The sequence below is a fragment of the Citrobacter sp. Cpo032 genome (assembly GCF_030332975.1).
GTDB classification, from domain to species: domain Bacteria; phylum Pseudomonadota; class Gammaproteobacteria; order Enterobacterales; family Enterobacteriaceae; genus Citrobacter; species Citrobacter portucalensis.
This window is the reverse complement of the sequence record NZ_JAOWGU010000045.1, coordinates 113415-168581: the sequence shown is the minus strand read 5'-3', so window position 1 is coordinate 168581 and position 55167 is coordinate 113415. Positions and strand designations below refer to the sequence as shown.

The 55167-nt window shown below is 53.1% G+C and carries 60 protein-coding genes, 1 tRNA gene, 1 pseudogene and 1 riboswitch (2 of these 63 running past the window's edge); of the genes and pseudogenes, 29 read left to right on the top strand and 33 right to left on the bottom strand.

The window, feature by feature from the left end; all coding sequences use genetic code 11:
- Positions 1-101: the start of an SWIM zinc finger family protein gene (locus OGY33_RS14360; RefSeq protein WP_086550500.1), read on the bottom strand. It extends 250 nt beyond the left edge of the window; only the first 101 of its 351 coding nucleotides appear in the window; the start codon lies at positions 99-101; the stop codon falls past the left edge of the window.
- A 27-nt stretch (positions 102-128) separates the two neighbouring features.
- Entirely contained in the window at positions 129-320 is a 192-nt protein-coding gene (locus tag OGY33_RS14355; protein WP_086550499.1) for a toxin-antitoxin system HicB family antitoxin, read from the bottom strand.
- Positions 321-456: 136 nt separating this feature from the next.
- Here OGY33_RS14355 and OGY33_RS14350 point away from each other — a divergent pair, with 136 nt between their 5' ends.
- The 10 genes from OGY33_RS14350 (at position 457) to OGY33_RS14310 (ending at position 7472) form a co-directional block, all read left to right on the top strand.
- Positions 457-705 (top strand): host cell division inhibitor Icd-like protein, encoded by a 249-nt coding sequence (locus OGY33_RS14350; RefSeq protein ID WP_049238603.1) that lies wholly within the window; start codon positions 457-459, stop codon positions 703-705.
- The gene (locus OGY33_RS14345) at positions 698-889 is read left to right on the top strand and encodes a hypothetical protein (protein WP_191238106.1); all 192 of its coding nucleotides are present in this window, start codon (positions 698-700) and stop codon (positions 887-889) included. Before OGY33_RS14350 ends, OGY33_RS14345 begins: the two co-directional genes overlap by 8 nt.
- On the top strand, positions 882-1190 hold the full coding sequence (locus OGY33_RS14340) for a hypothetical protein (protein WP_191238107.1): 309 nt from the start codon (positions 882-884) through the stop codon (positions 1188-1190). The genes OGY33_RS14345 and OGY33_RS14340 overlap by 8 nt, the downstream gene beginning before the upstream one ends.
- Positions 1187-1555 (top strand): hypothetical protein, encoded by a 369-nt coding sequence (locus OGY33_RS14335; protein ID WP_024153895.1) that lies wholly within the window; start codon positions 1187-1189, stop codon positions 1553-1555. Before OGY33_RS14340 ends, OGY33_RS14335 begins: the two co-directional genes overlap by 4 nt.
- Positions 1552-3351 (top strand): DNA primase family protein, encoded by a 1800-nt coding sequence (locus tag OGY33_RS14330; RefSeq protein WP_191238108.1) that lies wholly within the window; start codon positions 1552-1554, stop codon positions 3349-3351. Before OGY33_RS14335 ends, OGY33_RS14330 begins: the two co-directional genes overlap by 4 nt.
- Before the next feature lie 686 nt (positions 3352-4037).
- Positions 4038-4232 carry a hypothetical protein gene (locus OGY33_RS14325; RefSeq protein ID WP_086550494.1) on the top strand — a complete coding sequence of 65 codons (195 nt, stop codon included), beginning with the start codon at positions 4038-4040 and terminating at the stop codon, positions 4230-4232.
- A complete protein-coding gene (locus OGY33_RS14320) occupies positions 4229-6142 on the top strand; it encodes a ClpP-like prohead protease/major capsid protein fusion protein (protein WP_181553079.1) in 1914 nt (637 codons plus the stop codon). The genes OGY33_RS14325 and OGY33_RS14320 overlap by 4 nt, the downstream gene beginning before the upstream one ends.
- Positions 6143-6294: 152 nt before the next feature.
- The gene (locus tag OGY33_RS24475) at positions 6295-6546 is read left to right on the top strand and encodes a DUF1441 family protein (RefSeq protein WP_086550493.1); all 252 of its coding nucleotides are present in this window, start codon (positions 6295-6297) and stop codon (positions 6544-6546) included.
- Positions 6533-7132: a tail assembly protein gene (locus tag OGY33_RS14315; protein WP_086550492.1), complete on the top strand. Its 600-nt coding sequence runs from the start codon at positions 6533-6535 to the stop codon at positions 7130-7132. The genes OGY33_RS24475 and OGY33_RS14315 overlap by 14 nt, the downstream gene beginning before the upstream one ends.
- Positions 7113-7472 (top strand): hypothetical protein, encoded by a 360-nt coding sequence (locus OGY33_RS14310; protein WP_249221973.1) that lies wholly within the window; start codon positions 7113-7115, stop codon positions 7470-7472. The genes OGY33_RS14315 and OGY33_RS14310 overlap by 20 nt, the downstream gene beginning before the upstream one ends.
- Here the strand turns inward: OGY33_RS14310 and OGY33_RS14305 are convergent, their stop codons facing one another.
- Positions 7473-7847 carry a hypothetical protein gene (locus OGY33_RS14305; protein ID WP_086550490.1) on the bottom strand — a complete coding sequence of 125 codons (375 nt, stop codon included), beginning with the start codon at positions 7845-7847 and terminating at the stop codon, positions 7473-7475.
- A 176-nt stretch (positions 7848-8023) separates the two neighbouring features.
- Positions 8024-8099, bottom strand: a tRNA-Ile gene (locus tag OGY33_RS14300).
- A gap of 125 nt (positions 8100-8224) precedes the next feature.
- Here OGY33_RS14300 and mug point away from each other — a divergent pair.
- Positions 8225-8731: a G/U mismatch-specific DNA glycosylase gene (mug, locus tag OGY33_RS14295; protein ID WP_191238109.1), complete on the top strand. Its 507-nt coding sequence runs from the start codon at positions 8225-8227 to the stop codon at positions 8729-8731.
- 45 nt (positions 8732-8776) lie between these two features.
- Here mug and rpoD read toward each other — a convergent pair whose 3' ends face one another.
- The 3 genes from rpoD to rpsU form a co-directional block, all read right to left on the bottom strand.
- The gene (gene rpoD / locus OGY33_RS14290) at positions 8777-10624 is read right to left on the bottom strand and encodes an RNA polymerase sigma factor RpoD (RefSeq protein ID WP_003024699.1); all 1848 of its coding nucleotides are present in this window, start codon (positions 10622-10624) and stop codon (positions 8777-8779) included.
- Between the two features lie 164 nt (positions 10625-10788).
- Positions 10789-12534: a DNA primase gene (gene dnaG / locus OGY33_RS14285; RefSeq protein WP_003828467.1), complete on the bottom strand. Its 1746-nt coding sequence runs from the start codon at positions 12532-12534 to the stop codon at positions 10789-10791.
- Between the two features lie 237 nt (positions 12535-12771).
- Complete coding sequence (rpsU, locus tag OGY33_RS14280) at positions 12772-12987, bottom strand: 30S ribosomal protein S21 (RefSeq protein WP_001144069.1); 216 nt, start codon at positions 12985-12987, stop codon at positions 12772-12774.
- A 236-nt stretch (positions 12988-13223) separates the two neighbouring features.
- On the opposite strand from rpsU, the gene tsaD reads away from it, so the two are divergent.
- Positions 13224-14237, top strand: coding sequence for a tRNA (adenosine(37)-N6)-threonylcarbamoyltransferase complex transferase subunit TsaD (tsaD, locus tag OGY33_RS14275; RefSeq protein ID WP_191238110.1), 1014 nt, complete (start codon positions 13224-13226; stop codon positions 14235-14237).
- An 87-nt stretch (positions 14238-14324) separates the two neighbouring features.
- On the opposite strand, the gene ureG is transcribed toward tsaD, so the two are convergent.
- The 10 genes from ureG to ttdA all read right to left on the bottom strand — a co-directional run bounded on the left by ureG (position 14325) and on the right by ttdA (position 22400).
- The gene (ureG, locus tag OGY33_RS14270) at positions 14325-14942 is read right to left on the bottom strand and encodes an urease accessory protein UreG (RefSeq protein ID WP_003828463.1); all 618 of its coding nucleotides are present in this window, start codon (positions 14940-14942) and stop codon (positions 14325-14327) included.
- A gap of 9 nt (positions 14943-14951) precedes the next feature.
- Positions 14952-15623, bottom strand: a complete 672-nt coding sequence (locus tag OGY33_RS14265) for an urease accessory protein UreF (RefSeq protein WP_149608038.1) — start codon at positions 15621-15623, stop codon at positions 14952-14954.
- Complete coding sequence (gene ureE, locus OGY33_RS14260) at positions 15623-16081, bottom strand: urease accessory protein UreE (protein ID WP_048215518.1); 459 nt, start codon at positions 16079-16081, stop codon at positions 15623-15625. Before ureE ends, OGY33_RS14265 begins: the two co-directional genes overlap by 1 nt.
- A gap of 9 nt (positions 16082-16090) precedes the next feature.
- Positions 16091-17794: an urease subunit alpha gene (gene ureC / locus OGY33_RS14255; protein WP_191238111.1), complete on the bottom strand. Its 1704-nt coding sequence runs from the start codon at positions 17792-17794 to the stop codon at positions 16091-16093.
- Positions 17787-18107, bottom strand: a complete 321-nt coding sequence (locus OGY33_RS14250; protein ID WP_003828455.1) for an urease subunit beta — start codon at positions 18105-18107, stop codon at positions 17787-17789. Before OGY33_RS14250 ends, ureC begins: the two co-directional genes overlap by 8 nt.
- A 9-nt stretch (positions 18108-18116) precedes the next feature.
- Positions 18117-18419, bottom strand: a complete 303-nt coding sequence (locus tag OGY33_RS14245) for an urease subunit gamma (protein ID WP_003024678.1) — start codon at positions 18417-18419, stop codon at positions 18117-18119.
- 10 nt (positions 18420-18429) lie between these two features.
- Positions 18430-19254, bottom strand: coding sequence for an urease accessory protein UreD (locus OGY33_RS14240; protein ID WP_204528205.1), 825 nt, complete (start codon positions 19252-19254; stop codon positions 18430-18432).
- A gap of 123 nt (positions 19255-19377) precedes the next feature.
- Positions 19378-20841 (bottom strand): anion permease, encoded by a 1464-nt coding sequence (locus OGY33_RS14235; RefSeq protein ID WP_048225566.1) that lies wholly within the window; start codon positions 20839-20841, stop codon positions 19378-19380.
- A 48-nt stretch (positions 20842-20889) separates the two neighbouring features.
- A complete protein-coding gene (ttdB, locus tag OGY33_RS14230) occupies positions 20890-21495 on the bottom strand; it encodes a L(+)-tartrate dehydratase subunit beta (protein WP_003828447.1) in 606 nt (201 codons plus the stop codon).
- Complete coding sequence (ttdA, locus tag OGY33_RS14225; RefSeq protein WP_003828445.1) at positions 21492-22400, bottom strand: L(+)-tartrate dehydratase subunit alpha; 909 nt, start codon at positions 22398-22400, stop codon at positions 21492-21494. The genes ttdB and ttdA overlap by 4 nt, the downstream gene beginning before the upstream one ends.
- A gap of 213 nt (positions 22401-22613) precedes the next feature.
- Here ttdA and ttdR point away from each other — a divergent pair, with 213 nt between their 5' ends.
- The gene (gene ttdR, locus OGY33_RS14220; protein ID WP_032945042.1) at positions 22614-23555 is read left to right on the top strand and encodes an L-tartrate utilization transcriptional activator TtdR; all 942 of its coding nucleotides are present in this window, start codon (positions 22614-22616) and stop codon (positions 23553-23555) included.
- A 31-nt stretch (positions 23556-23586) separates the two neighbouring features.
- Here the strand turns inward: ttdR and plsY are convergent, their stop codons facing one another.
- Complete coding sequence (plsY, locus tag OGY33_RS14215) at positions 23587-24204, bottom strand: glycerol-3-phosphate 1-O-acyltransferase PlsY (protein WP_003828443.1); 618 nt, start codon at positions 24202-24204, stop codon at positions 23587-23589.
- Between the two features lie 106 nt (positions 24205-24310).
- On the opposite strand from plsY, the gene folB reads away from it, so the two are divergent.
- Positions 24311-24679 (top strand): bifunctional dihydroneopterin aldolase/7,8-dihydroneopterin epimerase, encoded by a 369-nt coding sequence (gene folB / locus OGY33_RS14210; RefSeq protein WP_191238112.1) that lies wholly within the window; start codon positions 24311-24313, stop codon positions 24677-24679.
- A gap of 86 nt (positions 24680-24765) precedes the next feature.
- Positions 24766-25584, top strand: coding sequence for an undecaprenyl-diphosphate phosphatase (gene bacA / locus OGY33_RS14205; RefSeq protein ID WP_003828439.1), 819 nt, complete (start codon positions 24766-24768; stop codon positions 25582-25584).
- A gap of 109 nt (positions 25585-25693) precedes the next feature.
- Here bacA and OGY33_RS14200 read toward each other — a convergent pair whose 3' ends face one another.
- Both OGY33_RS14200 and OGY33_RS14195 read right to left on the bottom strand, forming a co-directional pair.
- Complete coding sequence (locus OGY33_RS14200) at positions 25694-26929, bottom strand: multifunctional CCA addition/repair protein (RefSeq protein WP_048215522.1); 1236 nt, start codon at positions 26927-26929, stop codon at positions 25694-25696.
- Between the two features lie 62 nt (positions 26930-26991).
- Entirely contained in the window at positions 26992-27612 is a 621-nt protein-coding gene (locus OGY33_RS14195) for a TIGR04211 family SH3 domain-containing protein (protein ID WP_003828434.1), read from the bottom strand.
- Between the two features lie 241 nt (positions 27613-27853).
- On the opposite strand from OGY33_RS14195, the gene OGY33_RS14190 reads away from it, so the two are divergent.
- The 3 genes from OGY33_RS14190 (at position 27854) to hldE (ending at position 33614) form a co-directional block, all read left to right on the top strand.
- Positions 27854-29155 carry a CYTH domain-containing protein gene (locus OGY33_RS14190; protein ID WP_191238113.1) on the top strand — a complete coding sequence of 434 codons (1302 nt, stop codon included), beginning with the start codon at positions 27854-27856 and terminating at the stop codon, positions 29153-29155.
- Positions 29156-29280: 125 nt separating this feature from the next.
- Complete coding sequence (gene glnE / locus OGY33_RS14185; RefSeq protein WP_149608034.1) at positions 29281-32121, top strand: bifunctional [glutamate--ammonia ligase]-adenylyl-L-tyrosine phosphorylase/[glutamate--ammonia-ligase] adenylyltransferase; 2841 nt, start codon at positions 29281-29283, stop codon at positions 32119-32121.
- Between the two features lie 59 nt (positions 32122-32180).
- Complete coding sequence (gene hldE, locus OGY33_RS14180) at positions 32181-33614, top strand: bifunctional D-glycero-beta-D-manno-heptose-7-phosphate kinase/D-glycero-beta-D-manno-heptose 1-phosphate adenylyltransferase HldE (protein WP_048215525.1); 1434 nt, start codon at positions 32181-32183, stop codon at positions 33612-33614.
- A gap of 111 nt (positions 33615-33725) precedes the next feature.
- Here the strand turns inward: hldE and OGY33_RS14175 are convergent.
- Positions 33726-33854 (bottom strand): annotated as a pseudogene (locus OGY33_RS14175) (hypothetical protein); the annotation flags it as partial.
- 127 nt (positions 33855-33981) lie between these two features.
- On the opposite strand from OGY33_RS14175, the gene glgS reads away from it, so the two are divergent.
- Positions 33982-34188 (top strand): cell surface composition regulator GlgS, encoded by a 207-nt coding sequence (gene glgS / locus OGY33_RS14170; protein WP_008785836.1) that lies wholly within the window; start codon positions 33982-33984, stop codon positions 34186-34188.
- Positions 34189-34221: 33 nt separating this feature from the next.
- On the opposite strand, the gene ubiK is transcribed toward glgS, so the two are convergent.
- Positions 34222-34518: a ubiquinone biosynthesis accessory factor UbiK gene (gene ubiK, locus OGY33_RS14165; protein ID WP_048215526.1), complete on the bottom strand. Its 297-nt coding sequence runs from the start codon at positions 34516-34518 to the stop codon at positions 34222-34224.
- Positions 34519-34650: 132 nt separating this feature from the next.
- A riboswitch (FMN riboswitch) is annotated at positions 34651-34800 on the top strand.
- Positions 34801-34906: 106 nt separating this feature from the next.
- On the opposite strand from ubiK, the gene ribB reads away from it, so the two are divergent.
- Entirely contained in the window at positions 34907-35560 is a 654-nt protein-coding gene (ribB, locus tag OGY33_RS14160; protein ID WP_003828424.1) for a 3,4-dihydroxy-2-butanone-4-phosphate synthase, read from the top strand.
- A gap of 84 nt (positions 35561-35644) precedes the next feature.
- Here ribB and dsbI read toward each other — a convergent pair whose 3' ends face one another.
- From dsbI to assT, 3 genes are read right to left on the bottom strand one after another with little or no spacing between them, the layout of a single operon-like run.
- Positions 35645-36322, bottom strand: a complete 678-nt coding sequence (gene dsbI / locus OGY33_RS14155) for a protein-disulfide oxidoreductase DsbI (RefSeq protein WP_191238114.1) — start codon at positions 36320-36322, stop codon at positions 35645-35647.
- A gap of 14 nt (positions 36323-36336) precedes the next feature.
- Positions 36337-37005 (bottom strand): thiol:disulfide interchange protein DsbA/DsbL, encoded by a 669-nt coding sequence (locus OGY33_RS14150; RefSeq protein ID WP_191238115.1) that lies wholly within the window; start codon positions 37003-37005, stop codon positions 36337-36339.
- 23 nt (positions 37006-37028) lie between these two features.
- Positions 37029-38825: an arylsulfate sulfotransferase AssT gene (gene assT, locus OGY33_RS14145; RefSeq protein ID WP_048215529.1), complete on the bottom strand. Its 1797-nt coding sequence runs from the start codon at positions 38823-38825 to the stop codon at positions 37029-37031.
- 395 nt (positions 38826-39220) lie between these two features.
- Between assT and OGY33_RS14140 the strand changes: the two genes are divergently transcribed.
- Positions 39221-39397, top strand: coding sequence for a hypothetical protein (locus OGY33_RS14140; RefSeq protein ID WP_071446370.1), 177 nt, complete (start codon positions 39221-39223; stop codon positions 39395-39397).
- A gap of 65 nt (positions 39398-39462) precedes the next feature.
- On the opposite strand, the gene zupT is transcribed toward OGY33_RS14140, so the two are convergent.
- Positions 39463-40236: a zinc transporter ZupT gene (gene zupT / locus OGY33_RS14135; RefSeq protein ID WP_003024600.1), complete on the bottom strand. Its 774-nt coding sequence runs from the start codon at positions 40234-40236 to the stop codon at positions 39463-39465.
- 147 nt (positions 40237-40383) lie between these two features.
- On the opposite strand from zupT, the gene ygiD reads away from it, so the two are divergent.
- Complete coding sequence (gene ygiD / locus OGY33_RS14130) at positions 40384-41172, top strand: 4,5-DOPA-extradiol-dioxygenase (protein ID WP_286571799.1); 789 nt, start codon at positions 40384-40386, stop codon at positions 41170-41172.
- An 85-nt stretch (positions 41173-41257) separates the two neighbouring features.
- Here the strand turns inward: ygiD and OGY33_RS14125 are convergent, their stop codons facing one another.
- From OGY33_RS14125 to tolC, 3 genes are all read right to left on the bottom strand, one after another.
- A complete protein-coding gene (locus OGY33_RS14125) occupies positions 41258-42418 on the bottom strand; it encodes a glutathionylspermidine synthase family protein (RefSeq protein WP_008785828.1) in 1161 nt (386 codons plus the stop codon).
- Between the two features lie 5 nt (positions 42419-42423).
- A complete protein-coding gene (locus OGY33_RS14120; protein ID WP_003024591.1) occupies positions 42424-43101 on the bottom strand; it encodes a DUF1190 family protein in 678 nt (225 codons plus the stop codon).
- A 147-nt stretch (positions 43102-43248) separates the two neighbouring features.
- Positions 43249-44727, bottom strand: a complete 1479-nt coding sequence (gene tolC / locus OGY33_RS14115; protein ID WP_095533102.1) for an outer membrane channel protein TolC — start codon at positions 44725-44727, stop codon at positions 43249-43251.
- Positions 44728-44926: 199 nt separating this feature from the next.
- Here tolC and nudF point away from each other — a divergent pair, with 199 nt between their 5' ends.
- The 5 genes from nudF to parE are packed head-to-tail and all read left to right on the top strand — an operon-like array spanning position 44927 to position 49332.
- Positions 44927-45559 (top strand): ADP-ribose diphosphatase, encoded by a 633-nt coding sequence (gene nudF / locus OGY33_RS14110; protein WP_048215533.1) that lies wholly within the window; start codon positions 44927-44929, stop codon positions 45557-45559.
- Entirely contained in the window at positions 45556-45978 is a 423-nt protein-coding gene (locus tag OGY33_RS14105) for a DUF1249 family protein (RefSeq protein ID WP_003024582.1), read from the top strand. The genes nudF and OGY33_RS14105 overlap by 4 nt, the downstream gene beginning before the upstream one ends.
- A 24-nt stretch (positions 45979-46002) precedes the next feature.
- Positions 46003-46830, top strand: coding sequence for a 3',5'-cyclic-AMP phosphodiesterase (gene cpdA / locus OGY33_RS14100; RefSeq protein WP_008785825.1), 828 nt, complete (start codon positions 46003-46005; stop codon positions 46828-46830).
- The gene (gene yqiA / locus OGY33_RS14095; protein ID WP_043017640.1) at positions 46830-47411 is read left to right on the top strand and encodes an esterase YqiA; all 582 of its coding nucleotides are present in this window, start codon (positions 46830-46832) and stop codon (positions 47409-47411) included. Before cpdA ends, yqiA begins: the two co-directional genes overlap by 1 nt.
- A gap of 28 nt (positions 47412-47439) precedes the next feature.
- A complete protein-coding gene (gene parE / locus OGY33_RS14090) occupies positions 47440-49332 on the top strand; it encodes a DNA topoisomerase IV subunit B (RefSeq protein ID WP_003024571.1) in 1893 nt (630 codons plus the stop codon).
- A gap of 106 nt (positions 49333-49438) precedes the next feature.
- On the opposite strand, the gene OGY33_RS14085 is transcribed toward parE, so the two are convergent.
- The 4 genes from OGY33_RS14085 to qseB form a co-directional block, all read right to left on the bottom strand.
- Positions 49439-49753: a putative quinol monooxygenase gene (locus tag OGY33_RS14085; RefSeq protein ID WP_003024557.1), complete on the bottom strand. Its 315-nt coding sequence runs from the start codon at positions 49751-49753 to the stop codon at positions 49439-49441.
- A 30-nt stretch (positions 49754-49783) separates the two neighbouring features.
- Positions 49784-50365: an NAD(P)H-dependent oxidoreductase gene (locus OGY33_RS14080; protein WP_003828397.1), complete on the bottom strand. Its 582-nt coding sequence runs from the start codon at positions 50363-50365 to the stop codon at positions 49784-49786.
- 109 nt (positions 50366-50474) lie between these two features.
- Positions 50475-51824: a quorum sensing histidine kinase QseC gene (gene qseC / locus OGY33_RS14075; protein ID WP_100271902.1), complete on the bottom strand. Its 1350-nt coding sequence runs from the start codon at positions 51822-51824 to the stop codon at positions 50475-50477.
- Positions 51821-52480: a quorum sensing response regulator transcription factor QseB gene (gene qseB / locus OGY33_RS14070; protein WP_003828394.1), complete on the bottom strand. Its 660-nt coding sequence runs from the start codon at positions 52478-52480 to the stop codon at positions 51821-51823. The genes qseC and qseB overlap by 4 nt, the downstream gene beginning before the upstream one ends.
- A 150-nt stretch (positions 52481-52630) precedes the next feature.
- On the opposite strand from qseB, the gene OGY33_RS14065 reads away from it, so the two are divergent.
- Together OGY33_RS14065 and parC are read left to right on the top strand one after the other, a co-directional pair.
- Positions 52631-53029 carry a YgiW/YdeI family stress tolerance OB fold protein gene (locus tag OGY33_RS14065; protein ID WP_003024544.1) on the top strand — a complete coding sequence of 133 codons (399 nt, stop codon included), beginning with the start codon at positions 52631-52633 and terminating at the stop codon, positions 53027-53029.
- A 118-nt stretch (positions 53030-53147) separates the two neighbouring features.
- Positions 53148-55167, top strand: the 5' portion of a protein-coding gene (gene parC, locus OGY33_RS14060; RefSeq protein ID WP_003828391.1) for a DNA topoisomerase IV subunit A. It continues 239 nt past the right edge of the window; only the first 2020 of its 2259 coding nucleotides appear in the window; the start codon lies at positions 53148-53150; its stop codon lies beyond the right edge, outside the window.

The following is a 55167-nucleotide window of genomic DNA, read 5'->3' as shown; positions in this document are numbered from 1 at the left end:
GCGCAATTGCATCTAATTTCCAGTTTTCCCGTATCGTCGGAAACGGTCACCACGTATAAATCCATACCGCTACTGCTGGTAGCCAAAAATTCGTATTTCATTTTGACGCTCCATGTTGTGGTGTTGGATCAACCTTTTGGTTCGATACCTTGCCGCCGTAACTCTGCGCGAGCTAATTCCTTCATCCAGTTTCCAAGACTCACCCCATCTCGTTCGGCTGCAGCTTCGAGTTGTTCTTTAAATTCTGGAATTACTCTGACATTGAACATGGGAGACTTTCCGGATCCCTTAGGGCTTTTATCTCTCTTGATAGTTGACATGTATAGACCCGTTGAAATAGTATCAATTGCATTAGGTCTATACACTAACACTTGTATACCTAAAAAGACAACGCCCCGGAAGTGCTTGCAACCACAACCAGGGCGTCTAACCAAACCGTTAGTTGAGGTAACGATCATGGCTGAATTACAGCATACCCAAACTCACCCTAAATTTACATGGCTTTTCCTCGGTATACCGAAGGGACAGACCTGCACACCCGTAGTTATCCGTACCACCGCTGACACGGAAGAAGAAGCCCGAGCATGGTATCCCCGTTGGGATCTGACGTTCGCCGCGAAGATTCGCTCTGAATGTTCTTTGTACCAGTACCGCAACGGTGCTTTCGAATTAACCGTGTCAGGGCTGGAGGTGCGCCATGCCTAATCTGAGCATGCTCGATATGGGCGATAAATTTTGCTCTCTGGAAGTCCTGTTAGCTGCGGCGCTGGAAATGAACTGGAGTAAAGACGATGAGAGCGATATCGCCGTTGAGTTGATTGATATAGCTCTCCAGCGTTGCCGTGACTTGCGTCAGCAGGTGGATTTACCGGGGGTGAAGAATGTGTGATATCTACCATCATCTTGTAAAGAAAGCGCCAGATTTCAGAAGACATTCTGATGATGATTTATCTGAGGTTTCTGACGTCTGTGGCGAGGCAGCACGCGCTGTCAGCAATACCCTTACTCTGATTGGAAACCTGATGCTTGAGGCATCGCTGAGTGAGGAATACAGCAACGAAAACGCACGCCGCGACATGATGTTGTTGGGTGACACGCTGCGAAATCTTCCCCGGTTAGCTGAGGCTCTGGAGCAGAACAGTTGCACGGCCAATTTCGTGCTCAGGCAACGTCAGGGGGTGTTCAAATGATCAGTAACGTAAAATTTAACGATCTGGAAAAGCGCCTCGATTTGCTGGTGGAAAAGGTACTGAACCTCGAGCTGCAGATCAAATCACTCACAGATAGCCAGGGGGGTGAAATCCCCCCGGGTATGAGTCCGGTTACTACGCTGGCGGCGGAGTTTGGCATTTCAACCAAGAAGGCCGAAGAACTGGCGAAAAATACGGGGGTAATGCTGGTACGGCTAAAGTCAGGCGGGTTCGTTGCTCCTGATGAGAAATTCAGGGAGGCGGCACGGCTGGTGCTGCGTAGTGCAAAACGTAAATACGGATCGGCGTACTGGTATCACCCGCTGATAGGTAAATTTCAGATGAGCGGGGGGATCCCAGAATGAAAAATGCGCCTAACCTGAAACATCTGCCAAAGGAAAAATTTACAGAGGCGGTTATTTTTGCCGGTGCTGATGCCTACGCCCACGCTAAGGGATGGGAAGAGGGGCTGGGTAAGCAAATTGCCGAAGACACAACGCCGCCTATCTATCTGGGGCCAAAGCAACTGGCAGAGCTGGATAACCTGCAAATTATCGATAAAGGGCGCCGTAGTGCCCGTGTGTATCTGGCCGGAAACATTGAGCCGATACTGATTAACGTCATTGGTGAGAAGCTGGCGCGGGCCGGAGTGCAGGATGCCAAATTGTATAAGGGCATTCCGGATCGCCAGCCAGAGGACTGGCATGATTATCTGGAGAGGATCAGGGCGGATAGTGTTGTTGTCGATCTCCCGGTAACGAAACGCGAACCAGCCCATAGTGGAGTAGCACCGGCGTTGAATCAGATGGGGGCCAGCCAGCGCGGAGAAGTGTTACTGGCTCATTATGACGGAGATCTGGCAATCCATGCCGACTCGGACACGGTGCACCACTATAACGGCGTAGTGTGGAACCCGTTGCCAGATAAAGAGCTGCAGCGTGAAATGGCACAGATTTATATCGATGCTGAGGTGGCCTATTCGCAGAACGCCATTAAATCAGCGGTGGAAACCATGAAACTGAGCCTGCCGGTGATGGGCGTGACGGCCCGAAACCTGGTTGGGTTTAGCAATGGGGTATTTGATACCCGAACGGGGCAATTCCGTCCGCACAGCAAAACTGACTGGCTGCTTATCGCCAGTGAGCTGCCTTTCAGCCCACCAGCCGAAGGGGAAACGCTGGCCAGTCATGCGCCGAACTTCTGGAAATGGCTTCGTCGTTCTGTGGCCAACAATGACCGTAAGACAGATCGTGTACTGGCTGCGCTGTTTATGGTGCTGGCGAACCGGTACGACTGGCAGTTATTCCTGGAGGTTACAGGGCCGGGTGGTAGCGGTAAGAGCGTGATGGCGGAAATCTGCACCATGCTGGCGGGCAAGGCCAATACAGTGTCGGCCAGCATGAGGGCTCTGGAGGATGCCAGGGACAGGGCGCTGGTGGTCGGCTACTCGCTGATCATCATGCCGGATATGACTCGCTACGCTGGCGACGGTGCCGGAATAAAGGCCATTACCGGCGGTGATAAGGTATCTATCGACCCAAAACACAAAGCGCCGTATTCGACCCGGATACAGGCTGTAGTGCTGGCCGTGAATAACAACGCCATGACGTTCAGCGACCGCAGCGGCGGTATCTCGCGGCGGCGGGTGATATTCAACTTCACCGAAGTGGTGCCAGAAAACGAACGAGACACCCTACTGGCCGAGAAGATAGAGGGGGAGCTGGCTGTGGTGATTCGCCATCTGCTGACGCGTTTTGCGGATCAGGACGATGCCCGGCGTTTACTGCACGAACAGCAGAAGTCAGAGGAAGCGCTGGCGATTAAACGTGAAGGCGATTCGCTGGTGGACTTCTGCGGCTACCTGATGGCGTCCGTGGTGTGCGATGGGATGTTTATCGGTAATGCCGAGATAGTGCCATTCAGCCCGCGCAAATATCTGTATCACGCTTACCTGGCATATATGCGAGCTAATGGCCTGAATAAGCCTGTATCACTGATGCGGTTCGGCACTGATATGCCAGGCGCAATGGCTGAGTATGGGAAGGAGTACCAGAAGCGGAAAACCAAACATGGCATACGTTCTAACGTAACCCTGCACGATGACTCTGGCGACTGGATGCCATCATGTGCAGCTACTACTGAGAAGGAAGGGGTAGAGTAAAGTTATAGATAAAGTGTTCACCAGTATTCACCCTGTTAAAAATCCGATTAATAACAGAGCGTTAAGGGGTGAACACTTATTTATTAAGTATTCACCAAGTATTCACCTGTTCACCTTTTGATTATTTATTGCCCTAAAGGGTGAAGGGTAGGGTGAACACTAGTGAATACCTGAAAGAATGGTATTCACCATGTAACTAAATGAATTTAATTAAGAAATCCATAAAGGTGAACAGGTGAACACTTAAACATATATTTTTTATTTTTTTAGTTCGGCCCATTCACCGGCATAGTGTTTGCCTCTCCTAAGGTACTTAGGCAGTTAACAAACTCCGGCATCTAACCGACCAGTCGAAGATACAGCGGTTGGTTAACATCTGCTGAATAAATCATCACAATTATCATCACACCTTACGCACTATACAGTGCTGCGACCAAAGCCGCGCCAGCGCTGGCTTGAGGGGGTATACGCTATCCATGCATAATTTGTATACAAAACCTCTATAAAACATGCCTGACAGCCCACACAGCAAGGCCTCCAGCTGTATACACCTTCCTGATTTTCACTTCGGTTATAAGTTCTCTCATAAAATCATTTACCACTTTTTATGATTAAAATTAGTTTACTTACCACTTTTATTGATCAATGATTGCGCATGTACCATCAACGACGATAAGGGTGAAAAGATGGCAGAACGAAACAATAAGCAGCGCGATAAAGGCAGTACGGTTCATATCGATGCTGAAACTATGAAGAAGATCGAGGAGTACCAGGCATTCATTCGTAAGAACCACCCGGAGATGCCGGTGCCCACTAAAGGCCAGATTGTGCGTAGTAGTGTGAACTATTGGCACTTCCAGACACTGGGGGCATGGGTATGACATCCTGGTACACCATCAAAGCGGCCAGCGATGCATCCAGCGCCAATATCAGTATTTACGAGGAGATCGGCGGCTGGGGTATCACTGCCCAGCAGTTCTCTGAGGATCTGAAAGCCCTGGGCGATATTTCCCATATCAGCCTTCACATCCACTCACCCGGTGGCGACGTGTTCGACGGTATCGCTATCTACAACCTTCTGAATAAGCACCCGGCAAAAGTCACAGTCCATATCGATGGTCTGGCCGCCTCTATGGCGTCAGTCATTGCGATGGCCGGTGACCGTATCGTTATGCCGGAAAACGCACTCATGATGATCCACAAGCCGTGGGGCATTTCAGGCGGTAACGCCAACGACATGCGCGACTATGCCGAGCTGCTGGATAAGGTGGAAAGCGTCCTGATCCCGGCTTACGCCCGCAAAACGGGTAAATCAGCCGAAGTGCTGGGGGCCATGCTGGAGAGTGAGACCTGGATGGATGGGCGTGAATGTGTGGCTCAGGGCTTCGCCGATGAGCTGTTACCGGCAGTCAGCGCGATGGCCTGTATTGAATCGAAACGAATTGAGGATTTTGAGCATATGCCAAAAGATATTAAAGGGATGATCACCACCCCGAAAGGCTCCACCGGCAGCGCGGTACCGGAACAGAATCGCATCAACGGGATTAAAGACCTGTTTGCTATGTTCGGCGGTAAGCATGATTCACTGAAGATGCAGTGCCTGGAGGATGTGGATTGCACGCCGGAAAAAGCGAAAGACATGTTGCTGGCCTCACTGGGCAAAAATGCCACCCCGTCGAACAAAACCGCTGATGCACACATTTACGCAGGTAACGGCAACATTACCGGCGATGCTATCCGCCAGGGGCTTTATTCCCGTCTGGGTCACGAACGCGCCGAACGGGGAAACCCTTACGCCATGATGAGCCTGTTTGATATGGCTCAGGCTTCGCTGGTGGATCGCGGTATCAGCGTTAGTGCTTTTGGCAACCGTTCGCAGATTGTGAATATGGCATTTACGCACAGCAGCAGCGATTTCTCGCATATCCTGGCTGGTGGCGCTGAAAAGTCGGTGCTGACCGGCTGGCAGAACAGCGGTGAAACATTCCAGCAGTGGACTAAAACTGGCTCGCTCTCCAACTTCCATGAAGCCAAGCGCGTTGGGCTGAATGGCTTCTCTGAGCTGGATAAGGTGCCGGAAGGTGCTGAGTATAAATATGTCACAACCAGTGATAGTGGCGTACCTATCGCTCTGGCGACGTACGGCAATATCTTCTCCATTACCCGCCAGGCCGTCATCAATGACGATTTGAACCAGTTAACGACCATTCCCCAGGCAATGGGCCGCGCAGCGGCGCGTACCGTAGGTAATCTGGTCTACCTCAACCTGACAGCGAACAGTAAGTTCACCGATGGCAAAGCGCTGTTCCACGCTGACCATAAAAACCTCATTGCTAAAGGGATGGATACCGACGGACTCAATGAAGCCCGTAAGGCTATGCGCCTGCAGGAGGATGCGAACGGCGACCCGATCAATGTCATCCCTGCCTATATCCTCGTTCCTGCGGCTCTGGAAGGGGCTGCCAATCGCGCGGTGCTCTCATCTTCCTCGCTGTTCCCGGTAGACCAGGACGGCACGCTGAACCAGAACCCAGGCATTATCAACGTGGTGAAGGATATGGCTCAGGTGGTGGTTGAGCCGCGACTGGATAAGGCGGACAACAAGCAGTGGTATGTTGCAGCGGCACAGGGCACAGACACTATCGAGGTGGCTTATCTTGACGGGATGGATACGCCATATCTTGAGCAGCAGGAGGGCTTCACCGTTGATGGTATCGCCTGGAAGGTGCGCATCGATGCAGGCGTGGCTGCGCTGGACTACCGCGGGCTGGTCAAATCGAGTGGGGCATAAGAGCAGAGGGGCGGCCACGGCTGCCCATTTCTCGTGGGTCCTCCGGGTGGGGCGACCTGCCACGGGGCGGAGGCATCGCGGGAAACGGCTCGTTTTTGAATTCTATAGTCATCATCATCATGTGCTAACTGTTTGATTTTAAATGCGTGAAAATGATGAGAAACAGGAAAGATGATGGATTGTGCGTTTTTTGTTCATCATCTTTGGGGGTAATGATGAAACAAATACGGTTAACGATTACTGAACTGGCTGGTGCGACTGGGATGCACCGGCAGACGGTATCAAAGCGCCTGCAAGGTATCCCGCCCGCACCAGGCAGCAGCTGTAAGAGAAAACTTTACGACCTTAAATCAGCCTTATCGGCAATCTATTCCACCGGGGGAAGCCAGAATGCAGACCACTGAAGTAATGACAAATATTAAACTGAGCGGATCGCTGGCTAAATTATTTGGAAGGGAGCACCAGAGGGTTATAGGGCCAACACGTGAAGCATTTAGAGCATTATCAGCCACCATTCCTGGATTCCAGAAGTTTATGAATACCAGTAAAGCTCGCGGGTTGACGTTTGCTATTTTTGTAGGTGAAAAGAATGTTGGAGAGGATGACCTGGCATTCCCTAACTGCGGCCGGGAAATTCGTATAGTCCCTGTAATTATCGGTAGTAAGAAGGCAGGTCTCTTCCAGACGATACTAGGTGCGGTCATCATTGCGGCTTCAGCTGTCGGGAGTTATTTCGCACCAGGTAACCCATTTTCAGCGTTTGGGTATAAGGTCGGTGCAGCTATGGCGTTAGGCGGTGTTGCTCAGATGTTATCTCCGCAACCAGCCGGATTAGCAAGTAAACAGGATGCAGATAACAGGGCATCCTATGCTTTTGGTGCCGTTACTAATACAACCTCTCAGGGATATCCTGTACCGCTGGCCTACGGTAAGCGACGTATCGGTGGTGCTATCATTTCAGCGGGGATCTATGTCGAAGACAAAATGTGATATGCGCCTGTGGCCTGAGGGAGAGCAGTTCACCAGTGAAGTGATGATATCGACAGAAAATGAGCCATTTCCGGTGGAGATAACATTCACGGTTCCGGCATTTGACGTGGCTGTAGAGTTCTGGAAAAACACAGATCCAGAGAAGGGATATGGTCTTTTCCGGCAGTTCATTGTTGACTGGGATCAGCAGGATAAGCTGACGGATGATGTGCTGATTGCCTACCTTACTAAATGGCCAGGAACAGATATGGCAATTTTAGCCGCATGGGCTGAACACATGAGAGGCGTGATAGCGAAAAATCTGGCCGCTTTTCCTCCCCCGTCTTGCTCCCTGAACTGATTAATCAATTCTGATGCTTTCGCCCTCGATATGGGGGCGCCTGTCATCGCCATCATCCCGAACTACGTTGCACTGACCAGGCAACCCATAGCGTGAGCAGTTGCACCACACGCCTTTTCCATCTCCGCTCTGCGTCGTATCCTGGCGTCTCTCGTAGCTGATGACCTTTTCCAGTAGCCCGTCTTTTACCATCGCTTCAAGCGTTCTGCGGGTTGATTCCTGCTGGTAGTTTTTATCAAAGCTGCTTGTACCGTGCAGGAGGTAAGAAACACCGGAAACATCAAGAGGAGGTGCGCCAACTTCACTGGTTATCCACTTACGGTGTTCTGGCTCGAAGAAGCTGAGGATCTCTTTTTTTCGGGTTGTCATGCGCATTATGAGTGATTCCTTATTGTGGGATACATCTATCCTACAACAAAAAACGCCCAAATATTGATATGCTGCGCTCTTGATACGGGGTGTGAAATACTTACTGATACCTCTCTACGGTATCCTATAGGTATCCTAGAAAAGACTAAGGGCCTACGATTTCTCGTAAGCCCTTGATTTTTTGGTGGCCCCTGTTGGGTTTGAACCAACGACCAAGCGATTATGAGTCGCCTGCTCTAACCACTGAGCTAAGGGGCCGTGGCGGTGGATTATAAAGTAACTCCGCGTTGCAATCCAGACATAAGCGTACGGATGCTGTTTTTATAAACAATGTATTTTCAGTCCGTTATACTGGTTCCTCTGATGTATTGTTCGGAGTAATTATGGTTAAGGACATACTGGCACCGGAGCTGCGGGTGGTGTTTTGCGGCATCAATCCGGGGCTTTCTTCCGCAGGTACAGGATTCCCCTTTGCGCACCCCGCTAATCGCTTCTGGAAGGTTATCCATCAGGCGGGATTCACCGATCGCCAGCTTAAACCTGAAGAGGCACAGCACCTGCTGGACTTTCGCTGCGGCGTGACTAAGTTTGTCGACAGACCAACGGTACAAGCCAATGAAGTGAAGCTACAAGAGATGCGTAGCGGCGGTCGTCTGCTTATTGAAAAAATAGAAGAGTATCAGCCAGCCACGCTCGCTATCCTTGGGAAACAGGCATTTGAGCAGGGGTTTAGCCAGCGTGGGGCGCAGTGGGGAAAACAGACGCTGACCATTGGCGCGACGCAAATATGGGTATTGCCGAATCCCAGCGGGTTAAGCCGGATCACGCTGGATAAATTGGTGGAGGCGTATCGGGAAGTGAATGATGCCTTGCTCAGGCGGGGACTATAAAGAAAAACGCCACCTTGCGGTGGCGTTTATGCTTATGCGGCGAGATTAATCGTCGAGGAAGCTACGCAGTACTTCAGAGCGGCTCGGGTGGCGCAGTTTACGCAGCGCCTTCGCTTCGATCTGACGGATACGTTCGCGGGTAACGTCGAACTGTTTACCCACTTCTTCCAGCGTGTGGTCGGTGTTCATATCGATGCCGAAACGCATACGCAGAACTTTCGCTTCACGGGCGGTCAGGCCAGCCAGAACGTCGTGCGTTGCGGCACGCAGGCTCTCGGTGGTAGCAGAGTCCAGCGGCAGCTCGAGGGTGGTATCCTCGATGAAATCACCCAGATGCGAATCTTCATCGTCGCCGATCGGCGTTTCCATGGAGATAGGTTCTTTAGCAATTTTCAGCACTTTACGGATCTTGTCTTCCGGCATCAGCATGCGCTCAGCCAGTTCTTCTGGCGTCGGCTCGCGGCCCATCTCTTGCAGCATCTGACGGGAGATACGGTTGAGCTTGTTGATAGTCTCAATCATATGTACCGGGATACGGATGGTACGCGCCTGATCCGCGATCGAACGGGTGATCGCCTGACGGATCCACCAGGTTGCATAGGTGGAGAACTTGTAACCACGACGGTATTCAAACTTATCAACCGCTTTCATCAGACCGATGTTACCTTCCTGAATCAGATCCAGGAACTGCAGGCCACGGTTGGTGTATTTTTTAGCGATAGAGATAACCAGACGTAAGTTCGCTTCAACCATCTCTTTTTTCGCACGGCGTGCTTTCGCTTCACCGATGGACATGCGACGGTTGATATCTTTAACCTGCTCGATGGTCAGGCCGGTTTCTTCTTCAATCTGCTGCAGTTTCTGCAGGCCGCGGTGAACGTCATCTGCCACGTCGTGCAGTTTTTCAGACCACGGTTTGTTCATCGCGATTGCCGCGTTGAACCAGGTTTCACTGGTTTCATTGCCAGTAAACAGGGTGATGAAGTTTTTCTTCGGCATTTTGCACTGCTCGACGCAGAGCTTCATGATCAGACGTTCCTGAGTACGCACGCGGTCCATCATGACGCGCATGCTGTTTACCAGGTAGTCGAACTGCTTCGGCACCAGGCGGAACTGTTTGAACACTTCGGACAGCTTCTGAATTTCTTCCTGCGCGGCAGCATGGCTGCGGCCTTTCGCTTTGATGGTGTCGCGAGTGATTTCGTACTGAGTACGCAGTTCACCGAATTTTTCACGCGCTAACTCAGGGTCGATGCTGTTGTCATCATCGCTGCTGTCGTCGTCGCCATCTTCTTCATCTTCATCTTCATCGTCATCCATCTCTTCCTGAGAGAGTTCAGAACCGACGTGGGTCGCCGTTGGCGCCATGTCTTCTTCCGCATTTGGATCGACAAAGCCAGTGATCAGATCGGAAAGACGTGCTTCTTCAGCTTCTACGCGATCGTACTGCTCAAGCAGGTAGGTGATAGCTTCCGGGTATTCGGCAACGGAGCATTGAACCTGGTTAATCCCGTCTTCGATGCGTTTAGCGATGTCGATTTCGCCTTCGCGGGTTAACAGTTCAACGGTACCCATTTCACGCATGTACATGCGGACCGGGTCAGTCGTACGACCGATTTCGGACTCAACGCTGGACAGAACCTGAGCAGCCGCTTCTTCCGCGTCTTCATCGGTGCTGTTGGAGGTTTCAGCAAGCAGCAGATCATCGGCATCAGGTGCTTCTTCCATCACCTGAATACCCATGTCATTGATCATTTGGATGATGTCTTCGATTTGATCTGAATCGACGATATCTTCCGGCAGATGGTCATTGACCTCGGCATAGGTCAGATAGCCTTGCTCCTTACCACGTTGGACAAGAAGCTTCAGCTGTGACTGCGGGTTTTGCTCCATAAGACGGTATCCACACTTAATTCGTTTGATTGGTGTTGGGCGGTAAAACCGCCAACGGCAAAACGAGGGCATACTTATATTTTGCCGCTGCCTCTCCGTGCGGCTGTCGGGGGCTTCCCGATCGATATTCGGCAGTTAAGCCGTTAAATACTTTTGTCTTTCTGTTATTTCTTGGCCAGTTCCTGGTTCAGTGTCCAGAGTTCCCGGCGTTCTTCGCTGCTTAAACCGTGTGTGCGCTCACGAGCTATCAACTCTTCCTGGCGCAGTTCAAGCATCGAATCAAACATATGGTTGAGTGAGTCGGTGAAGGTTTTTTCCGCGATATCTTTATCTGCTATATCGTCCCACATCGACAGTTTTTCAAGGGTCGCAGCATCATTTGTGCCACGATAGTGTTCTAAAAGTTGCCCGGTGGTCAGACCTGGCTGAGCCAGACAAGTGTTGACCAGTTCTCTGAATAAGCCAAGTCCAGGCAGCTTATTACTATCCAGTGCGCCTAACGGTGGAACCAGCGGGGCGAGGCCCGGGTTCTGTACCAGCAGCCCTATAAGTATACGCATGGTCGTACGTTTTAGCTGTGGAACAGGGCGGGAAGCCCCATTTTCTGCCAGTTTAGGCATTAAACGTTCAAGCTGGCTGTCATCCAGAATGCCGAGCTTGTTTCCCAACTCCTGTCGCAGGTAAATGCGCAACGTTTCGCCTGGTACCTGAGTAATCAGCGGTAATGCCAGCGTACTGAGCTGTGCGCGTCCGTCCGGGGTACTCAAATCCACCTGCGGCAGCAGGCTGTTAAATAAAAACGCGGAGAGCGGCAGCGCCTGCTCCATCCGGGCTTCAAAGGCCTCTTTCCCTTCTTTACGCACCAGCGTATCGGGGTCTTCGCCGTCAGGTAAAAACATGAAGCGTAGCTGGCGTCCGTCTGTCATATAGGGCAGTGCGGTTTCCAGCGCGCGCCATGCTGCGTCACGTCCTGCTCGGTCGCCGTCGTAACAGCAAATTACGTTGTTCGTCGCGCGGAACAACAGTTGGATGTGATCGGCAGTAGTTGACGTCCCTAGGGATGCAACGGCGTAGTTAATGCCGTATTGCGCCAGCGCCACCACATCCATATAGCCTTCTACCACTAACAGGCGCTGTGGATCGGCGTTATCCTGCTGGGCTTCATAAAGGCCATACAGCTGGCGACCTTTATGGAAAATATCGGTTTCCGGGGAGTTCAGATATTTCGGCAGGGCATCGCCCAGCACGCGTCCACCAAAACCAATGACCCGACCACGTTTGTCGCGAATGGGGAACATCACCCGTTCGCGGAAGCGATCGTAACTGCGTCCCTGATCGTTGGTGACCAACATCCCCGCATCGACCAGCGATTTGCGATTCTCAGCATTGCCGCCAAACCGTTTCAGGACGTTGTCCCAGCCGGGGGGCGCAAAACCAATAGCAAAACGGGTGATCACGTCGCTACTTAATCCTCGCTTTTCCAGGTACTGGCGCGCAGGGGTAGCGGCGGGCTGCATCAAAGACTGTTGATAAAAAGTGTTCAGGCCGTCCATCAATTGATAAAGGCTTTGCCGTTGATGGCGCTCTATCTGACTGGGGCCACTGCCTGCTTCATAGGGCACTTCAAGGTTGTGCATTGCGGCCAGTTCTTCGACGGTTTCCACAAACTCGAGCTTGTCGTAGTTCATGAGAAAGTCGACGGCGTTGCCATGCGCGCCACACCCAAAGCAGTGATAAAACTGTTTTTCACCGTTTACGGTGAAAGAGGGGGTTTTTTCGTTATGGAACGGACAGCACGCGTGATAATTTTTGCCCTGCTTTTTCAGCTTTACCCGCGCGTCGATGAGATCGACGATGTCGGTTCTTGCCAGCAGGTCATTGATAAAAACGCGAGGAATTCGTCCAGCCATAAGCCCCTGTTTTTTGATGACTCATATACACAAAATCATTCAGGATGCATCAAGGCGGCAAGGAAGCGAATCCTCAGGAGCGTACAGCAGTACGTGACTGGGGTGAGCGACTGCAGCCAACACTGAGGCAGCTTGAATGATGACGTGTATAAACGAAAATAAGCCGCGCATTCCTTCCGGAAGCACGGCCTTACAACTACAACTCAGTCTGAATTGAGAGCTTTGGCTCTCAATGGATTAGTACAGACGAGTACGGCGTGCGTTTTCGCGAGCCAGTTTCTTCGCGTGACGTTTCACAGCAGAAGCTTTAGCGCGCTTACGTTCGGTAGTCGGTTTTTCATAGAACTCACGACGACGAACTTCCGCCAGAACACCTGCTTTTTCGCATGAACGCTTGAAGCGACGCAGTGCTACGTCGAACGGCTCGTTTTCACGTACTTTAATTACCGGCATGTAACTCTCACCTTTAATAAATTCGGTTTGCCGCTGGCATCAACGCCAGCTTATTTCAAAATGGTGCGGAATTTTACTGCAATTGCTGCTGCTTTGTAAAGCACCGACGCGATTTTGAAAGGGACTTTTATAAGGACAAGGAGTATACACGAGCCGAACTCCTGGGGCGAACAAAGTTTTACATCAACCCGCATTGGTCCTACACTGCGCGGTAATAGAGCGAGGTAAAACAAGTCATGCGTGTACTGGGTATTGAAACATCCTGCGATGAAACCGGCATCGCCATTTACGACGATGAAAAAGGTCTTTTAGCCAACCAATTGTATAGTCAGGTGAAATTACATGCTGACTACGGCGGCGTAGTGCCTGAACTGGCCTCGCGCGATCACGTACGTAAAACCGTACCGTTGATCCAGGCCGCGCTGAAAGAAGCGGGACTGACGGCAAAAGAGATCGATGCGGTGGCGTATACCGCAGGTCCTGGTCTGGTTGGTGCGCTGCTGGTTGGCGCAACCGTAGGACGTTCGCTGGCGTTCGCCTGGGGCGTACCGGCAATTCCTGTGCACCACATGGAAGGGCATCTGCTGGCGCCAATGCTGGAAGATAATCCCCCTGCGTTCCCGTTCGTCGCGCTGCTGGTTTCCGGCGGTCACACGCAGCTGATCAGCGTCACCGGTATCGGTGAGTATGAATTGTTGGGCGAATCGATTGATGATGCTGCCGGTGAAGCGTTCGACAAAACCGCCAAGCTGCTGGGGCTGGATTATCCTGGTGGCCCAATGCTGTCAAAGCTGGCATCACAAGGCGTTGAAAAACGTTTTGTCTTCCCGCGTCCGATGACTGACCGTCCGGGGCTGGATTTCAGCTTCTCCGGCCTGAAAACCTTCGCTGCGAATACCATTCGTAATAACGAAAATGACGATCAGACCCGCGCTGATATCGCCCGTGCGTTTGAAGACGCGGTAGTTGATACGCTGATGATCAAGTGCAAACGCGCGCTGGATCAAACCGGTTTTAAACGTCTGGTGATGGCGGGGGGCGTGAGTGCGAACCGTACGCTGCGCGCAAAGCTGGCTGAGATGATGCAAAAACGTCGTGGCGAAGTGTTTTACGCGCGTCCGGAATTTTGTACCGATAACGGGGCGATGATCGCCTACGCGGGCATGGTGCGCTTTAAAGCGGGTGCAACGGCGGATCTTGGCGTGACCGTGCGTCCACGCTGGCCGCTGGCGGAATTACCGGCAGCATAAGTTTTTTTGCCCGGTGGCGCTGCGTTTACCGGGCTTACAAAACCGTAGGCCGGGTCAGGCGAATCCGCCGCCCGGCGATAGCTCTCACTACATCCGCAACATTCCTTTCTCTTCCAGAAACGCGATAATTTTTTCCAGGCCTTCTCCAGATTTTAAATTACTAAACGTCCATGGACGCTCGCCGCGCATGCGCAAGGTATCGCGCTCCATCACCTCCAGCGATGCGCCGACGTAAGGGGCCAGATCGGTTTTATTGATCACCAGAAAATCGGATTTGGTGATCCCCGGACCACCTTTACGCGGGATCTTCTCGCCTTCAGCAACATCGATCACATAGATCGTCAGATCCGCGAGTTCCGGGCTGAAGGTGGCGCTCAGGTTATCGCCGCCGCTTTCCACAAAAATCAGATCCAGATTGCCGAATTTCTCGCTCAGCGCTTCTACGGCGGCCAGATTCATCGACGCATCTTCGCGGATGGCGGTATGCGGGCAGCCACCGGTTTCCACGCCGACGATCCTCTCTGGCTCCAGTGCGCCCGCCTCGGTGAGAATGCGCTGATCTTCTTTGGTGTAGATATCGTTGGTCACCACCGCCAATTGATAGCTGCTGCGCATAGCTTTGCATAACGCTTCCAGTAGCGCCGTTTTGCCCGAGCCAACCGGGCCGCCAACGCCCACACGCAGGGGATGCTTGTAGTTACTCATTTTTTCTCCTCAGGAGCGGAATAATCGGGAATATTGAGTTTCATGCCGGGCAGACGCGATAGCGGCCAACGGCGTTGCGGAGCCGAGGCTGGTGTCAGGACACGTCAGCGCCTGTGCCAAACCCTGCGCATAGCGATCGCAGAGCGCAATAATCAAACGCTGGGCCGCCTGTTGTCCAAAAGGAACCAGCTTTACGCCAGCCATGACAGCGCTCTCAATCCAGCTGTAGCCGAGGCTTAACGCCAGCTCCATCAGCGGAATTTTCCAGCGCACGCCCAGCCAGGCCATGCCGCAGAGTTGGCTGTCGACAAAGAGGGTGCGCCATTCTCGCGAGCAATCCGACTCCCAGTCGGTGACCAGCCGCGTAAACGCCGCACCCCGACTGCGTTCTTCATCCCGCAGTTCGCGGGTTTCGCGACAGGCCAGCAGGTAAGCGCTCCAGCGGCGTGCTGCGTCGAGATCGTCCAGCTCGCAGGCGCGATACAGTCTCGCCAGCAGCGGTAGGTCAACGGTAAAAAAGTTTTGCTCCATCTGCTGGATTTGCCAGTCAGAGAAGTCATCGACGCTTTTCACCCAGCCGATTTCTACCGCCCACTCCAGCCCCTGAGACCAGGTAAACGATCCTACCGGGAGACTGCTGCTGGCGAGCTGCATCAGGCGCAGCTGTTGGGTGCTATGCATCAGTGCGCATGACCATGGTGATGCCCGTGTGACTCGCTCGCATAGGCACCCGCTTCCGGCTCAAACGGCAACTGGGCGAATGTCACCTCAAGGTTGAACTGGCGCAGCATGTCGTCCAGCACATGATCGTGATGGTAACGCAGCTCATCCGGCAGGATTTGCAGCGGAACGTGGCGATTACCGAGGTGATAACAGGCTTTGGCGAGCAGGAAAGGATCGGCGCAGCGCACCACGGAAACCGACTCCGGTGCGGCGATCACTTCGATCACTTCGCTGCCATCGTCGGTACTTAGCAGATCGCCACCGCGCAGCAGCAAACCACGCGGTAGCATTAGCCCGGCTTCGCGACCGTCGTTCAGTGCTACCCTGGCGCGACTTTTTACCCGGATATCAATGGGCAGCGTGACGCTTGCAGTAACGCGGTGAGCGTGGTCAAGGCGTTGGGTCAGATAGATCATCGTCACTCCTCAAAACAGAAAATAGCGTTGCGCCATCGGCAAAACATCTGCCGGTTCGCTGGTGATAAGTTCGCCATCAATACGCACCTCGTAAGTCTGAGCATCGACGGTGATATTGGGTTGCAGGCCGTTGTGGATCATGTCGACCTTTTTCACCGTCCGGCAGCCTTTGACGACGGCGATAGCGCTTTGCAGATTGAGCTGCTGCGGGATGTTTTGCGCGTCAGCGGCCTGAGAAATAAAGGTCAGCCGAGTGTGGTGCCGCGCTGCGCCAAGCGCGCCGAACATCATGCGGTAATGCACTGGCTGCGGGGTGGGGATCGAAGCGTTGATATCGCCCATTGGCGCGCAGGCAATCATCCCGCCCTTGACGATCGTCGCCGGTTTTACGCCAAAAAAGGCGGGCGACCACAGCACCAGATCGGCCAGTTTGCCAGGCTCAACGGAGCCGACTTCATGGGCGATACCGTGGGTTAATGCCGGGTTGATGGTGTATTTGGCGACGTAGCGTTTAACGCGCAGGTTGTCGTTGTCACCGGTTTCTTCTGCCAACGGGCCACGCTGAACCTTCATGCGGTGCGCCACCTGCCAGGTACGCAGGATCACTTCGCCAACGCGCCCCATCGCCTGTGAATCGGACGAGGTCAGGGAAAACGCGCCAATGTCATGCAGCACATCTTCGGCAGCGATTGTTTCCCGGCGAATGCGGGATTCGGCAAAGGCCACGTCTTCGGCGATATCCGGATCGAGGTGGTGGCAAACCATCAGCATGTCGAGATGCTCGTCGATGGTGTTGACGGTATAGGGCAGCGTCGGGTTAGTGGAGGAGGGCAGAATATTCGGATGCGCGCAGGCGGTGATGATATCCGGCGCATGGCCGCCGCCCGCGCCTTCAGTGTGAAAAGTATGAATGGTGCGATCGCCAATCGCCGCCAGCGTATCTTCAACGAAACCGGACTCGTTGAGCGTATCGCTATGCAGCGCGACCTGGATGTCCATCTCGTCGGCTACGGTCAGCGCGCAGTCGATAGCGGCAGGCGTGGCGCCCCAGTCTTCATGGATTTTCAGGCCAATTGCGCCCGCGCTGATTTGCTCGCGTAGGGCGTCTGGATTTGAGCCATTGCCTTTGCCCAGCAAACCAATGTTAACCGGCAACGCATCTGCCGCCTGCAGCATGCGCGCGATATACCACGGGCCCGGTGTGCAGGTGGTGGCGTGAGTGCCTGCGGCCGGACCGGTGCCGCCGCCGATCATCGTCGTCACCCCGGAAACCAGCGCCTCCTGCGCCTGCTGTGGGCAGATCCAGTGAATATGCGTATCCACGCCGCCCGCGGTGACGATCTTGCCTTCCCCGGCAATGACTTCAGTTCCCACGCCTATCGGGATCGTGACGTTGGGTTGAATATCGGGATTACCTGCTTTGCCGATAGCGAAGATCCTGCCGTTTTTGATGCCGATATCCGCTTTCACGATCCCCCAGTGATCGACGATCAGCGCGTTGGTTATCACCAGATCCACGCATGCATCGGCGCGCATTTGTCCCTGGCCCATGCCGTCGCGGATCACTTTTCCGCCGCCGAATTTGACCTCTTCGCCGTAGGTGGTGAAGTCTTGTTCCACCTCGATCCACAGGTCGGTATCCGCCAGGCGCACTTTATCGCCGGTGGTTGGGCCAAACATGTCGGCGTACGCCTGCCGGGAAATGTCACTCATTATCTGCCTCCAGTGCGCCCATCACTTCGCTGCGAAAACCCACGATCCTTTGTGCACCGGCAACGCGCACCAGTTCGACTTCGCGTTTTTGTCCTGGCTCAAAACGCACCGCTGTGCCCGCAGCAATGTTCAGACGAAAGCCGCGTGCGGCCAGCCTGTCAAAGCGCAGCGCCGGGTTTACTTCGTAAAAGTGATAGTGCGAGCCCACCTGGATGGGTCTGTCGCCATGATTTTCCACCACGATCGTGCAGATCTCCCGCCCCTGATTAAGCGCGATATTGCCTTTTGCGATCTGATATTCACCTGGGATCATTGCCGCTCCTTAGACGATCGGATTGTGGACGGTGACCAGCTTCGATCCGTCCGGAAATGTGGCTTCAACCTGAATATCCGGGATCATCTCCGGTACGCCTTCCATCACCTGATCGCGGCGCAGGACGTGACGCCCGTCTTCCATCAGCGCGGCCACGGTTTGCCCGTCCCGCGCCCCTTCCATGATGAAAGCACTAATTAGCGCCACCGATTCCGGGTAGTTTAACTTCAGCCCGCGGGCCAGGCGACGTTCCGCCACCAGCGCAGCGGTAAACAGCAACAGCTTGTCTTTTTCTCTGGGAGTCAGTTCCATTAGGGTTCTCTTAGGTTTGCCAGATTCGCGGGAGTACGGGCGCTTTATGTGTCAGCAGCGGGCGCAGAAATTGCCAGATGTCGCGCATAACGCGCTGGACAACCAGGTTGTCGTTAGCAAGAAAACGGATTGTCAGCAACGAATCGTTAAGCGTTGCCCCGGCGTAATCGCCAAGCGGAGTCAGCCGTTCGCGCACGCCTTCCAGCATCTCTTCATTTGCCGGATAGCACAGCAACGTGCCGACCCAGGGATGATGTGCGACGCCGCTCAGATTCCCCTCCTGCAACTGCAAGCGTTCTATCAGCAGTGGCTGCCCATCTCGCCATACTTCCAGGCGGTTTTGCAGCGTGCCGTAACTGAAGGTCTCCTGCATAACCGGTCGGCCAAGACACAGCAGATCCCAGGCCAGCAGGCGGCTTGCGGATGTCAGATGAAAGACGGTCTGAATAGCGGCGTTGGCGCCGGGAAAGAGGATCGTATCCTGCGGCAACCACTCCAGCGTCGCGTGAGGAGTGAGGGTAAAATGCTGGCGCAGTAATGCCTGCGGTCCACGGCTGCGGTAAAACTTTCCCGCGCCAGGCTGGGTGATTAACGCGTGGCTGTTTTCGTCGAGCGTTACGGCGATATGGAGCTCATCCCCGCCGACGATCCCCGCCGGTGGATGAAGTAAATAGAGATGGCAGACGTCCTCTTCCGGGTAAAACGGGCGTTGAACCGTCAATGGACCATGATGACGCGCCGAGGCGAGCACCGTTTTGTTCCCGGTGCAGGTAAAATGCAGATCCAGTTCGGCCTGCCAGCCCCGTGTGAGTGTCTCGTGCGCAACCGTGTCCAGAGCGTTTCCCCTATCAGCATGAGGGTGTTTGCATACAAAAAAGTATGCCTCAGCGCATCGGGAAATCGATCATATGAGAAGCTTATGGATAAAGGGGCGACAATACGCCGCCCCACCAGGGTTTTACAGTAAAACGAGGGGCATCCAGACCAGACCGGTAATCACCAGTAGCACGAGGAAAATCAGGCCAAAAATAGCACCGAGTCGCCAGTAATCCACCGTTGGTAAATAGCCGCTGCCGTAGTAGATAGGGCTAGGGCCGGTGGCGTACGGGGTCAGAATGCTGCCCAGACCAATGGCGGCGCCGACCATCAGGCAGAAGACCGGTAGCGGGATTTCCGGCATTGCCAGCGCGGCGGCAATCATCATCGGTGCGAGGGCGGAGGTATACGCCGTGGCGCTGGCAAAGAAGTAGCGCAGCAGATAGAACACCACGATAAGCGCCACCATCACCATCATCGGCGAATAACCGCTCAGCCCATTTGCCAGCAGCTTGCCGAACCAGGTAATAAAACCGGTGTTATTGAGCCCGGTGGCCAGCGTGATCAGCGAGGCCAGCCAGAAAAAGACGTTCCATGCGGCTTTATTGCTGACGATGTCATCCCAGCTAATGATGCGCAGCACCAGCATCAACGCCACCACGCTGTATCCGACCATCGCAGCGTCAATATAATCGCCGCCGAAGATCCACAGCACCAGCGCGCCGACCATCAGCACCAGCATCTTTTTCTCGCGAGCGCAGAGCGGTCCCATCGCTTTTAGTTCGGTATCCGCCCAGCGTGGAACCTGATCACCGGATTTCAGCACCGGTGGATACAACACGTACGCCAGCCACGGCACAATCAGCACCAGCAAAATGCTCAGCGGCAGCATGCCTAAGAACCAGTCACCCCAGCTCAGCGCGGTGTGGGACGCGCCTTTCATCAGACCGATCAACAGCAGGTTCGGCGCCATTGCCGTTAAGAAAATGGCGCTGGTAACGCAGTCAGCGACAATGCCCATCCACATGATGTACGAGCCAATAGAGCGTGAACTGGCGCTATTGGGTTGTGAGTTATACAGCGGCGGCAGGTTGCGGATAATCGGGTAGATTATTCCGGCCCCACGGGCGGAGTTGGAAGGTGTGACGGGAGCGAGGATAAGTTCGGAGAACATCACCGCATAGCCGAGAAACAGCGTCCTATGCCCCATCTTTTTCACCAGCATCAGCGCGATTCGCCGACCGAGTCCGGTTTTCTCATAGCCAGTACCAAACATAAAGGCCGCGAAGATCAGCCAGATGACCGAGTTTGAAAAGCCAGATACCGCCCACGACAGCGATTTGGCGGTAAATTTAAAACCGTCCTGCGCGAGTTGCTCCGGGCTGAACAGCAGCCACGGTGAAAGGACGGCGATGATCGAAATGCCAATCATCGCCACTACCGCGCCCGGAACAGGTTCCAGAATAAGCCCGACAATCACACCGGTAAAGACGGCAAAATAGAGCCAGGTGTGGCTCTCAAGACCGGTGGGGACGGGTAGAACAGCAATAATGGCGATGACCACCAGCGGAGCCAGGTATCGCCACCAACCAGCTAAAGGTGCCATTGTTGTATCCCTACGAAAGGGGAGAGGCGTAGCGCCTCTCCGGGAGGGTTATTTGATGTAATGCACGTGCTCGCAGATTTCATCGACGATAGGGTCGCGACGTTCAGCGAACAGCTTTTTGTTTTCAGCGATCAGGTTATTGCCGTGGGTATCGATGGAAACGATCAGCGGGCCGAACTCTTTTACCCGACACACCCACAGGGACTCCGGCATGCCGAGTTCCGTCCAGTGTACCTCTTCGATCTCCTCAACCTGGGTTGCCGCCACGACTGCGCAGCCTGCCGGGAAGATGACGTGCAGCGCTTTAAACTGCTTGCAGCCTTCTTCCGTCAGCGGTCCCATGCCGCCCTTGCCGACCACCAGTTTGACGCCAGTCTGTTCGATAAAGTCTTTCTCAAACGCTTCCATACGCATGCTGGTGGTTGGGCCGACGGAAACCATTTCCCATTTTTCACCGTTCTTACGTACGATCGGGCCCGCGTGGAAAATGGCTTTGCCGTTCAGGTCATAAGGAATCGGGCGCTTCAGTTCGATCAGGCGGCGGTGGCAAACGTCACGGCAGGTCACCAGCGTACCGGTCAGGTAAATGACATCGCCAACGCGAATGTCTGCCAGATCTTCGGCTTTGATCGGGGTTGTGAGGATCTTTTTCATAACGCGCTCCGGGTGTGAGACAGGTTTTCGAAGGAGAGGTCAGCATGAACCAACAGCGTGCCGCGACGGTGGGCCCAGCAGCCAGTAGAGACGGCAACGCCGATAGTCGACGGGTGGCGCGCGGCGGATTCGATATGCACGCCCATCACCGAGCTATTACCGGTCAATCCTTGCGGACCAATGCCCAGACGGTTAAGTCCTTCTTCCAGACGCAGTTCCAGTTCGGCCGCTTTCGGATTCGGATGACGTGAGCCGATAGGGCGCAGCACCGCTTTACGAGAAAGAACGGCGGCGGTTTCTACGGAGGTGGCAATACCTACGCCCACCAGCACTGGCGGACAGGCGTTGACTGCCAGCGTGGAGATATTTTCAAAAACAAATTTCACCACACCTTCGTAGCCCTCAGAAGGCATTAACACTTTCGAGCGTCCCGGCAGCGTACAGCCGCCGCCTGCCATGTAGACTTCGATTTCCGCGTCATCGTTATCAGGGATGATGTCCCAGGTGACCCACGGCACACCGGTACCTGTATTTTTGCCGGTATTCACTTCGTCAAAAATCTCGACCGCGTTATGGCGCAGCGGCGCTTTTACCGTGGCGTCTTCAACGGCCTGCTTCAGAATGCTTTGCAGTTCGCCGAGGAGCGGAAAACGGGAACCGACCTTCACGAAGAACATAATCTCGCCGGTGTCCTGACAGGCTGGGCGGTTCAGGTCGATAGCTTTCTGCATGTTGTCAAACATGGTGTGGTAGATGATTTTACCCATCGGCGAGGTTTCGCCTTCACGCAGCTGTTTTAATTTATCCACGACGTCATCGGGCATGCGGGTAGAAATCATGGCGGTAAAATCAGCGACAATGTTCGTCAGCGTATTTATCGCATTTTGGTTATTTTGATTGCTCATCTTGTTAACTCCAGTTCTTTTATTTATCTGGAAATAAATTCTCCGCCACAAACTACCACTAAAAATGTGGATTAATATTATTTGCCACTGTGAATATCTAATTAACAGTTCGTGAATGATGTCCGGATAAGGCAATAAAAATTGCGCAAAGGCAGGGTTTAAGACGCATGAGAGAATTACACTGCGGTGAACAACATTACGGATAGACCGATCATGCTGAACACGTATCCCCTTGCGAAAGACCTGCAGGTGTTGGTTGAAATTGTGCATAGCGGCAGCTTCAGCGCCGCCGCCGCGACGCTGGGGCAAACGCCGGCGTTTGTGACAAAACGCATTCAGATCCTAGAGTCCACGCTGGGGACGACGCTGCTAAGCCGCTCTGCGCGTGGTGTAGCGCTCACGGAGAGTGGTCAACGTTGCTATGAACATGCGCAGGCGATCCTCGCGGGCTATCAGCATCTGGTCGATGACGTCACGCAACTCAAAACGCGCCCGGCAGGGATGATTCGTATCGGCTGTAGTTTTGGCTTTGGGCGCAGTTATATTGCACCGGCAATTACCGAATTGATGCATAGCTACCCTGAATTACAGGTGCATTTTGAGCTTTACGATCGGCAAATTGATTTGGCGCAGGATAATATCGATTTAGATATTCGTATTAATGACGAGATACCGGATTATTATATTGCGCATTTGTTAACGAAAAACAAAAGAATATTGTGTGCGGCCCCACCGTATTTACAAAAATACGGTGAGCCGATGACGTTACAGGAATTAAGTCGTCATGATTGTCTGGTCACCAAAGAACGCGATATGACTCACGGGGTGTGGGAACTGGACAATGGTCAGGAGAAAAAGTCGGTCAAGGTGGCGGGACATCTTTCCTCTAACAGCGGTGAGATTGTGTTGCAGTGGGCGCTACAGGGAAAAGGGATCATGCTGCGTTCTGAATGGGATGTGCAGCCGTTTCTGGCCAGCGGTGAACTGGTGCGTGTGCTGCCGGACTATGCGCAGAGCGCCAATATCTGGGCGGTTTATCAGGAGCCGCTGTATCGCAGCGTGAAGCTGCGCGTTTGCGTGGAATTTCTGGCGACGTGGTGTCAGAACCGATTAGGCAAACCGGTGGAGGGGTATCACATCCCCCACGCCGGATAAGACGCCGTTGCGTCGCTATCCGACAATAAATTCACTCGGGGTCTCGTTCGCGTTTTTTCTTCAGTTTGGTCCAGATCTTCGGCTCCTGACGACGCCACAGACGCTGAATGTTGTCATGGTGACGTAGCAGAATTAAGCACGACAGCATGGACACCGGAAAAGTGAACTGGGGATTGAACCACCAGACGTAAAAAGGGGCGATCAACGCGCTGACGATAGCGCCTAACGACGAGTAGCCGCTCAACAGGACGGTCAGCAGCCAGGTCCCTGCCATCACGCCAGTTAAGTCCCAACCAATCGGCGCAATCGCGCCAAAGGCTGTGGCAACGCCTTTCCCACCTTTAAAGCCGAAGAACACCGGCCAAATGTGGCCCAGACAGGCGGCGATTGCGATCAATCCCAGCCAGAAGGGGCTGACGCCTAGCGCATAGGCACCCCAGACGGGTAACATACCTTTCAGGACGTCGAAAATCAGTACCGCGACGGCGGCTCCCTTGCCACCGATGCGCAGCACGTTTGTCGCGCCCGGATTCCCAGAGCCGCTGTCGCGCGGGTCCGGCAATCCAGCAAGGCGGCATACCAGAATAGCACTGGAAATTGAGCCACAGAGGTACGCGAAGATAATCATTCCAGGCGCGATTGCACTCATAAGCTGTTCCGTTTTGAAAATGTCGTGTAAAACGCTACTTCTGTGGATAATACGCATATTTCGCCGGAAGTGGTATCCGGGTTAGCCAAAAAGCAGGCAGGTCGTGATGGATATTGTATTTATAGAGCATCTTTCTGTAATCACCACTATTGGTGTTTACGACTGGGAACAAACGATCGAACAACGGTTGGTGTTCGATATCGAAATGGCATGGGATAACCGCAAATCGGCTAAAAGCGATGATGTGGCTGATTGCCTGAGCTATGCTGATATTGCTCAAACGGTTGTTAATCATGTGGAAGGTGGGCGCTTTGCGCTGGTAGAACGGGTTGCGGAAGAGGTGGCAGATCTCCTGCTTAGCCGCTTTAATTCTCCCTGGGTACGGATCAAACTCAGTAAACCTGGCGCGGTAGCCCGTGCGGCGAACGTCGGTGTTATCATTGAGCGTGGCAATAATCTGAAAGAAAATAATTAATTTAATAATTTCTAAAACAAACGGGTATAAAAGGGTCCTTTCGTCGGCTCTTTTTTGCCGTGGTTTCTCTATCTAGGGGTTTATTAATGAGTGATATGCACTCGCTGCTGGTGGCGGCAATTTTGGGTGTGGTCGAAGGATTGACGGAATTTTTACCCGTTTCCAGTACTGGCCATATGATTATTGTTGGCCACCTGTTGGGTTTTGAGGGTGACACTGCAAAAACATTCGAAGTGGTTATCCAGTTAGGTTCTATCCTGGCCGTTGTGGTGATGTTCTGGCGACGTCTGTTTGGCCTGATCGGCATTCACTTCGGCAAGGCTCCGCATGAAGGCACTGGCAAAGGTCGACTGACGCTGGGACATATCCTGTTGGGGATGATTCCAGCCGTGGTACTGGGGCTAATCTTCCACGACACCATCAAATCGCTGTTTAACCCGATCAACGTGATGTATGCGCTGGTGGTGGGGGGTGTACTGCTGATTGCCGCAGAATGCCTGAAGCCGAAGGAGCCGCGTGCGCCGGGGCTGGATGATATGACCTATCGCCAGGCGTTTATGATTGGCTGTTTCCAGTGTCTGGCGCTGTGGCCGGGTTTTTCTCGCTCCGGGGCGACGATTTCTGGCGGCATGCTGATGGGCGTGAGTCGTTACGCGGCCTCTGAATTCTCCTTCCTGCTGGCCGTGCCGATGATGATGGGCGCGACGGCGCTGGATCTCTACAAGAGCTGGTCTTTCCTCAGCGCATCAGATATCCCGATGTTTGCAGTCGGATTTGTGACGGCGTTTATCGTGGCGCTGGTGGCGATCAAAACCTTCCTGCAACTGATTAAACGCATCTCGTTTATTCCGTTTGCGATTTACCGCTTTATTGTGGCGGCTGCCGTTTACGTCGTGTTCTTCTGATGACTTACCGTGGTGCCGGATGGCGGCGTTCTGCCTTATCCGGCCTACGGGTTATATCTGTTTCGAACCTGTAGGCCGGATAAGCACAGCGCATTCGGCAACGCAGTGTCTAAGCTTTCGGGCAACGCTGCTCCTTCCAACTGGCTACCGCCGCGATGCGACGTCGGGTCAGTTCTTCACGAATTGCCTGACCTTTGAATCCAGCTTCAACCACGTCTTTCGTTGGCACCGCCTGCGCAACCTGCCAGGCTTCGCGCAACAGCCTGCCTTGCGGATAATCTGCCGCTTCAAAACCGGTTCGCCCACGCACATCGGCCTCGCTGGTGAGGGCGATTTGCTCCACGCGCTGCGGTTTGCGCCAGGCATCGATGGAATCAAACAGCTTAACGATGGTTTTCGGCTGCAGGATCGGGAAGGTATGAATGAGGTCGTGGAACTCGGAAACCAGTTTGGCTAAATCACGGATGTCATTCGGCACGCGCAGGCGCTGGCACAGTTGTTCGACAAGCTTAACACCTGCCGGACCGTGGCCATGATGGCGCGGCCACAGCGCTTTAGGCGTCAATGCCTTGCCAAGATCGTGGCACAGCGTAGCAAAACGCACGTCGACTTCCGGACTTAACATGGCTGCCATCGACAGCGTCATCAGCGTGTGAATGCCGGTGTCGATTTCCGGATGCCACTGTGCGGGGGCTGGAACGCCAAACAAAGCATCCACCTCCGGAAACAGGACGCGCAGTGCGTCGCAGTCGCGCAGGACCTGGAAAAATACCTGTGGGTTACGGGTGGTTAATGCGCCTTCGGTTTCTTTCCACACCCTCTCTGGTGTCAGATGCTCCAGTTCACCAGCGGTGGTCATGTCACGCATCAGCGTCATGGTTTCGTCAGCGATACGAAAACCGAGGTGCGCATAGCGGGCAGCAAAGCGCGCCACGCGCAGCACGCGCAGCGGATCTTCGCTAAAGGCAGATGAAACATGGCGCAGCAGACGGTTTTCCAGATCGTCGCGTCCGTTATACGGGTCGATAATCTCCCCGTCGTCATCGCGGGCGATTGCGTTGATGGTCAGGTCACGACGCTGAAGATCGGCCTCCAGCGTGACATCTGCGGCGGCATAGCAGGTGAACCCGGTATACCCCGAGCCTGACTTACGTTCGGTACGCGCCAGCGCATACTCTTCGCGGGTTTGCGGATGCAGAAACACGGGAAAATCGCGGCCTACCTGCTGGTAGCCCGCGTCGAGCATCTCTTGCGGCGTGGCGCCAACAACAACCCAATCTTTATCTTTAATCGGTAGCCCTAATAACGCATCCCGAACAGCACCACCGACCAGATAAATCTTCACGCCACTTTCCTTTTGAAAACTATGATCCCTTAATCATATGTCAGTGTGGCGGAGAAGGCGATTCAGTTCATCCAGCGATCTTTGCGTTTACGGCTTGGGATCATGTGTGGCAGAACCAGGCCGAGCAGCAGACCAAGACCCAACACGCCGCCACCGTACATAAACCACTGCATGATGATGGTGCGCTGTTTGTCATCAAGCTGAAGGTTGGCTGCGCTGACCTTCTTTTGCGCCACGATAAGCTCGTTTTTCAGCTTCTGGTTTTCTTGTTTCAGTCCGTCGATCACGCTGTCGCTTTGCGCGACCTTTTGCTGCATATCGGCGGTGCGCTGGTTCCACGTGGTATCGATATTATTGAGCTTATCGGTCAAGGTCTTAACCTGGTTTTCCAGGTCGGGAACGCGGGTACGCAGGCTCGGCGTACTGTTCAGCTCTTTCAGCGGGATCCAGGCGGTACGACCGGTGCTGTCTTTCACCTGGCCGTAGTTAGTGTTGGCATCGGTCTGTAATAGCGTGACTTCCTCGCCGGCGTTAACCGTACCCACGAGGCGATAATTATCTCCCGGACCGCTGCGGACCCAGGTGTTCAGTTCGTCAGAGACATAGCGCTTTTCTTCGGCATGAGAGACTGCAGTGGCGCTAAGTGCGAGTAAAGTTAATCCAATCAGGCGTAATTTTGGCATCAGGCTGTCGTTATTGTCATAGAAAGTGGAACGATAGTAGTGGCATCAGTGTCTCTACGCAAAGCATTCGACATCAATCGGAATCATCTGTGTCCTTTTTGCCACCACTCGAAACTTTTACGCCCGTCAAATTGCTCGTTGCATGGCAATTTGGCGCAAAATACTATCTACTGACCATAAATAACGAACTTAGTTCGCAGTCAGTTTTCTCAACTGTGACATAACCCATAAGTACAAGACCATGGCTCAGGAAATCGAATTAAAATTTATCGTCAATAGTGACGCTGTAGATGTGCTACGTGAACGTCTGAATACGCTGGGGGGAGAGCATCATGCGCCCAGCCAGTTGCTGAATATCTACTACGAAACACCGGATGCGTGGTTGCGTGGTCACGATATGGGGCTGCGTATTCGCGGTGAAAATGGTCATTACGAAATGACCATGAAAATTGCCGGACGCGTGACGGGCGGACTGCACCAACGGCCGGAATATAACGTTGCGCTAAACGCGCCTGAGCTGGACCTCACCTTGTTCCCAACGGAAGTCTGGCCTGATGGCGAGCTGCCCGCTGAGCTCGCTTCTCAAGTGCAGCCGTTGTTCAGCACCGATTTTTACCGTGAGAAATGGTTGGTTGATGTTGATGGCAGCCGGATTGAAATGGCCCTCGATCTGGGGGAGGTGAAAGCGGGCGAGTTTGCAGAACCTATCTGTGAGCTTGAACTTGAACTGCTAAGCGGCGATACCCGTGCGGTACTGAAGCTGGCAAACCAGCTGGTTTCGCAAACCGGTTTACGCCAGGGTAGCTTGAGCAAAGCAGCGCGCGGTTATCACCTGGCTCAGGGGAATGCGCCGCGCGAACTCAAACCGACACGCATTTTGAAAGTTCCGGCGAAAGCGAGTATTGAGCAGGGGCTGGAAGCGGCGCTGGAGCTGGCATTATCACAGTGGCAGTACCATGAAGAGCTGTGGGTGCGCGGCGTTAAAGGGGCGAAAGCCGAGGTGCTGGCGGCTATGGGCCTGGTGCGTCACATTCTGATGCTGTTTGGCGGTAATGTGCCGCGAAAAGCGAGCGCTCACTTACGTGATTTGTTGACCCAGTCGGAAGCGATCATTTCGTCGGACGTTTCTGCTGTTTCGGCGGTTTACAGCACGCAAACGGCAATGGCCAAGCTGGCGCTGACCGAATGGCTGGTGACCAAAGGATGGCAGCCGTTCCTTGATGCGAAGGCGCAGGGAAAAATTGCCGACTCCTTTAAGCGTTTCTCGGATACCCATCTTTCACGCCATGCCGCTGAGCTGAAAACCGCTTTTGCGCAGCCGCTGGGCGATCAGTACGCCGATCAGCTTCCACGTTTGACGCGCAACATTGATAGCATGCTGATGCTGGCGGGATACTACGATGAAAATGTCGCATCAGAATGGATCGCCAACTGGCAGGGTTTGCGCCACGCCATTGCGGCCAACCAATATATTGAAATTGAACACTTCCGTAACGAGGCAATTGCACTGGAACCGTTCTGGCTGCACAGCGGAAAACGATAATCAGGGCCGAGGCCGGGATGCCTGATGGCGCTGCGCTTATCAGGCCTACGCGATGTGTGTAACTGTCATGTAGGCCGGATAAGGCGAAAAGACGCATCCGGCACCATTCAAAGGATAACCCGTAAATGAAGCAGCTCTCTTCACCGTTACAGCAGTACTGGCCGACCGTTGTTGAGCGGCTGCCAGCAGCAATATCTGAGTCCTCGCTTAGCGTTCAGGCGAAGTCAGTACTTACATTCAGCGATTTTGTCCGTGACAGCATTATTGCCCATCCCGAATGGCTGTCTGAGCTGGAAAGCGCTCCACCCCTGGCGGATGAATGGCAACACTATGCCGACTGGTTACAGCAAACATTGGCTGACGTTAGTGATGAAAACACGCTGATGCGTGAGTTACGCCTGTTTCGCCGTCGCATTATGGTGCGTATCGCCTGGGCACAGACGTTGTCGCTGGTGACCGAAGAGAGTATTTTGCAGCAGCTAAGCCATCTGGCTGAAACGTTGATCGTCGCCGCGCGCGACTGGTTATACGCTGCCTGCTGTCGCGAATGGGGTACGCCCTGTAATCCTGAAGGTGTGGCGCAGCCGCTGCTGATTTTAGGCATGGGGAAACTGGGCGGCGGCGAGCTGAATTTTTCCTCCGATATCGACCTGATTTTTGCCTGGCCAGAACATGGCAGCACACAGGGCGGGCGCCGCGAGCTGGATAACGCCCAGTTCTTTACCCGTATGGGCCAGCGGCTCATTAAGGTATTAGATCAGCCCACAATGGATGGGTTTGTCTATCGGGTGGATATGCGTTTACGCCCGTTTGGTGACAGCGGTCCGTTGGTACTGAGCTTCTCTGCGCTGGAGGATTATTACCAGGAGCAAGGGCGCGACTGGGAACGCTATGCGATGGTCAAAGCCCGCATTATGGGCGATGCCGACGGCACTTACGTCAGCGAGCTTCGTGCCATGCTGCGGCCTTTTGTTTTCCGTCGCTATATTGATTTCAGCGTGATCCAGTCGTTGCGTAACATGAAAGGGATGATTGCGCGTGAAGTGCGCCGCCGTGGTCTGAAAGACAACATCAAGCTGGGGGCGGGCGGTATTCGCGAAATCGAATTTATCGTGCAGGTATTCCAGCTGATTCGCGGCGGACGTGAACCGTCGCTGCAATCCCGCTCGCTGTTACCGACGCTTAGCGCCATCAATGCGCTGCACCTGCTGTCTGATACCGATACGGAACAACTGCGAGCAGCCTATCTCTATTTACGCCGCCTGGAAAACCTGCTGCAAAGCATCAATGATGAACAGACCCAAACGTTGCCAGGCGATGAACTGAATCGCGCGCGGCTGGCGTGGGGGATGAACGTTGATGACTGGCAGCAATTAACTGATGTGCTTGCCAATCATATGGACAACGTACGCCGGGTATTTAACGAGCTGATTGGCGATGACGAAGCTGAAAGCCAGGAAGAGTCGCTTTCAGAACAGTGGCGCGAACTGTGGCAGGACGCCTTACAGGAAGATGACACCACGCCGGTGCTGACGCATCTGGCGGATGACGATCGCCGGCGCGTGCTGTCTCTGATTGCTGATTTCCGCAAAGAGCTGGATAAACGCACCATTGGCCCACGCGGACGCCAGGTGCTGGATCATTTAATGCCGCATCTGCTGAGCGATGTCTGTACGCGTGACGATGCCTCAGTCCCGCTATCGCGCATTACCCCTCTGCTGGTGGGGATTGTTACCCGTACGACCTATCTGGAACTGCTGAGCGAATTCCCCGGGGCGCTGAAGCATCTGATTTCGCTCTGTGCGGCCTCGCCGATGGTCGCCAGCCAGCTGGCGCGGTATCCGCTGTTGCTCGATGAACTGCTGGATCCGAACACCCTGTATCAACCTACCGCGACGGATGCTTACCGTGATGAGCTGCGCCAGTATTTGCTGCGCGTGCCGGAAGATGACGAAGAGCAGCAACTTGAGGCTCTGCGCCAGTTTAAGCAAACGCAGCTACTGCGTATTGCCGCGGCCGATATCGCCGGTACACTGCCGGTGATGAAGGTGAGCGATCATTTAACCTGGCTGGCGGAAGCTATTATTGATGCGGTAGTCCAGCAGGCGTGGACGCAGATGGTCGCGCGCTACGGTCAACCCACTCATCTTAGCGAACGCGAGGGGCGTGGTTTTGCCGTCGTCGGCTATGGCAAACTGGGCGGTTGGGAGTTGGGTTACAGCTCGGATCTCGATTTGATCTTCCTGCATGACTGTCCGATGGACGTGATGACGGACGGTGAGCGTGAGATTGACGGGCGACAGTTCTATCTGCGTCTGGCGCAGCGCATTATGCACCTCTTTAGTACCCGTACTTCGTCCGGTATTTTGTACGAAGTGGATGCGCGTTTGCGTCCGTCAGGAGCGGCGGGGATGCTGGTGACATCAGCTGACGCTTTTGCCGATTATCAGCGTAACGAAGCCTGGACATGGGAGCATCAGGCTCTGGTGCGTGCTCGCGTAGTGTACGGCGACCCGCAGTTGACCTCTCAGTTTGATGCGATTCGTCGCGATATCATGACCCTCGTCCGTGATGGGAAAACCTTGCAGACCGAGGTGCGCGAAATGCGTGAGAAAATGCGTGCCCATTTGGGTAATAAGCATCGCGATCGTTTTGATATCAAAGCGGATGAAGGCGGCATCACAGATATTGAGTTTATTACGCAGTATCTGGTGCTGCGCTATGCGCATGAAAAACCGAAGCTGACGCGCTGGTCGGATAACGTGCGCATTCTGGAATTACTGGCGCAAAACGACATTATGGACGAGCAGGAAGCGCTGGCGCTTACCCGTGCTTATACGACGTTGCGTGATGAACTTCATCATCTTGCGTTGCAGGAACTTCCAGGCCATGTGGCGCTGGAGCACTTTGACGCTGAACGTACGCTGGTGCGTGACAGCTGGCGGAAGTGGCTGGTTGCCGAGTGAAGTGTGCTATTATCGCGCGCAAATTTTAAGACCCTCAGAGAATCTCTCAGGAGACAGGAATGAAAGTAACGCTGCCAGAGTTTGAACGTGCAGGAGTCATGGTTGTCGGTGATGTGATGCTGGATCGCTACTGGTACGGTCCTACCAGCCGTATTTCACCTGAAGCGCCGGTTCCGGTGGTGAAGGTCGATACCATCGAAGAACGTCCCGGTGGCGCAGCAAACGTGGCGATGAACATTGCCTCTCTGGGAGCGAATTCGCGTCTGGTGGGCCTGACCGGTATTGACGACGCGGCGCGTGCGCTGAGCAAAACACTGGCGGATGTGAACGTAAAATGCGATTTCGTTTCCGTGCCGACCCATCCGACGATCACCAAACTGCGCGTGCTTTCCCGCAACCAGCAGCTGATTCGCCTGGATTTCGAAGAAGGTTTTGAAGGCGTGGATCCGCAGCCGCTGCACGAGCGTATTAACCAGGCGCTGGGTTCTATCGGCGCTCTGGTGCTCTCCGACTACGCCAAAGGCGCGTTGGCAAGCGTGCAGCAGATGATTGCTCTGGCGCGTAAGGCTGGGGTGCCGGTGCTTATCGATCCGAAAGGAACCGATTTTGAACGCTACCGTGGCGCAACGCTGCTGACGCCGAACCTGTCTGAGTTTGAAGCGGTGGCGGGCAAGTGCAAAAGCGAAGATGAACTGGTTGAACGCGGCATGAAAGTGATTGCTGATTTCGACCTTTCCGCACTGCTGATCACGCGATCCGAGCAGGGGATGACGTTGCTGCAACCGGGCAAATCGCCGCTGCATATGCCGACCCAGGCGCAGGAAGTGTATGACGTGACCGGTGCAGGCGATACGGTTATCGGCGTGCTGGCGGCGACGCTGGCGGCGGGTAACTCACTGGAAGAGGCGTGCTATTTTGCTAACGCCGCAGCCGGTGTTGTCGTCGGTAAGCTGGGGACCTCTACCGTTTCTCCGATTGAACTGGAAAACGCCGTGCGCGGTCGGGCCGATACTGGCTTTGGCGTGATGAGCGAATCTGAGCTGAAACAGGCCGTTGCCAGCGCCCGCAAGCGCGGCGAGAAAGTGGTAATGACCAACGGCGTGTTCGACATCCTGCATGCGGGCCACGTTTCCTATCTGGCGAATGCGCGCAAGCTGGGCGATCGTCTGATCGTGGCGGTAAACAGCGATGCTTCGACCAAACGTCTGAAAGGCGAAACGCGTCCAGTCAACCCGCTGGAACAGCGTATGATCGTGCTGGGCGCGCTGGAATCCGTCGACTGGGTGGTCTCTTTTGAAGAAGATACGCCGCAGCGTCTGATTGCTGGCATTCTGCCGGATCTGCTGGTCAAAGGCGGCGACTATAAGCCAGAGCAGATTGCGGGCAGTGAAGAGGTGTGGGCGAACGGCGGTGAAGTGCTGGTGCTGAACTTCGAAGATGGCTGTTCTACGACAAATATCATTAAGAAGATCCAGAAAGACAGCGATAAATAACACCTGAAAAGTTTGCCGGATGGCGGTGTGAACACCTTATCCGGCCTACGTGACGTAACGTTTGTAGGCCGGATAAGACGCTTTCGCGTCGCCATCCGGCATTTTTACGTTTTATTCTTGAGCCACAGCGCTACTTTCCACTGATTTTAACAGCTCGGCCAGTGCTGACAGCGAACCGCTGGACAATCCAATTTCACTTAACAGCGAGTCAATCAGCGGCGCTTGTGTACGATAAGGAAGAGTTGTCGGAAACTGTGAACCAGAACGTTGATTTGCGCACAATATGTACAGAATAACTTCGTATCCAGGGAAATACTGAAATTAGAAAAAGCATATGGCCTTAGCAGATATTCAATAACTGGAGGGTATGCTCATGAACAGCAATATGTATTCACTGAACAATTTCGATTTCCTGGCCCGTAGTTTTGCCAGGATGCAGGCTGAGGGCCATCCCATTGATATCCAGGCGATAACCGGGAATATGGATGAAGAACATCGTAGCTGGTTTTGCAAACGCTATGCGCTGTACTGCCAGCAGGCGACGGAAGCCAGGAAGCTAGAACTGGAACACTAACAGAAAAACGGGCCTTGCGGCCCGTTGTCGTTTTTACTCTTGCGGATCAACTGACGGGATCGCGGGGGCTGGCTTAACTTCTGCCGTTTTATCACGTGATTCAAGCTCAGTCAGACGTTGCTCAAGCAGCGCCAGCTTTTCACGCGTGCGCAATAAAACCTGAGTCTGTACATCGAATTCTTCGCGGCTTACCAGATCCAGACGGGTCAGCTGTGACTGCAGCGTTTGACGAATTTTCTTCTCTACGTCTTCGCCAAACTCGCGGATCCCTTTCGGCATCGACTCGTGAACCTGACGAGCAATCTGCTCAATTTTTTTCGGGTCAATCATTGTGGTTTCCCTGAACTGGTACGTGTTGCTGCCTATTGTAGTGCGAACTGGCACAGGCATAAACCAGAATTGTGTGAAGCTAAGACGAGTAAAGGCGTTGATGAAGGTAATCAATAGCGTTATAGTTAACCCGCTTATTCTCAGGGCGGGGCGAAATTCCCCACCGGCGGTAAATCAACTGATGTTGAAAGCCCGCGAGCGCTTTTTGTTACGGCAAAAAGGTCAGCAGATCCGGTGTAATTCCGGGGCCGACGGTTAGAGTCCGGATGGGAGAGAGTAACGATCCAGTCGGGCATGGACCCGCTCACGTTATTTTTTTGCCGCTTAGACGGTACTCCTAAGACTGCCCTGATTCTGGTAACCATAATTTTAGTGAGGTTTTTTTACCATGAATCAGACGCTACTTTCCTCTTTTGGTACGCCTTTCGAACGTGTTGAACATGCGCTGTCTGCGCTGCGTGAAGGACGCGGTGTAATGGTGCTTGACGACGAAGACCGTGAAAACGAAGGCGATATGATTTTCCCGGCAGAAACCATGACCGTAGAACAGATGGCGCTGACCATCCGTCACGGTAGCGGTATTGTATGCCTGTGCATCACTGAAGACCGACGCAAACAGCTCGATCTGCCAATGATGGTGGAAAATAATACCAGCGCTTACGGTACCGGTTTTACCGTGACCATTGAAGCCGCAGAAGGCGTAACCACCGGCGTTTCCGCAGCAGACCGTGTTACTACGGTGCGTGCGGCAATTAAGGATGGCGCAAAACCTTCCGATCTTAACCGTCCGGGGCACGTTTTCCCGCTGCGTGCTCAGGCAGGCGGCGTGTTGACCCGCGGTGGTCATACTGAAGCAACCATCGACCTGATGACGCTGGCAGGGTTTAAACCAGCCGGTGTGCTGTGCGAACTGACCAATGATGACGGCACCATGGCCCGTGCGCCAGAGTGCATCGAATTTGCCGGTAAGCATAATATGGCTGTAGTGACTATCGAAGACCTGGTGGCTTACCGTCAGGCGCATGAGCGCAAAGCCAGCTAATTGCTGACTACCGCGACAACCGTGGTAGGGATAAAAAAACCGAAGTCAGTTTTCTGGCTTCGGTTTTTTGTTATTACAACCTGGCTATTTTTTTCTGGACAGTTTAAGTGCACAGGCTCCGCTCATTACCAGCAACAGCACTAAACACAAACCAAAAGCGAGCAGGCATGCCTGCGCCATATTCATAAAATGCCATGGCGGAAGCAGATACCAGCCTTCGGACTGCTGGTACAGATCGACAAACCACTTTTGCATACTGCTAAGCGCTACGCCATCAGGAACGACAGGTGCGTCATAGCCGCAATCTCCAGTGGGCTTAAACCATTCTGGAGCCCAGTTTGCCAGCGGCAAATTGAAAGGGAATGTCGGATCGGTGGAACATCCCTGTACGCCAAAGAGCGAATCCGGGTCCGGGTTATGTACCGCATAATGAATGCCATTAAGTTTGATAGAGAACTTAATGCCCATAATGCTGCCATAAAATGCCGCAATGCAGCCGACCAGTTTTAGAATGAGGTTTTTAGGGTTTATTGCCGCGATCAGCCCACCGAAAACCATCACAAACATGGCAAAGCGGATGTATACACATTGCTCGCAAGGGGCCATGTAGAGATAGATTTGGAAGAACGAGTGCGCCAGAATAATTAACCCACCCATGGCACAAGCCATTAGCAACCACAAAAAGCGTCGCTCCTGCCATCTCACCAGGGTATTAACCGGTGTGGTACATAAGTCTCGCCACAATCCTTTGATAAAATCCATAGCCGGTTCCCTGTTTATTTTGTCGCCAGCTCTCTGACAAGCTCAGCCATGGAATCAATCGATTTGATGCTTTTGGTGTAGATCAGGTACTTACCATTGACGACGTAAGCCGGAACCCCCTGGATTTTGGCAACATCATAAGCCGCTTTCCATTTTTCCAGTGTCTCCTGGACTACGGGTTCTTTTAAGGCGACCTCGAAATCTGCTTGGCTCATACCTGCAGCGTCCAGTCCTGTTTTGATGAATGAAGCGGGATCTTTACCGTCAGACCAGCGTTCTTTATTATCGTGGTAGGCAGTGTAGTAAGCAAACTTAGCTTTTTTGAACTGTGATTTGGCATCAAACAATGAAATTCCTGCGGCCTGATCCTTAGCAATCATTACTGCAAATACTTCACTGGCCTGTTTGCCGTATTCTCCTTTGGTCTCGAGATGAAACGGTGTGAAGGCGACGAGATCGGCAACTTTATCTGACACCGGACCGGTCACGGCTTTATCATATTTGTAGCAGAATGGGCAGGCGTAGCTGAATACTTTGATCAACGTTTTATCAGCATTGGGAATCGGTTTCTCCAGCACCATATAGTCAGTACCTTCAGTAAAAGCCGATGCTGCAAATGGTGATACCAGCGCTGCCGTTAATACCACGCTTTTAAATAATGAAGTAATCCATTTAGATGACATAATTAATCCTTAACCTAACGAAATTATTTAAACATTTGTTGTGGGCGAACCAGTAATGCGCGGTAGTGCGTTTGGTTTGGTTTATCGGAAAGGACATCAATTTCGACTTTGACTTCTTTTGTTTTGTAGTCAATTTCGTTGATTTTGCCGATGGTAGGCTGTCCAACGTCAAATAAATTAATAGAACCACCAAATCCAAACATCGTGTCGCGGTCTTTTTGATATTCAATTACCGACGTGATAGGACTGTAGAAATCATAACCACGCTCTTTCCCGTATTCCCAAACTTGCTGAACGGTTCCTTTTTTCTCGTCAATTTTATATTCGACGAATCGGGAGTATTTCATTGTTGGTAGTGCTGGTTGTTCGAGTCCACGCCCATCGCCATTGTCAAAGATGGTTAGCGTTCCTTTGCTGGAGAGCCAGGCGGTGTGTTGGGTGTAGGTAAAATCGAAATCAGTATTCTCGCACTTACCGTTTTCATCACACTTCAGCGCGTTGCCCTTATCATCAACCGGTTTTAACAGTTTGCTTGCCAGCGCCTTATTCCAGCCTTTAGACGGTGCCAGGATCCATTTCACCTGTTTATCGCGACCGATTTTGACGACACCCTGATGGCGGGAAGAAAGAATGATGGAGTCATCTTTAGCGTCATAGGCAATGGAGTTTACGTGAGCCCAGTTACGGCCCGCACCAACGCCGAGGGCGTCACCATAGGGGGTATCTGGCTCTAGTTTTGCCTGTTGGCCTGCATGAGCGAGATCCACGTTGACGCATACCGCGCCTGCGTCCAGAGCACCCAGCAGCGCGTCACGCATCGGGTCGAGAATTTGTGTCAGATCCCATACGTCAACAACACGTCCAGATTTATCGACTTCAATAATCTGGTCGCGGATGGTATGTACGTGAAGGCCATCTTCTTTGCGATAATCGCGTTTACCTACGCGTAGCAGTACGGTGCCGTTCACTGTTTCGACCGACTCATGTGAAGCATCCAGGAATCCGCGTGGCAGCTTATGGTCGGCCAGAACTTGCCCCAGCATATCGAATTCATACCAGTGCTGGCCCTGGACGGCGGTGAAGGTGCCTCGCGGTGTTTCACGAATACCCATCAGGTAGCCGCGCTTGTTGATATCCATGTCATGGCCGTCATAGAAGGTGTCCTGATCCAGCCACCACCGATATTCACCTTCCGTATCGACGACAAAGGTAAAGGGTGCGATATCAAAGGGGAGTGCTCCGCCAGCAGGACCCGCATCCAGGATGCCGGCATTTTTATCTTTTTCACCATGCCAGTGGAATTCTGCACCCTGCGGGGTAAAGGTGTGGGTATTCACCAGATAAAGACGATCTTCAAAACCCGGTGCTACTTTAATCACTTTTGTTTGCTGTAAATCAGATATAGAGCGGTTATCCATGTAGTGATTTACGATGGCGGAAGTTTGCACCACATAATCATCTTTCATGGCCTTACCGTTTTCTTTATATTCAACGGTTACCTTATTTGCGAACTTTTGATAAAGGCCAAAAATAGGAATGCCATCGTACGTGGCGAGTGACTCTTTGCCGACGGTATAAGTCACCGGAACGCCTTTTTCACCTTTACCATGGACGGTAACTTTAACATCTGAAATAACGTGGCTATCTAATTCAACCAGCGCAGTAAGCGGGGCATTTCCATAAGGGTCAACTACTATTGCGCCCAATTTTCCTGCAGGTTGGGCCGGTTGAAAACCAGCGGCAAGAGAGTTTCCTGCTGCTAATCCAAATGTCAGTGCCAGAGTCCCTGCCAGAAGTGTTTTTCGGTATTGTGTAAACATGGATATATCTCCTTATATTACCTATAAATATAATATTGCTGAATATATTATGTTTTTACTATTTGATAAAATAAAGCAGCATTGCTAATACTATTTTTGTAATGCATTAATTAATATTGATGAAATGTATTATTCTGCAGGAACTAATTTTTATTATTTTTTTGATAGTATGAGTGAGATATTTTAAGAACAATATTTATTATTGCGTAGTGTGATCTTGTCGACATTGTTTTAATTGTTTATAACGAGTTTAGCTAATAGCGTAGCCGCTGATTTATATGATCGAAATCATATATTTGTTTCTGAAATATGCCACTATATGAGTATGTCAGAATAAGTTTGTGTAAAATTTTAACGTTAAATGTTTAATGATGTTAAATTTTAAGGGTAAAAGAATGTTTATTGCCTGGTATTGGATTGTATTAATTGCACTCGTTGCGGTGGGGTATTATTGCCATATGAAACGTTATTGTCGGGCATTCCGCCAGGACAGAGATGCCTTACTTGAAGCGCGAAACAAACTCTTTCGCCGCTCTGGTGAAGATAACAGCGCGGTTAAGGAACAGGATTAGTCCTTCATATTCTGCTATGGATGAGCGGATGCTGTAAATTTGCAGGGTGGCATCCGCCCTCTGGATTATCCGATTCCCATCGACTGGAGGATGACGAGGCTTAATCCCATCACCGACATTCCACATAACACCCCATAACTAGGATTATTATTGGGATCGATCTCTTTTGCCAACGGCATCAATTCATCGACGGACAGCGCCACCATAATACCTGCGACAGCCGCCATTATTGCCGCCATCACCACTGGTGATATCAGGCTACCGAGAATTAACCACGCCAGTACGCCGCCCAGTATTTCTGCCATACCTGAAATCCCTGCCCAGAATATCGCCGTACGTTTGGAGCCTGTGGCGGCATAGACGGGACCCGCCACCGCTAATCCTTCAGGAATATTGTGCAATGCAACAGCGAGGGCAATACCAAAGCCCAGCTCAAGGTTGCTACTGGCGGTAACAAACGTCGCAATCCCTTCAGGAAAGTTGTGCAGGCTGATGCCGAGCGTTAATAAAATCGCGGTGCGTTTAATAGAGCCGGGTAGAGGCTGCGTTGTTTTTTGTACCAGATCCTGAGGGTGCGCGTGCGGCAATAGACGGTCCAGGCCAAAGTAGCCCAGTAAGCCGACGATAAACATTCCGTAGCCCAGCACTGGCGACATACCTTCAGCGGCCAGCGCAGCAGGTAGCATCTCCATAAGGGAGATCAGTAACATAATCCCGGCGGCGAAGCCTAAAGAAAAGGCGAGAACGCGGTTAGACGGTTTTTGCCCTAACACGCCGAGAAATGCGCCGATAAACGTGGCGGCACCTGCCAGTAAAGTCAGAAGTAAAGGTACTGACATCGACAAATAAAACTCCTTATCAATCTGCTATCCGGGTTGGATCGTCAAAATAACTGATGATCTTCATCATCGTTATCTGAGTTCTTCATCAACCGAATAAGCGTATTGTGGTGGTATCAAAATGACTCCCTCAGTAAGGATATCATCATGTCTTCAACTCGTATGCCAGCATTGTTTTTGGGTCACGGTAGCCCGATGAATGTTCTGGAAGATAACGTTTATACCCGTGCCTGGCAGCTACTGGGGGAAACGTTGCCGCGTCCGAAAGCCATTGTGGTGGTCTCGGCGCACTGGTTCACCCGTGGAACGGGTGTGACTGCGATGGAAGCCCCCAAAACGATCCACGATTTTGGCGGTTTTCCGCAAGCATTATATGACACCCATTACCCGGCTCCTGGCTCGCCTGAACTGGCGCAGCATCTGGTTGACTTACTTGCTCCAGTGCCTGTGACCCTGGACAAAGAAGCCTGGGGTTTTGACCACGGTTCCTGGGGCGTGCTGATCAAGATGTATCCGAATGCGGACATTCCGATGGTGCAGTTGAGTATCGACAGCACCAAACCCGCGTCATGGCATTTTGAAATGGGCCGTAAGCTGGCGGCGCTGCGTGATGAGGGCATTATGCTGGTGGCCAGTGGTAACGTGGTGCATAACCTGCGCACTGCGCGTTGGCACGGTGAGAACACGCCTTATCCGTGGGCGACTTCATTCAATGACTATGTTAAGGCAAACCTGACATGGCAGGGACCGGTTGAGCAGCACCCATTGGTGAACTATCTCGATCATGAAGGTGGATCGTTGTCGAACCCGACGCCGGATCACTATCTGCCGCTGCTGTATGTACTCGGGGCTTGGGACGGTAAAGAGTCTGTCACGATCCCGGTAGATGGTATTGAGATGGGAAGTTTAAGTATGTTGTCGGTGCAGGTTGGATGATGAATGCCCGATGGCACTGCGCTTATCGGGCATTAAGTTCGCGCCGTAGGCCGGGTAAGGCGAAGCCGCCACCCGGCACTCTCAATTATTCGACAAAAATATGCGGATAGAAACGTGACAGATCCTGCGTGATCAACGCGCGATCTTCACGAATGCCGATCCCGGCTGGTTGATCGTTGATCAGCCAGCTGCCAATCAGCATATAGCTGTCGCCAAACTTCGGTAGCTGATGGAACTGCTGCACGATCATGCCTTCTTCACCGTACGGTCCTTCCACGGATTCGATCGTTTTACCGTTCTCAACGATGGAGACGTTAGCCCCCTCGCGCGAGAAGATCGGTTTTACGACGAATTTATCCATCTGCGGATGATCGTCTTCGGCGAAGTACGCTGGCAGCAGGTTCGGATGGTCCGGGAACATTTCCCATAACAGAGGCAACAGTGCTTTGTTGGAGATAATGCTCTTCCAGGCCGGTTCCAGCCAGCGAACGCCAGCGTCTTCCAGCTTGGTGGAGAACATTTCACGCAGCATGAATTCCCACGGATAGAGCTTGAACAGGTTAGCGATTACCTGATCCTGCATGTCGGTGAACTGACCTTTTTCACCAAGACCAATATCTTCTACATAGAGGAATTCTGTTGCGATCTCAGCTTCGGCAGCGCAATCCTGCAGATACTGGATCGTACCGCGATCTTCTACCGTATCACGACAGCAGGTCAGATGAAGCAGTTGAAAACCATACTGCTCACGCAGCTCGGTGAAACGCTCGATCAGTTTTTCCTGCAGACTGTTGAACTGATCGCTGCCTTCCGGCAGGTTGCCCGCATTGAGCTGATCTTCCAGCCAGATCCACTGGAAAAACGCGGCTTCGTACAGCGAGGTTGGCGTATCGGCGTTGTTTTCTAAAAGCTTGGGTTCACCCGTGCCGTCCCACGCCAGATCGAGACGTGAATAGAGCGACGGTTGCTGTGTCTGCCAGGACTGGCGGACAAAGCCCCAGGTATGCTTCGGAATGCGAAACTTGGTCATCAACTCATCGCTGGCGATGACCTTTTCCACCACCTTGAGGCACATTTGATGCAGCTCTGCGGTGACCTCTTCCAGCTTTTCAACCTGAGCAAGAGTGAGCTTATAGTACGCGTCTTCACACCAGTAAGGCTCGCCGTACATAGTGTGAAAATTGAAACCGTATTCGGTGGCTTTGTCGCGCCAGTCCGGGCGCTCAACAATACTGACTCTTTCCATGACGATCAGCCACCCATTGAACGTGTGGTGGTGCCGCTTGCGCTACGCTGCATGGTGCTCTGTTTGGCCACAGACTCACCAAATCCGCCGCGGGTTACGGTAGAGGTGGTAGCTGGTTTCGGTGCCATAGCGGTTTTCGGTACGGTCATGGTGCGCCCCGGCGTTGCTGCACCGTAGTTTTTACCGCTGGCATCCGTGTATTTGCCGTAAGCCGGGCTGGCTGGGTTTTTCGAGCTGAACAGCGGTTGCTGAGCGCCCATTCCGCCGCCCATCAGTCGGCCCATCATGTAGCCCGCCATCAGCGGCATCCAGAAGCTGCCGCTGCTTTGATTCTGTGCCTGAGCCTGGCCTTCACCGGTCGGCGCCATACCTGCTTGCGCAGGAGCCTGCTGGCACTGGCCTTCGCCGAATTCAGCGATACAGTCTTCGCGTGTGGCGTATTTTGGCGCGGTACGTTCAGCTTCTTTCAGCGCATTGTTAAACGCGGTAGTACATTCGGCGCTTTTACCCGGATTCGCCGCAGAGCAGTCGTCAGCGTTCTGATAAAGCGAAACCGTTTCGTCGCTCTTTTCACAGCCCGCGAGCATAAACACAGCGGTAACTGCCAGGGCGACAGGAGTCAGATGGCGCGCGCTCCAGCTTTTGCGGAACGAGGCGTGATGTATAGATTTTGTCCGTTTCATTTATGTCTTCCAGTACCCAGTGGTAACTCTGCTCAGAATAGAGGATGACTGGTCGAAATTGAAGCGGTAAGAGGCGAGAATGCGGAAGAAGGGGCGGATCTTTACGTTGTCTTACGTTCAGACGGGGCCGAAGCCCCGTCATCAGCATCAGTTACGGAACGGGTTGTTGCCGGTGCTGCTGGTTGAACGTACTGCTGTCGGCTGCGCCGCAGGCGTCGCGCTGTTGGACGTATAACCGTCCGCCGCGGCATCTTGCTGCGCGTTTTCCGGCGCGATCGAATCCGGGGTCGTGGATACGGGTTTACCCAGCGTATTATTCAGTGCCACCAGATCCTGCTCGTTCAGCGTACCGAGCGCAGATTTGACGTTTAACTGGTTGATAAGATAGGTATAACGCGCATTCGCCAGTTGCTGCTTGGCGTTGTACAGCGTGGTGGTGGCATCCAACACATCCACAATGGTACGTGTACCTACGGAATAGCCGGCTTCCATCGCATCCAAAGAACTTTGTGCAGAGACAACCGCTTGTTTGTAAGCGTTAATGCTACTGATAGACGCATTAATGTTGTTGAACGAAGAACGAACGGTCTGCACCACGCTGCGGTGTGCGCTTTCCAGCTGTTCACTCGCGCCAACAAAGTTGTACTGCGCTTGTTTCACCTGCGAGTTAACCATTCCGCCCTGGTACAGCGGCAGCGAGAAGCTCAGACCGATTTTGTTCTGGCCCATGTTGCTGTCGTCATACTGGGAGCTGTTGGTTTTAGACCCGCTGTACGAGGTGTCAGATACCCCGGTAGAGGCGGTCAGGTCCAGAGTCGGTAAATGACCATCCTGTGCCAGACGAATCTGCTCACGTGCCAGATCCTGGCTCAAGCGGGCCTGCAATAACGACAGGTTGCGGTTTTCTGCTTCTTTCAGCAGCGCGTTTACCGCCTGCGGTTTGTTGGTTTTAAAACCATCAACGTTCAGTGAAGCCAGTTCCGGGTAGTAGTTACCGGTTACCTGGCGCAGCTGTTCTACCGCGTTATCCAGATTGTTACGCGCGGTAACTTCGTTCGCCAGTACAGTATCGTATTGTGAGCGGGCGTTTTGTACGTCAGTGATGGCAACCAGGCCAACGTTAAAACGCTGAGTGGTCTGATCTAACTGACGATAGACCGCATCTTTCTGTGCCTGGGTATAAGAAAGCACGTCAATTGCGTTCAGTACGTTAAAATAGGCCGTGGCGGTATTCAGGATCAGCGTTTGCTGATCGGTCTGATAGGTCACGTCCTGAATGCCTGCTGATTTTTCTTGCAGCGTTAGGGCACGCCATTTAGACATGTCAAAAATAGACTGAGTTAACTGCAAAGATGCGCTGGTGGCGTTGGAGTTGACGCCATTTGCATCACGGTAGCCATTGCTGTAGGTGTAATCGGCACCTAAACCCAGTTGCGGCAGTAATGGGCTACGCGCTTCGTTAATTTTTTCGAATGCAGCATCGCGATCGGCGGCGGATTTACGCAATTCCGGGTTGCTCAGGCGTGCTTGCTGATAAACCTGCATCAGGTTTTCTGCCTGGCTCAAAGTACTGAACCCCGACAGGCTCAGGCCGATAAGGATGGGGAGCAATTTCTTCATTTGCATTCCTTGTTGTGAAGCAGTATTTAGCGCTGATCAAATTGTAAAAATATTTGCTGATTCTAGCAGAATCCGCCACTTCAAAAAGTTGGCGTTACGTGCCATACGGCGTTAATTTGCATCAATTTAACACAAGGGCGTTCAAACATCAGTCAAACGACCTTGAAATTCACATTTTAATCACTATTGGTTTCAGGACAGCACAATGAGTAAACCAGACAACTTGCCAATGACTTTCACTAAAAATGATGTAGAAATTATTGCACGAGAAAAGCTATACCGCGGTTTTTTTTCACTGGATCTTTATCGGTTTCGCCATCGCCTGTTTAACGGGGGGATGAGTGGCGAGGTAACACGCGAAATTTTTGAGCGCGGACACGCGGCAGTCTTGCTACCCTTTGACCCTGAGCGAGATGAAGTTGTGCTGGTCGAGCAGATCCGTATCGCGGCATTTGATACCAGCGAAAGCCCGTGGTTACTGGAAATGGTGGCCGGGATGATCGAAGAGGGCGAAACCGTTGAAGATGTAGCCCGTCGTGAAGCAATGGAAGAGGCCGGGCTGGAAGTTAAACGGACGAAGCCCGTTCTGAGCTATCTGGCAAGCCCGGGTGGCACCAGTGAGCGCCTGTCTATTTTAGTCGGCGAAGTGGACGCCACGACCGCGAGCGGGATCCATGGTCTGGCTGATGAAAACGAAGATATTCGTGTTCATGTGGTAAGCCGGGAACAGGCTTACCAATGGGTAGAAGAGGGGAAAATCGACAACGCAGCGTCTGTCATCGCCTTGCAATGGTTACAGCTGCACTATCAAGAGTTAAAAACTGAGTGGAAAAAATGAAGCGTTACACACCTGACTTCCCTGAAATGATGCGTCTGTGCGAAACCAACTATTCGCAATTGCGCCGCCTGCTGCCACGTAATGATGCAGCCGGTGAAACAGTGAGCTATCAGGTAGCAAACGCACAATATCGGTTAACGATCGTGGAATCGACCCGATACACTACGCTTGTTGCGATCGAACAAACGGCACCGGCCGTCACATACTGGAGCCTGCCTTCATTGACCGTGCGCCTGTATCATGACGCAAGGGTGGCTGAAGTGTGTTCAAGTCAGCAGATCTTTCGCTTCAAAGCGCGGTATGATTATCCAAATAAAAAGTTGCATCAACGCGACGAAAAGCATCAAATTAATCAGTTTTTGGCCGACTGGTTACGGTACTGTTTAGCACATGGAGCGATGGCGATTCCGGTTTATTAGCGTCGTGAAACCTAAGGACACCATTTGGAAAGCCTGTTAACCCTTCCTTTGGCTGGTGAGGCCAGAGTCAGGATCTTACAAATTACAGATACTCACCTGTTTGCCGAAAAGCATGAAACGCTGCTGGGTGTGAACACCTGGGACAGCTATCAATCCGTACTGGATGCAATACATGCAGAGTCGCCTGAGTACGATCTGATCGTCGCGACAGGTGATTTGGCGCAGGATCAATCCGCTGCGGCTTATCAGCATTTTGCTGAGGGCATCGCAAGTTTTCGTGCGCCCTGCGTTTGGCTACCGGGCAATCACGATTTTCAGCCGGCAATGTACAGCGCGCTGCAGGATGCGGGCATTTCCCCGGCCAAACGCGTTTTCATTGGCGAACAGTGGCAAATATTGTTGCTGGACAGCCAGGTGTTCGGCGTTCCCCACGGTGAGTTAAGTGAATTCCAGCTCGAATGGCTGGAGCGTAAACTTGCTGATGCGCCAGAGCGTAATACCTTGCTGCTTCTGCATCATCATCCTCTGCCTGCGGGCTGCAGCTGGCTCGATCAGCACAGTCTGCGTAATGCCGCTGAGCTGGATAACGTGCTGGTGAATTATCCTCGCGCCAGGTATCTATTGTGCGGGCATATTCATCAGGAACTGGATCTGGACTGGAACGGTCGCCGTCTGCTGGCGACGCCGTCGACCTGCGTGCAGTTTAAACCGCACTGTTCCAACTTCACATTGGATACCATCAGCCCAGGCTGGCGGACGCTGGAGCTTTTTGCCGACGGGACGTTGCAGACTCAGGTACGTCGTCTGCAGGGTAATCGGTTCCACCCTGATACCGCTTCAGAAGGCTACTGATGTCTACGCTTCTCTATCTTCACGGATTTAATAGCTCTCCTCGTTCGGCGAAGGCGTGTTTACTGAAAAACTGGCTGGCGGAACACCACCCGCACGTTGAGATGATCGTGCCGCAGCTACCTCCGTATCCTGCGCAAGCCGCAGAGATGCTGGAATCGATCATTCTTGAACACGGCGGAGAGTCGCTGGGGATTGTCGGTTCCTCTTTAGGCGGCTATTACGCCACCTGGCTGTCGCAATGTTTTATACTGCCGGCAGTGGTGGTGAACCCTGCCGTACGGCCTTATGAACTGCTGGTCGACTATCTCGGTCAAAACGAGAACCCCTACACGGGGCAGCAATATGTGCTAGAGTCACGCCATATTTACGATCTTAAAGTCATGCAGATTGACCCGCTGGAAGCGCCGGATTTGATCTGGCTGCTCCAACAAACGGGCGATGAAGTGTTGGACTACCGCCAGGCGGTGGCGTATTACGCCTCCTGCCGTCAGACAGTTATTGAGGGCGGAAACCACGCATTCACGGGCTTCGAAGATTATTTCAACCCGATTGTCGATTTCCTTGGACTGCACAGTTTCTGACGATCAATTCGAATTGCTTATTTAAACCATGACGCAAACTTATAACGCTGATGCCATTGAGGTACTCACTGGGCTTGAGCCGGTACGCCGTCGCCCTGGGATGTACACCGATACGACCCGTCCGAACCATCTTGGGCAGGAAGTGATTGATAACAGTGTGGATGAAGCACTGGCGGGCCACGCAAAACGCGTGGACGTGATCTTACATGCCGACCAGTCTCTGGAAGTCATTGATGACGGACGCGGCATGCCGGTAGATATTCACCCTGAAGAAGGCGTTCCGGCGGTTGAGCTGATCCTCTGTCGTCTGCACGCGGGCGGCAAGTTCTCTAACAAGAACTACCAGTTCTCCGGTGGTCTGCACGGTGTGGGTATCTCCGTTGTTAACGCCCTGTCCAAACGTGTGGAAGTGAACGTGCGCCGCGACGGGCAGGTATACAACATCGCGTTTGAGAATGGCGATAAAGTGCAGGATTTACAGGTTGTCGGTACCTGCGGCAAACGCAATACCGGGACCAGCGTGCACTTCTGGCCGGATGAAAGCTTCTTTGACAGCCCACGTTTTTCTGTTTCGCGCTTAACGCACGTACTGAAAGCAAAAGCGGTACTGTGCCCAGGCGTTGAGATCACTTTTAAGGATGAGGTCAACAACAGCGAGCAGCGCTGGTGCTACCAGGATGGTCTGAATGACTATCTGAGCGAAGCGGTGAATGGCCTACCGACACTGCCGGAAAAACCGTTTATCGGTAATTTCAGCGGTGAGACGGAGACGGTGGACTGGGCGCTGCTCTGGCTGCCGGAAGGTGGCGAGCTGCTGACCGAAAGCTATGTGAACCTGATCCCAACCATGCAGGGCGGTACGCACGTTAACGGTCTGCGTCAGGGACTGCTGGATGCGATGCGCGAGTTCTGCGAATACCGTAACATCCTGCCGCGTGGCGTGAAGCTGTCGGCGGAAGATATCTGGGATCGCTGTGCTTATGTGTTGTCGGTAAAAATGCAGGATCCGCAGTTTGCCGGACAAACCAAAGAGCGCCTCTCTTCGCGTCAGTGTGCGGCATTCGTCTCTGGCGTGGTGAAAGATGCATTCAGTTTGTGGTTGAACCAGAACGTGCAGTCAGCCGAACTGCTGGCTGAGATGGCGATTTCCAGCGCGCAGCGTCGTCTGCGTGCGGCGAAAAAAGTAGTGCGTAAAAAGCTGACCAGCGGTCCGGCGCTGCCGGGTAAACTGGCGGACTGTACCGCACAGGATCTTAATCGCACCGAACTGTTCCTTGTCGAAGGTGACTCGGCGGGCGGATCGGCCAAGCAGGCGCGCGATCGTGAATATCAGGCGATCATGCCGCTGAAAGGTAAGATCCTCAATACCTGGGAAGTCTCTTCCGATGAAGTGCTGGCTTCGCAGGAGGTTCACGATATTTCCGTGGCGATCGGTATCGATCCTGACAGCGACGATCTAAGCCAATTGCGCTACGGCAAGATCTGTATCCTGGCGGATGCGGACTCCGATGGTCTGCACATCGCTACGCTGCTGTGCGCGCTGTTTGTGAAGCACTTCCGCACGCTGGTGAAACACGGTCACGTCTACGTGGCGCTGCCGCCGTTATACCGTATCGACCTCGGTAAAGAGGTGTATTACGCGCTGACGGAAGAAGAGAAAGCGGGCGTACTGGAGCAGTTAAAGCGCAAGAAAGGCAAGCCGAACGTGCAGCGCTTTAAAGGTCTGGGTGAAATGAACCCGATGCAGCTTCGTGAAACTACGCTGGATCCGAACACCCGTCGCCTGGTGCAGCTCATTATCGATGATGAAGACGATCAGCGCACCAACGCAATGATGGATATGCTGCTGGCCAAGAAGCGTTCTGAAGATCGTCGTAACTGGTTGCAGGAGAAAGGCGACCTGGCGGATCTCGAAGGGTAATTGCATGTAGAAAAGCCGGAGACGGGCGTAAAATGCCTTATCCGGCTCTCATCTGACGAAGCGAGTTATGCCGGATAGCTAAGCGTCACCCGGCAAATCGACAATCTTAAATGCCCGACTCCAGAATACGAATATTCATGTCCAGCACGTCACCTTTCACGGCTTCGCTGTAGGCTTTCATATGCGGGGTCTGCAAATGCGCTTCAAGATGCGCGATGCTTTCCCACTGCTCAACCATCACGATTGAATCTGGCGCTGTGGTCTGAAAACTCACACCTGCGGCGTGATCCACCATCGGCGCATAGCCGTGGCAGCCTTCTTCTTTCAGTACGGTCGGAACGATTTTGGCAAACTGATCCAGTACCGCCTGGCGGTGATGTTGACCTGGACGTGTACGGATTTCTGCAATAACGGTAAGCATGGTTAACTCCTTCTAATTCCAGGTTACCAGTTAACCAAAAATTTCGGTCAGATGCTTGCGATATTCTGCGATATAACGCGGGACGTCCGGCATTTTAATCACGTCATTGGTGATAAAGGTCGGCAGCGCTTCCATTCCCAGGAACTGGTTTGCTTTATGGAACGGGAGATAGACGCCATCAACGCCAACGCCATGGAAGAACTGGTCTTTTTCAGTGAAGGCTTCCATCGGTGCGTTCCAGGTCAGGGACAGCATGTATTTTTTGCCCTGAATCAGCCCGCCGGAGCCGTATTTTTTTGAGGCATCTGAACGTGTGCGGCCGTCGCTGGCGTACAGCGTACCGTGACCTTCGGTAAACACGTCATCGATGTATTTTTTCACGGTCCACGGTGCGCCCATCCACCAGCCTGGCATCTGCCAGATAACCGCATCGGCCCAGACGAAATTCTGCACTTCTGCTTTTACGTCATAATCGCTGTCTGCGCGTACGACTTTAACATCATGCCCGAGGTCGCGCAGGATACCGTCCGCGACCTCGGTCAGGGTGTCATTCAGTTGACCATTAGAATGGCCGAATTTTTTCGCCCCGTTGATAATCAGAATGTTGCTCATTTTGTGTCCTCAAGGAAATACGTTTGAGGACGATTTTACTCCCACCAGCGGTACGGTGAAATTAGCAAAATGTGCAAAGTCTTTTGCTATATGAGCAACAATAACGCAATTACCAACTGACTTTTGCTTCAAAGCCACCTTCCGGAGCGTTGCCGAACGAGGCTGACATTCCATGCAGTGTTGCGATACGACGGACAATCGACAGACCGAGACCGCTGCCGGTCACGCTTTGTCCCGGTGGACGATAAAAGCGTTCACCGATGTGTGTAAGTACCTCTGGCGCAACGCCAGGACCGTTATCTTTGACGCTGAAGTTACGGGCGTTGAGCGTCACTTCCACAATGCTCCCCTGCGGACTGTAGCGAATGGCATTATCCAGCAGATTTCGTACCATCAGGCTCAGCAACAGCGGCTGTCCTGTACGCGTGATATTGTGCGCGTTAATCTGCAAACGTACGTCAATGTGCGCCTGCTGGGCCGGGTGGTAGATATCCATCACCGCGGATTGCAGTAGCTCCTCCAGCGAGATTTCTGCCACATCCTGAAGATTATCGAGGGAGTCGAGGCGCGAAAGCGTCAGGAGCTGATCGACCAGTCGGGTGGCGCGTTCAATTCCCGCATGCAGCTGCACCAGCGCTTTTTCCCGCGTTTGCGGGTCGTCGTCTGACAGTTGCACCACTTCGGTTTGCACCTTCAGCGCGGTCAACGGACTGCGCAGCTCGTGAGCGGCGTCAGAGGTAAAGCGCCGTTCGCGGACCATCATAGAGTGGATGCGGGTAAACAGCTGATTAAGCGATTCAACCAGCGGGCGCACTTCGCTTGGCACACCTTTCGGGTCGAGCGGTTCTTCTGACTCCGGGGCGCGCCAGCGCAGAGCTTGCGCCAGTTTTTTTAGCGGCCTGAGTTCGCGACTCAGCATGACCACCAGGATCAGCAACATCAGCGGCAGCGCAACCAGCCACGGGGTTAACTGTGCGGTAAGGATCGACAGCGCCATATCCTCCCGGTATTCCCACTCCTGGCCCACCACAATGCGATATTTTCCATCAGCGGAATTCAGCCACAGGAAGCGCCAGGAATCGTTGTCGCCCCTGAGTTGGCCGTCGCTAAACCCCTCCCGGCTGTAGCTGTAGGGAATATCCTGGCCATTGTCGCCATCGTGTAGCACCATTTTGCCGTCGGTGGAGTAGATGGCAAACGCCAGTGCGTCGTCATCAATATGGCCATGTTTCAGTTTTTTTGGCGTGCGGGCCATATTGTTTGAGGTGGTGACATCGCTGATATCCAGCGTGCTAAGCCGCTTGGCGAACAGCATCAGCTGCGTATCAAACAGCTCATCGACATTATCGGTAGTCTGCCTCCAGGCCACAAAACTGGATACGGCCCAGGTTGCTGATGCCAGAATCAGAAAAATAAGCGTTAGCCTGACTCGCAGGCTGAGGCGTTGTGTGAGTTTCATGCGTCACCCAGGGTATAGCCAATGCCATGCACGGTACGGATAAAGTCGCTGCCGAGCTTACGGCGTAAGTGATGGACGTGGACCTCAACCGCATTGCTGGAGACATTTTCGTCCCAGGTATACAGTTTTTCTTCAATCAGTTTGCGGGGCAGGACGCGACCTTTGTTGCGCATCAGCAGTTCCAGCAGCGCGAACTCTTTAGGTTTGAGTGACAAAGGTTCACCCGCCGCCGTGGCGACCAGCGCGCCGGGATCGAGCGTTACCTGGCCATGGCACAATGTGTTGCTGGCCTGGCCACTGGCACGACGTACCAGTGCCTCCAGTCTGGCGGCAACTTCGATCAGCGCAAAGGGTTTGCACAGATAGTCATCTGCGCCCAGGCGCAGGCCTTCTACGCGTTCTGCCAGCGCGTCGCGAGCGGTCAGAATCAGCACAGGCTCCTGCTTTCCGTTGGCTCGCCATTCGCGCAAAATGTCCCGTCCGTCTATGCCTGGCAGCGTCAGGTCGAGGATTACCGCATCATAAGGTGCGCTGTAGAGTGCTTCTTTCCCTTGGCGACCTTCGGTAAACCAGTCGATGCTGAAACCCATTTTACTCAGACCTGTTTTCAGGCCATCGCCAATCAACGTGTCATCTTCGATCAGTAAAATACGCATATGTTCATCCCTGCGATAACTCATTTGCAGTCAGTAAACCTGTGGCTACAGTCTCTGTACAGCAAAAAAAGTATCTTTTTTTGCCTTAAGAACTTGTTAAGGATTAACTTATTTAATAGTCGTAAACCAACATGAAAGGGAGACATGACGATGAAAAAATTAGCTGCAATGGTTGCCGTAATGGCACTGTGTTCTGCACCTGTTCTGGCAGCTCAGCAGGGCGGCTTCTCTGGGCCAACGACAACCACCACGCAGAGCCAAAACGGCGGATTTGTCGGCCCGAACGGTAGCAGCACGACGGTAGAAAGCGCCAAATCACTGCGTGATGACACCTGGGTTACCCTGCGCGGGAACATCGTTGAGCGTATTTCCGACGACCTGTACGTGTTTAAAGATGCGACCGGCACGGTGAATGTGGATATCGACCACAAGCGCTGGAACGGCGTAACCGTCACACCGCAGGATGTGGTTGAAATCCAGGGTGAAGTGGATAAAGACTGGAACTCCGTTGAAATCGACGTAAAACAGATTACCAAAGTTGCTAAGTAATCCCCATCAGGGCCGCATTCGCGGCCCTTTTCTTTGTGACTCAACACGCCAGATAGGGTAGTATCTGCGGCAATATTGCCCTTCAATAGAGGGGTACAAAGTTGAGGAACCACGATTAATGAGCGATATGGCAGAGCGCCTGGCGCTGCATGAATTCACGGAAAACGCCTATCTGAACTATTCCATGTACGTCATCATGGACAGGGCGTTGCCGTTTATTGGCGATGGTTTGAAACCCGTTCAGCGTCGCATCGTATACGCGATGTCCGAACTGGGGCTGAATGCCAGCGCCAAATTTAAAAAATCCGCCCGTACCGTCGGTGACGTGCTGGGTAAATACCATCCGCACGGCGACAGCGCCTGCTATGAAGCGATGGTGCTGATGGCGCAGCCGTTCTCTTACCGTTACCCGCTGGTTGACGGGCAGGGGAACTGGGGGGCACCGGACGACCCGAAATCCTTCGCGGCGATGCGTTATACCGAATCACGCCTGTCTAAATATGCGGAAGTCCTGCTGGGTGAACTCGGTCAGGGAACGTCGGACTGGGTGCCAAACTTCGACGGCACCATGCAGGAGCCGAAGATGCTGCCTGCTCGTCTACCAAATATTCTGCTGAACGGCACGACCGGTATTGCCGTTGGTATGGCAACGGACATTCCGCCACATAATCTGCGTGAAGTGGCAAAAGCAGCGATTACCCTGATTGAGCAGCCGAAAACGACGCTGGATCAGTTGCTGGATATCGTGCAAGGGCCGGATTACCCGACCGAAGCGGAGATCATTACTTCGCGCGCGGAAATTCGTAAGATTTACGAGAACGGACGCGGCTCCGTACGTATGCGTGCGGTATGGACGAAAGAAGACGGCGCGGTGGTGATTTCCGCGCTGCCGCATCAGGTTTCCGGGGCAAAAGTGCTGGAGCAGATCGCTGCTCAAATGCGCAATAAAAAGCTGCCGATGGTAGACGACCTGCGCGACGAATCGGATCACGAAAACCCGACCCGTCTGGTGATTGTCCCGCGCTCTAATCGTGTGGATATGGAGCAGGTGATGAACCACCTGTTTGCCACTACCGATCTCGAAAAAAGCTACCGTATCAACCTGAACATGATCGGTCTTGATGGTCGTCCGGCGGTGAAAAACCTGCTGGAGATCCTCACCGAATGGCTGGCGTTCCGCCGCGATACCGTGCGTCGCCGCCTGAATTATCGTCTGGAAAAAGTGCTCAAGCGCCTGCACATCCTTGAAGGTTTGCTGGTGGCGTTCCTCAACATTGACGAAGTCATCGAAATTATTCGTCATGAAGATGAACCTAAGCCTGAGCTGATGTCGCGGTTTGGCATTTCTGAAACCCAGGCTGAAGCCATCCTTGAGCTGAAATTGCGCCACCTTGCCAAACTCGAAGAAATGAAAATCCGCGGTGAGCAGGATGAGCTGGCGAAAGAGCGCGATCAGTTGCAGGCCATTCTGGCTTCCGAACGTAAAATGAGTAACCTGCTGAAGAAAGAGCTGCAGGCCGATGCAGACGCCTATGGCGACGATCGTCGTTCTCCGTTGCAGGAGCGCGAAGAAGCGAAGGCGATGAGCGAGCACGACATGCTGCCATCTGAGCCGGTGACCATTGTGTTGTCCCAGAGTGGCTGGGTGCGTAGCGCGAAAGGCCATGACATCGATGCGCCAGGATTAAGCTATAAAGCGGGCGACAGCTTTAAGTCGGCAGTGAAGGGTAAGAGCAACCAGCCGGTGGTGTTCGTGGACTCGACCGGTCGCAGCTATGCCATCGACCCGATTACGCTGCCGTCGGCGCGCGGTCAGGGTGAACCGCTGACCGGGAAGCTCACGCTGCCGCCAGGCGCGACGGTTGAGCACATGCTGATGGAAGGCGACGATCAGAAACTGCTGATGGCCTCCGATGCGGGCTACGGTTTTGTCTGTACCTTCAATGACCTGGTCGCACGTAACCGTGCGGGTAAGGCGTTGATTACGCTGCCAGAAAATGCGCGCGTGATGCAGCCGGTGGTGATTGAAGATGAAACCGACATGCTACTGGCTATTACTCAGGCTGGCCGCATGTTGATGTTCCCGGTGAGCGATTTACCGCAGTTGTCGAAAGGCAAAGGGAACAAGATCATTAATA

What these genes read in the sequence shown, in the direction of transcription:
- plsY (WP_003828443.1), bottom strand. Translation starts at nt 24,204, where the DNA reads ATGAGTGCAATCGCGCCTGGAATGATTATCTTCGCGTACCTCTGTGGC.
- dsbI (WP_191238114.1), bottom strand. Translation starts at nt 36,322, where the DNA reads ATGGATTTTATCAAAGGATTGTGGCGAGACTTATGTACCACACCGGTT.
- OGY33_RS14320 (WP_181553079.1), top strand. Translation starts at nt 4,229, where the DNA reads ATGACATCCTGGTACACCATCAAAGCGGCCAGCGATGCATCCAGCGCC.
- glgS (WP_008785836.1), top strand. Translation starts at nt 33,982, where the DNA reads ATGCTCATGAACAGCAATATGTATTCACTGAACAATTTCGATTTCCTG.
- ttdR (WP_032945042.1), top strand. Translation starts at nt 22,614, where the DNA reads ATGCTGAACACGTATCCCCTTGCGAAAGACCTGCAGGTGTTGGTTGAA.
- OGY33_RS14150 (WP_191238115.1), bottom strand. Translation starts at nt 37,005, where the DNA reads ATGTCATCTAAATGGATTACTTCATTATTTAAAAGCGTGGTATTAACG.
- OGY33_RS14065 (WP_003024544.1), top strand. Translation starts at nt 52,631, where the DNA reads ATGAAAAAATTAGCTGCAATGGTTGCCGTAATGGCACTGTGTTCTGCA.
- OGY33_RS14250 (WP_003828455.1), bottom strand. Translation starts at nt 18,107, where the DNA reads ATGATCCCAGGTGAATATCAGATCGCAAAAGGCAATATCGCGCTTAAT.
- assT (WP_048215529.1), bottom strand. Translation starts at nt 38,825, where the DNA reads ATGTTTACACAATACCGAAAAACACTTCTGGCAGGGACTCTGGCACTG.
- qseB (WP_003828394.1), bottom strand. Translation starts at nt 52,480, where the DNA reads ATGCGTATTTTACTGATCGAAGATGACACGTTGATTGGCGATGGCCTG.
- OGY33_RS24475 (WP_086550493.1), top strand. Translation starts at nt 6,295, where the DNA reads ATGATGAGAAACAGGAAAGATGATGGATTGTGCGTTTTTTGTTCATCA.
- OGY33_RS14305 (WP_086550490.1), bottom strand. Translation starts at nt 7,847, where the DNA reads ATGCGCATGACAACCCGAAAAAAAGAGATCCTCAGCTTCTTCGAGCCA.
- tolC (WP_095533102.1), bottom strand. Translation starts at nt 44,727, where the DNA reads ATGCAAATGAAGAAATTGCTCCCCATCCTTATCGGCCTGAGCCTGTCG.
- folB (WP_191238112.1), top strand. Translation starts at nt 24,311, where the DNA reads ATGGATATTGTATTTATAGAGCATCTTTCTGTAATCACCACTATTGGT.
- OGY33_RS14245 (WP_003024678.1), bottom strand. Translation starts at nt 18,419, where the DNA reads ATGGAACTGACTCCCAGAGAAAAAGACAAGCTGTTGCTGTTTACCGCT.
- OGY33_RS14120 (WP_003024591.1), bottom strand. Translation starts at nt 43,101, where the DNA reads ATGAAACGGACAAAATCTATACATCACGCCTCGTTCCGCAAAAGCTGG.
- dnaG (WP_003828467.1), bottom strand. Translation starts at nt 12,534, where the DNA reads ATGGCTGGACGAATTCCTCGCGTTTTTATCAATGACCTGCTGGCAAGA.
- hldE (WP_048215525.1), top strand. Translation starts at nt 32,181, where the DNA reads ATGAAAGTAACGCTGCCAGAGTTTGAACGTGCAGGAGTCATGGTTGTC.
- qseC (WP_100271902.1), bottom strand. Translation starts at nt 51,824, where the DNA reads ATGAAACTCACACAACGCCTCAGCCTGCGAGTCAGGCTAACGCTTATT.
- OGY33_RS14310 (WP_249221973.1), top strand. Translation starts at nt 7,113, where the DNA reads ATGTCGAAGACAAAATGTGATATGCGCCTGTGGCCTGAGGGAGAGCAG.
- ubiK (WP_048215526.1), bottom strand. Translation starts at nt 34,518, where the DNA reads ATGATTGACCCGAAAAAAATTGAGCAGATTGCTCGTCAGGTTCACGAG.
- rpsU (WP_001144069.1), bottom strand. Translation starts at nt 12,987, where the DNA reads ATGCCGGTAATTAAAGTACGTGAAAACGAGCCGTTCGACGTAGCACTG.
- mug (WP_191238109.1), top strand. Translation starts at nt 8,225, where the DNA reads ATGGTTAAGGACATACTGGCACCGGAGCTGCGGGTGGTGTTTTGCGGC.
- OGY33_RS14315 (WP_086550492.1), top strand. Translation starts at nt 6,533, where the DNA reads ATGCAGACCACTGAAGTAATGACAAATATTAAACTGAGCGGATCGCTG.
- OGY33_RS14335 (WP_024153895.1), top strand. Translation starts at nt 1,187, where the DNA reads ATGATCAGTAACGTAAAATTTAACGATCTGGAAAAGCGCCTCGATTTG.
- OGY33_RS14125 (WP_008785828.1), bottom strand. Translation starts at nt 42,418, where the DNA reads ATGGAAAGAGTCAGTATTGTTGAGCGCCCGGACTGGCGCGACAAAGCC.
- yqiA (WP_043017640.1), top strand. Translation starts at nt 46,830, where the DNA reads ATGTCTACGCTTCTCTATCTTCACGGATTTAATAGCTCTCCTCGTTCG.
- OGY33_RS14355 (WP_086550499.1), bottom strand. Translation starts at nt 320, where the DNA reads ATGTCAACTATCAAGAGAGATAAAAGCCCTAAGGGATCCGGAAAGTCT.
- OGY33_RS14085 (WP_003024557.1), bottom strand. Translation starts at nt 49,753, where the DNA reads ATGCTTACCGTTATTGCAGAAATCCGTACACGTCCAGGTCAACATCAC.
- nudF (WP_048215533.1), top strand. Translation starts at nt 44,927, where the DNA reads ATGAGTAAACCAGACAACTTGCCAATGACTTTCACTAAAAATGATGTA.
- OGY33_RS14265 (WP_149608038.1), bottom strand. Translation starts at nt 15,623, where the DNA reads ATGCATAGCACCCAACAGCTGCGCCTGATGCAGCTCGCCAGCAGCAGT.
- OGY33_RS14330 (WP_191238108.1), top strand. Translation starts at nt 1,552, where the DNA reads ATGAAAAATGCGCCTAACCTGAAACATCTGCCAAAGGAAAAATTTACA.
- OGY33_RS14350 (WP_049238603.1), top strand. Translation starts at nt 457, where the DNA reads ATGGCTGAATTACAGCATACCCAAACTCACCCTAAATTTACATGGCTT.
- rpoD (WP_003024699.1), bottom strand. Translation starts at nt 10,624, where the DNA reads ATGGAGCAAAACCCGCAGTCACAGCTGAAGCTTCTTGTCCAACGTGGT.
- OGY33_RS14190 (WP_191238113.1), top strand. Translation starts at nt 27,854, where the DNA reads ATGGCTCAGGAAATCGAATTAAAATTTATCGTCAATAGTGACGCTGTA.
- OGY33_RS14345 (WP_191238106.1), top strand. Translation starts at nt 698, where the DNA reads ATGCCTAATCTGAGCATGCTCGATATGGGCGATAAATTTTGCTCTCTG.
- tsaD (WP_191238110.1), top strand. Translation starts at nt 13,224, where the DNA reads ATGCGTGTACTGGGTATTGAAACATCCTGCGATGAAACCGGCATCGCC.
- ureE (WP_048215518.1), bottom strand. Translation starts at nt 16,081, where the DNA reads ATGATCTATCTGACCCAACGCCTTGACCACGCTCACCGCGTTACTGCA.
- OGY33_RS14235 (WP_048225566.1), bottom strand. Translation starts at nt 20,841, where the DNA reads ATGGCACCTTTAGCTGGTTGGTGGCGATACCTGGCTCCGCTGGTGGTC.
- OGY33_RS14195 (WP_003828434.1), bottom strand. Translation starts at nt 27,612, where the DNA reads ATGCCAAAATTACGCCTGATTGGATTAACTTTACTCGCACTTAGCGCC.
- ureC (WP_191238111.1), bottom strand. Translation starts at nt 17,794, where the DNA reads ATGAGTGACATTTCCCGGCAGGCGTACGCCGACATGTTTGGCCCAACC.
- ribB (WP_003828424.1), top strand. Translation starts at nt 34,907, where the DNA reads ATGAATCAGACGCTACTTTCCTCTTTTGGTACGCCTTTCGAACGTGTT.
- zupT (WP_003024600.1), bottom strand. Translation starts at nt 40,236, where the DNA reads ATGTCAGTACCTTTACTTCTGACTTTACTGGCAGGTGCCGCCACGTTT.
- OGY33_RS14080 (WP_003828397.1), bottom strand. Translation starts at nt 50,365, where the DNA reads ATGAGCAACATTCTGATTATCAACGGGGCGAAAAAATTCGGCCATTCT.
- glnE (WP_149608034.1), top strand. Translation starts at nt 29,281, where the DNA reads ATGAAGCAGCTCTCTTCACCGTTACAGCAGTACTGGCCGACCGTTGTT.
- ttdB (WP_003828447.1), bottom strand. Translation starts at nt 21,495, where the DNA reads ATGAAAAAGATCCTCACAACCCCGATCAAAGCCGAAGATCTGGCAGAC.
- OGY33_RS14105 (WP_003024582.1), top strand. Translation starts at nt 45,556, where the DNA reads ATGAAGCGTTACACACCTGACTTCCCTGAAATGATGCGTCTGTGCGAA.
- ttdA (WP_003828445.1), bottom strand. Translation starts at nt 22,400, where the DNA reads ATGAGCAATCAAAATAACCAAAATGCGATAAATACGCTGACGAACATT.
- OGY33_RS14325 (WP_086550494.1), top strand. Translation starts at nt 4,038, where the DNA reads ATGGCAGAACGAAACAATAAGCAGCGCGATAAAGGCAGTACGGTTCAT.
- OGY33_RS14340 (WP_191238107.1), top strand. Translation starts at nt 882, where the DNA reads ATGTGTGATATCTACCATCATCTTGTAAAGAAAGCGCCAGATTTCAGA.
- OGY33_RS14140 (WP_071446370.1), top strand. Translation starts at nt 39,221, where the DNA reads ATGTTTATTGCCTGGTATTGGATTGTATTAATTGCACTCGTTGCGGTG.
- ygiD (WP_286571799.1), top strand. Translation starts at nt 40,384, where the DNA reads ATGTCTTCAACTCGTATGCCAGCATTGTTTTTGGGTCACGGTAGCCCG.
- ureG (WP_003828463.1), bottom strand. Translation starts at nt 14,942, where the DNA reads ATGAGTAACTACAAGCATCCCCTGCGTGTGGGCGTTGGCGGCCCGGTT.
- bacA (WP_003828439.1), top strand. Translation starts at nt 24,766, where the DNA reads ATGAGTGATATGCACTCGCTGCTGGTGGCGGCAATTTTGGGTGTGGTC.
- parE (WP_003024571.1), top strand. Translation starts at nt 47,440, where the DNA reads ATGACGCAAACTTATAACGCTGATGCCATTGAGGTACTCACTGGGCTT.